The organism is Allobosea sp. P2_A10 (genome assembly GCF_056405115.1).
The window spans coordinates 55,084-110,118 of the sequence record NZ_JBFUCS010000008.1 but is presented as its reverse complement, the minus strand read 5'-3'; the positions used below and the strand labels follow the sequence as shown (position 1 = coordinate 110,118).

Annotated in this window: 54 protein-coding genes, 1 tRNA gene and 2 pseudogenes (2 of these 57 cut by a window edge); 18 read left to right on the top strand and 39 right to left on the bottom strand. The window is 65.4% G+C overall.

Features of this window, described 5'->3' with window-relative positions:
* The 5 genes in view from brxC to AC1DZY_RS13510 are tightly spaced (at most 11 nt apart) and all read right to left on the bottom strand, a layout consistent with a single transcriptional unit that may run on beyond the window.
* On the bottom strand, positions 1-733 hold the 5' end (the start) of the coding sequence (brxC, locus tag AC1DZY_RS13530; RefSeq protein WP_476820637.1) for a BREX system P-loop protein BrxC. It extends 2,810 nt beyond the left edge of the window; 733 of the gene's 3,543 nt are visible here — the first part of the coding sequence; its start codon is at positions 731-733; its stop codon lies beyond the left edge, outside the window.
* A gap of 11 nt (positions 734-744) precedes the next feature.
* Positions 745-1,317 carry a BREX protein BrxB domain-containing protein gene (locus tag AC1DZY_RS13525; protein WP_476820636.1) on the bottom strand — a complete coding sequence of 191 codons (573 nt, stop codon included), beginning with the start codon at positions 1,315-1,317 and terminating at the stop codon, positions 745-747.
* Positions 1,314-2,078 carry a hypothetical protein gene (locus AC1DZY_RS13520; protein WP_476820635.1) on the bottom strand — a complete coding sequence of 255 codons (765 nt, stop codon included), beginning with the start codon at positions 2,076-2,078 and terminating at the stop codon, positions 1,314-1,316. Before AC1DZY_RS13520 ends, AC1DZY_RS13525 begins: the two co-directional genes overlap by 4 nt.
* The gene (locus AC1DZY_RS13515; RefSeq protein ID WP_476820634.1) at positions 2,075-2,644 is read right to left on the bottom strand and encodes a BrxE family protein; all 570 of its coding nucleotides are present in this window, start codon (positions 2,642-2,644) and stop codon (positions 2,075-2,077) included. Before AC1DZY_RS13515 ends, AC1DZY_RS13520 begins: the two co-directional genes overlap by 4 nt.
* Before the next feature lie 3 nt (positions 2,645-2,647).
* On the bottom strand, positions 2,648-2,851 hold the full coding sequence (locus tag AC1DZY_RS13510) for a hypothetical protein (protein ID WP_476820633.1): 204 nt from the start codon (positions 2,849-2,851) through the stop codon (positions 2,648-2,650).
* An 82-nt stretch (positions 2,852-2,933) separates the two neighbouring features.
* Between AC1DZY_RS13510 and AC1DZY_RS13505 the strand changes: the two genes are divergently transcribed.
* Entirely contained in the window at positions 2,934-3,839 is a 906-nt protein-coding gene (locus AC1DZY_RS13505) for a hypothetical protein (protein ID WP_476820632.1), read from the top strand.
* Here the strand turns inward: AC1DZY_RS13505 and AC1DZY_RS13500 are convergent.
* From AC1DZY_RS13500 to AC1DZY_RS13485, 4 genes are read right to left on the bottom strand one after another with little or no spacing between them, the layout of a single operon-like run.
* Entirely contained in the window at positions 3,836-4,132 is a 297-nt protein-coding gene (locus AC1DZY_RS13500) for a hypothetical protein (RefSeq protein WP_476820631.1), read from the bottom strand. The two genes, AC1DZY_RS13505 and AC1DZY_RS13500, sit on opposite strands and share 4 nt — an antisense overlap.
* Positions 4,113-5,015 carry a plasmid partitioning protein RepB C-terminal domain-containing protein gene (locus tag AC1DZY_RS13495; protein ID WP_476820630.1) on the bottom strand — a complete coding sequence of 301 codons (903 nt, stop codon included), beginning with the start codon at positions 5,013-5,015 and terminating at the stop codon, positions 4,113-4,115. Before AC1DZY_RS13495 ends, AC1DZY_RS13500 begins: the two co-directional genes overlap by 20 nt.
* Entirely contained in the window at positions 5,012-5,905 is an 894-nt protein-coding gene (locus AC1DZY_RS13490; protein ID WP_476820629.1) for a plasmid partitioning protein RepB C-terminal domain-containing protein, read from the bottom strand. The genes AC1DZY_RS13495 and AC1DZY_RS13490 overlap by 4 nt, the downstream gene beginning before the upstream one ends.
* A complete protein-coding gene (locus tag AC1DZY_RS13485) occupies positions 5,902-7,473 on the bottom strand; it encodes a recombinase family protein (protein WP_476820628.1) in 1,572 nt (523 codons plus the stop codon). The genes AC1DZY_RS13490 and AC1DZY_RS13485 overlap by 4 nt, the downstream gene beginning before the upstream one ends.
* Before the next feature lie 75 nt (positions 7,474-7,548).
* Between AC1DZY_RS13485 and AC1DZY_RS13480 the strand changes: the two genes are divergently transcribed.
* Positions 7,549-7,947: a hypothetical protein gene (locus AC1DZY_RS13480; protein ID WP_476820627.1), complete on the top strand. Its 399-nt coding sequence runs from the start codon at positions 7,549-7,551 to the stop codon at positions 7,945-7,947.
* Between the two features lie 41 nt (positions 7,948-7,988).
* Here the strand turns inward: AC1DZY_RS13480 and AC1DZY_RS13475 are convergent, their stop codons facing one another.
* Positions 7,989-9,824 carry a DUF262 domain-containing protein gene (locus tag AC1DZY_RS13475; RefSeq protein ID WP_476820626.1) on the bottom strand — a complete coding sequence of 612 codons (1,836 nt, stop codon included), beginning with the start codon at positions 9,822-9,824 and terminating at the stop codon, positions 7,989-7,991.
* Between the two features lie 192 nt (positions 9,825-10,016).
* On the opposite strand from AC1DZY_RS13475, the gene AC1DZY_RS13470 reads away from it, so the two are divergent.
* Positions 10,017-10,766, top strand: a complete 750-nt coding sequence (locus tag AC1DZY_RS13470; RefSeq protein WP_476820625.1) for a DNA-binding protein — start codon at positions 10,017-10,019, stop codon at positions 10,764-10,766.
* A gap of 771 nt (positions 10,767-11,537) precedes the next feature.
* On the opposite strand, the gene AC1DZY_RS13465 is transcribed toward AC1DZY_RS13470, so the two are convergent.
* From AC1DZY_RS13465 to AC1DZY_RS13430, 8 genes and pseudogenes are all read right to left on the bottom strand, one after another.
* Entirely contained in the window at positions 11,538-11,738 is a 201-nt protein-coding gene (locus AC1DZY_RS13465; RefSeq protein WP_476820624.1) for a hypothetical protein, read from the bottom strand.
* Between the two features lie 253 nt (positions 11,739-11,991).
* Positions 11,992-12,636, bottom strand: a pseudogene (locus tag AC1DZY_RS13460) (magnesium chelatase domain-containing protein); the annotation flags it as partial.
* Positions 12,637-12,707: 71 nt separating this feature from the next.
* Positions 12,708-12,962: a hypothetical protein gene (locus AC1DZY_RS13455; RefSeq protein WP_476820623.1), complete on the bottom strand. Its 255-nt coding sequence runs from the start codon at positions 12,960-12,962 to the stop codon at positions 12,708-12,710.
* A 2-nt stretch (positions 12,963-12,964) separates the two neighbouring features.
* A complete protein-coding gene (locus tag AC1DZY_RS13450) occupies positions 12,965-14,872 on the bottom strand; it encodes a TRAP transporter permease (protein WP_476820622.1) in 1,908 nt (635 codons plus the stop codon).
* 189 nt (positions 14,873-15,061) lie between these two features.
* On the bottom strand, positions 15,062-16,042 hold the full coding sequence (locus AC1DZY_RS13445) for a TAXI family TRAP transporter solute-binding subunit (protein WP_476820621.1): 981 nt from the start codon (positions 16,040-16,042) through the stop codon (positions 15,062-15,064).
* Between the two features lie 122 nt (positions 16,043-16,164).
* Positions 16,165-16,683, bottom strand: coding sequence for a TIGR00645 family protein (locus AC1DZY_RS13440; protein ID WP_476820620.1), 519 nt, complete (start codon positions 16,681-16,683; stop codon positions 16,165-16,167).
* A 118-nt stretch (positions 16,684-16,801) separates the two neighbouring features.
* Positions 16,802-17,458, bottom strand: a complete 657-nt coding sequence (gene msrA / locus AC1DZY_RS13435; RefSeq protein WP_476820765.1) for a peptide-methionine (S)-S-oxide reductase MsrA — start codon at positions 17,456-17,458, stop codon at positions 16,802-16,804.
* Positions 17,459-17,541: 83 nt separating this feature from the next.
* Positions 17,542-17,862: a hypothetical protein gene (locus AC1DZY_RS13430; protein ID WP_476820619.1), complete on the bottom strand. Its 321-nt coding sequence runs from the start codon at positions 17,860-17,862 to the stop codon at positions 17,542-17,544.
* Between the two features lie 174 nt (positions 17,863-18,036).
* Here AC1DZY_RS13430 and AC1DZY_RS13425 point away from each other — a divergent pair.
* A tRNA-Ser gene (locus AC1DZY_RS13425) sits at positions 18,037-18,126 on the top strand.
* 533 nt (positions 18,127-18,659) lie between these two features.
* Here the strand turns inward: AC1DZY_RS13425 and AC1DZY_RS13420 are convergent.
* The 7 genes and pseudogenes from AC1DZY_RS13420 to hydA form a co-directional block, all read right to left on the bottom strand.
* Positions 18,660-20,330: pseudogene (locus AC1DZY_RS13420) on the bottom strand (hydantoinase B/oxoprolinase family protein).
* Positions 20,327-22,456, bottom strand: coding sequence for a hydantoinase/oxoprolinase family protein (locus AC1DZY_RS13415; protein WP_476820618.1), 2,130 nt, complete (start codon positions 22,454-22,456; stop codon positions 20,327-20,329). Before AC1DZY_RS13415 ends, AC1DZY_RS13420 begins: the two are co-directional and overlap by 4 nt.
* Entirely contained in the window at positions 22,449-23,600 is a 1,152-nt protein-coding gene (gene solA / locus AC1DZY_RS13410; protein ID WP_476820617.1) for an N-methyl-L-tryptophan oxidase, read from the bottom strand. Before solA ends, AC1DZY_RS13415 begins: the two co-directional genes overlap by 8 nt.
* A 200-nt stretch (positions 23,601-23,800) precedes the next feature.
* Positions 23,801-25,345, bottom strand: coding sequence for a GMC family oxidoreductase (locus tag AC1DZY_RS13405; protein WP_476820616.1), 1,545 nt, complete (start codon positions 25,343-25,345; stop codon positions 23,801-23,803).
* A 40-nt stretch (positions 25,346-25,385) separates the two neighbouring features.
* On the bottom strand, positions 25,386-26,147 hold the full coding sequence (gene cobF / locus AC1DZY_RS13400; RefSeq protein WP_476820615.1) for a precorrin-6A synthase (deacetylating): 762 nt from the start codon (positions 26,145-26,147) through the stop codon (positions 25,386-25,388).
* Between the two features lie 77 nt (positions 26,148-26,224).
* Positions 26,225-26,887, bottom strand: coding sequence for an aspartate/glutamate racemase family protein (locus AC1DZY_RS13395; protein WP_476820614.1), 663 nt, complete (start codon positions 26,885-26,887; stop codon positions 26,225-26,227).
* A gap of 168 nt (positions 26,888-27,055) precedes the next feature.
* Complete coding sequence (hydA, locus tag AC1DZY_RS13390) at positions 27,056-28,519, bottom strand: dihydropyrimidinase (RefSeq protein ID WP_476820613.1); 1,464 nt, start codon at positions 28,517-28,519, stop codon at positions 27,056-27,058.
* 180 nt (positions 28,520-28,699) lie between these two features.
* Here hydA and AC1DZY_RS13385 point away from each other — a divergent pair, with 180 nt between their 5' ends.
* Entirely contained in the window at positions 28,700-29,212 is a 513-nt protein-coding gene (locus tag AC1DZY_RS13385; RefSeq protein ID WP_476820612.1) for a MarR family winged helix-turn-helix transcriptional regulator, read from the top strand.
* 6 nt (positions 29,213-29,218) lie between these two features.
* On the opposite strand, the gene AC1DZY_RS13380 is transcribed toward AC1DZY_RS13385, so the two are convergent.
* Both AC1DZY_RS13380 and AC1DZY_RS13375 read right to left on the bottom strand, forming a co-directional pair.
* On the bottom strand, positions 29,219-29,473 hold the full coding sequence (locus tag AC1DZY_RS13380; RefSeq protein WP_476820611.1) for a hypothetical protein: 255 nt from the start codon (positions 29,471-29,473) through the stop codon (positions 29,219-29,221).
* A 68-nt stretch (positions 29,474-29,541) separates the two neighbouring features.
* On the bottom strand, positions 29,542-30,876 hold the full coding sequence (locus AC1DZY_RS13375; protein ID WP_476820610.1) for an 8-oxoguanine deaminase: 1,335 nt from the start codon (positions 30,874-30,876) through the stop codon (positions 29,542-29,544).
* A 138-nt stretch (positions 30,877-31,014) separates the two neighbouring features.
* Here AC1DZY_RS13375 and AC1DZY_RS13370 point away from each other — a divergent pair, with 138 nt between their 5' ends.
* Complete coding sequence (locus tag AC1DZY_RS13370) at positions 31,015-31,416, top strand: MAPEG family protein (RefSeq protein WP_476820609.1); 402 nt, start codon at positions 31,015-31,017, stop codon at positions 31,414-31,416.
* A gap of 103 nt (positions 31,417-31,519) precedes the next feature.
* Complete coding sequence (locus tag AC1DZY_RS13365; protein WP_476820608.1) at positions 31,520-32,065, top strand: TetR/AcrR family transcriptional regulator; 546 nt, start codon at positions 31,520-31,522, stop codon at positions 32,063-32,065.
* A gap of 6 nt (positions 32,066-32,071) precedes the next feature.
* On the opposite strand, the gene AC1DZY_RS13360 is transcribed toward AC1DZY_RS13365, so the two are convergent.
* Entirely contained in the window at positions 32,072-32,362 is a 291-nt protein-coding gene (locus tag AC1DZY_RS13360) for a hypothetical protein (protein ID WP_476820607.1), read from the bottom strand.
* A 155-nt stretch (positions 32,363-32,517) separates the two neighbouring features.
* Between AC1DZY_RS13360 and dapD the strand changes: the two genes are divergently transcribed.
* Complete coding sequence (gene dapD / locus AC1DZY_RS13355) at positions 32,518-33,360, top strand: 2,3,4,5-tetrahydropyridine-2,6-dicarboxylate N-succinyltransferase (protein WP_476820606.1); 843 nt, start codon at positions 32,518-32,520, stop codon at positions 33,358-33,360.
* A gap of 142 nt (positions 33,361-33,502) precedes the next feature.
* On the opposite strand, the gene AC1DZY_RS13350 is transcribed toward dapD, so the two are convergent.
* Positions 33,503-34,054: a DUF1269 domain-containing protein gene (locus tag AC1DZY_RS13350; protein ID WP_476820605.1), complete on the bottom strand. Its 552-nt coding sequence runs from the start codon at positions 34,052-34,054 to the stop codon at positions 33,503-33,505.
* A gap of 297 nt (positions 34,055-34,351) precedes the next feature.
* Here AC1DZY_RS13350 and AC1DZY_RS13345 point away from each other — a divergent pair, with 297 nt between their 5' ends.
* The 4 genes from AC1DZY_RS13345 to AC1DZY_RS13330 all read left to right on the top strand — a co-directional run bounded on the left by AC1DZY_RS13345 (position 34,352) and on the right by AC1DZY_RS13330 (position 38,861).
* The gene (locus AC1DZY_RS13345) at positions 34,352-35,341 is read left to right on the top strand and encodes an ABC transporter ATP-binding protein (RefSeq protein ID WP_476820604.1); all 990 of its coding nucleotides are present in this window, start codon (positions 34,352-34,354) and stop codon (positions 35,339-35,341) included.
* 67 nt (positions 35,342-35,408) lie between these two features.
* Positions 35,409-36,701, top strand: a complete 1,293-nt coding sequence (locus AC1DZY_RS13340; protein WP_476820603.1) for an ABC transporter substrate-binding protein — start codon at positions 35,409-35,411, stop codon at positions 36,699-36,701.
* 197 nt (positions 36,702-36,898) lie between these two features.
* Positions 36,899-37,786, top strand: coding sequence for an ABC transporter permease (locus AC1DZY_RS13335; RefSeq protein ID WP_476820602.1), 888 nt, complete (start codon positions 36,899-36,901; stop codon positions 37,784-37,786).
* A 184-nt stretch (positions 37,787-37,970) separates the two neighbouring features.
* Entirely contained in the window at positions 37,971-38,861 is an 891-nt protein-coding gene (locus AC1DZY_RS13330) for an ABC transporter permease (RefSeq protein WP_476820601.1), read from the top strand.
* Between the two features lie 3 nt (positions 38,862-38,864).
* Here AC1DZY_RS13330 and AC1DZY_RS13325 read toward each other — a convergent pair whose 3' ends face one another.
* Positions 38,865-40,358, bottom strand: a complete 1,494-nt coding sequence (locus AC1DZY_RS13325) for an MDR family MFS transporter (RefSeq protein ID WP_476820600.1) — start codon at positions 40,356-40,358, stop codon at positions 38,865-38,867.
* Between the two features lie 331 nt (positions 40,359-40,689).
* On the opposite strand from AC1DZY_RS13325, the gene AC1DZY_RS13320 reads away from it, so the two are divergent.
* A complete protein-coding gene (locus AC1DZY_RS13320; RefSeq protein WP_476820599.1) occupies positions 40,690-41,772 on the top strand; it encodes an alpha/beta fold hydrolase in 1,083 nt (360 codons plus the stop codon).
* Positions 41,773-41,932: 160 nt separating this feature from the next.
* On the opposite strand, the gene AC1DZY_RS13315 is transcribed toward AC1DZY_RS13320, so the two are convergent.
* From AC1DZY_RS13315 to AC1DZY_RS13305, 3 genes are all read right to left on the bottom strand, one after another.
* Positions 41,933-42,337 carry a VOC family protein gene (locus AC1DZY_RS13315; RefSeq protein ID WP_476820598.1) on the bottom strand — a complete coding sequence of 135 codons (405 nt, stop codon included), beginning with the start codon at positions 42,335-42,337 and terminating at the stop codon, positions 41,933-41,935.
* A gap of 67 nt (positions 42,338-42,404) precedes the next feature.
* Positions 42,405-44,054 carry an acyl-CoA dehydrogenase family protein gene (locus tag AC1DZY_RS13310; RefSeq protein ID WP_476820597.1) on the bottom strand — a complete coding sequence of 550 codons (1,650 nt, stop codon included), beginning with the start codon at positions 44,052-44,054 and terminating at the stop codon, positions 42,405-42,407.
* Between the two features lie 106 nt (positions 44,055-44,160).
* Positions 44,161-45,702 (bottom strand): 4-hydroxyphenylacetate 3-hydroxylase family protein, encoded by a 1,542-nt coding sequence (locus AC1DZY_RS13305; RefSeq protein ID WP_476820596.1) that lies wholly within the window; start codon positions 45,700-45,702, stop codon positions 44,161-44,163.
* A gap of 87 nt (positions 45,703-45,789) precedes the next feature.
* Between AC1DZY_RS13305 and AC1DZY_RS13300 the strand changes: the two genes are divergently transcribed.
* From AC1DZY_RS13300 to AC1DZY_RS13290, 3 genes are all read left to right on the top strand, one after another.
* Positions 45,790-46,452: a TetR/AcrR family transcriptional regulator gene (locus AC1DZY_RS13300; protein ID WP_476820595.1), complete on the top strand. Its 663-nt coding sequence runs from the start codon at positions 45,790-45,792 to the stop codon at positions 46,450-46,452.
* A gap of 95 nt (positions 46,453-46,547) precedes the next feature.
* The gene (locus AC1DZY_RS13295) at positions 46,548-47,078 is read left to right on the top strand and encodes an isochorismatase family protein (protein WP_476820594.1); all 531 of its coding nucleotides are present in this window, start codon (positions 46,548-46,550) and stop codon (positions 47,076-47,078) included.
* A 5-nt stretch (positions 47,079-47,083) separates the two neighbouring features.
* Positions 47,084-47,719, top strand: coding sequence for a DsbA family protein (locus AC1DZY_RS13290; protein ID WP_476820593.1), 636 nt, complete (start codon positions 47,084-47,086; stop codon positions 47,717-47,719).
* Between the two features lie 16 nt (positions 47,720-47,735).
* On the opposite strand, the gene AC1DZY_RS13285 is transcribed toward AC1DZY_RS13290, so the two are convergent.
* The 6 genes from AC1DZY_RS13285 to AC1DZY_RS13260 all read right to left on the bottom strand — a co-directional run bounded on the left by AC1DZY_RS13285 (position 47,736) and on the right by AC1DZY_RS13260 (position 53,388).
* Positions 47,736-48,725, bottom strand: coding sequence for a branched-chain amino acid ABC transporter permease (locus AC1DZY_RS13285; protein ID WP_476820592.1), 990 nt, complete (start codon positions 48,723-48,725; stop codon positions 47,736-47,738).
* Positions 48,726-48,759: 34 nt separating this feature from the next.
* Positions 48,760-49,647, bottom strand: a complete 888-nt coding sequence (locus AC1DZY_RS13280) for a branched-chain amino acid ABC transporter permease (RefSeq protein ID WP_476820591.1) — start codon at positions 49,645-49,647, stop codon at positions 48,760-48,762.
* Between the two features lie 170 nt (positions 49,648-49,817).
* Positions 49,818-51,020 carry an ABC transporter substrate-binding protein gene (locus tag AC1DZY_RS13275; RefSeq protein ID WP_476820590.1) on the bottom strand — a complete coding sequence of 401 codons (1,203 nt, stop codon included), beginning with the start codon at positions 51,018-51,020 and terminating at the stop codon, positions 49,818-49,820.
* A gap of 77 nt (positions 51,021-51,097) precedes the next feature.
* Entirely contained in the window at positions 51,098-51,838 is a 741-nt protein-coding gene (locus AC1DZY_RS13270) for an ABC transporter ATP-binding protein (protein ID WP_476820589.1), read from the bottom strand.
* Positions 51,828-52,589, bottom strand: coding sequence for an ABC transporter ATP-binding protein (locus tag AC1DZY_RS13265; RefSeq protein WP_476820588.1), 762 nt, complete (start codon positions 52,587-52,589; stop codon positions 51,828-51,830). The genes AC1DZY_RS13270 and AC1DZY_RS13265 overlap by 11 nt, the downstream gene beginning before the upstream one ends.
* Before the next feature lie 166 nt (positions 52,590-52,755).
* Positions 52,756-53,388 carry a TetR/AcrR family transcriptional regulator gene (locus AC1DZY_RS13260; protein WP_476820587.1) on the bottom strand — a complete coding sequence of 211 codons (633 nt, stop codon included), beginning with the start codon at positions 53,386-53,388 and terminating at the stop codon, positions 52,756-52,758.
* A 190-nt stretch (positions 53,389-53,578) separates the two neighbouring features.
* On the opposite strand from AC1DZY_RS13260, the gene AC1DZY_RS13255 reads away from it, so the two are divergent.
* A complete protein-coding gene (locus tag AC1DZY_RS13255) occupies positions 53,579-54,040 on the top strand; it encodes a (2Fe-2S)-binding protein (RefSeq protein ID WP_476820586.1) in 462 nt (153 codons plus the stop codon).
* 2 nt (positions 54,041-54,042) lie between these two features.
* On the top strand, positions 54,043-55,035 hold the beginning of the coding sequence (locus tag AC1DZY_RS13250; RefSeq protein WP_476820585.1) for a xanthine dehydrogenase family protein molybdopterin-binding subunit. The gene runs 1,191 nt beyond the window's last position; 993 of the gene's 2,184 nt are visible here — the first part of the coding sequence; the start codon lies at positions 54,043-54,045; the stop codon falls past the right edge of the window.

The following is a 55,035-nucleotide window of genomic DNA, read 5'->3' as shown; positions in this document are numbered from 1 at the left end:
GTTCCACGACGCGCTTGGCGAACAGGCCCGCGTTGATGTCGGCCTTGGCTCGGGATTTGGCCCAGCTGTCGGGGACCGGATAGGTTGCCGGCTCCAGAACGTGGAGCACGGCGCTCGCCTCGTTTATCGCGAAGGCGAGCATGCCCTTCGCCTTGGACCATTCCTTCCCGTACTTCTCGCGATAGGCGGTCTCGAAGCCGGCGAGGCGGCCCTGCTCCTCCAGCCCTATCTCCAGCTCGGCGAGATCGAGATCCTTGGCGTATCCCAGGCTCTCCAGGAACAGCCGATACATGATCTCGGTCAGCATCTGGTTGCCGGTCCGGATGCCACGGTCGGTCGAGACGTCAAAGATGACCGAGTGCGTCGGGATCTTCTCGTTGATCGTCTTGAGGACGACCTTGAGGCGGTTGTCGGTCACACGCTTGGAGAACAGATCGGCGGCATGTTCGCCCCCGATCTGCCTGTTGCCGATCGCTAGGCCCAGGTTCTTGGCAAAGCTCGACTTACCCGATCCGAAGAAGCCCGAGATCCAGATGCCGATGCTGTCGGTCGGCTTCTGGGGCGCGGCCTGGTATTGCTCAAGGATGTCGACGTAATGCGTCTGGATCGCATTGGTGACGACGTATTCCTCGATCTCCGAGCGCAGGATCTCGGCATCGACCTGGTCGACCTTGATGACCTCCTCGATCTTCCGATTGATGTCGTTCGCGAAAAGCGTGCCGATGGTGCTCATGATCGATCCGGTTAAAAGATCTTGGGGCGATAGTTGTGCTCGGCTTGGAGCACGCCCATGAAACGGAGGCCGGCGGCGCCGTCGAGGTCGCCGGGATAGAACAGGACGGTCGGGACGAAGACCTTGCCCTTCAGCTGCTCAAGCAGGGAGAAGGTCCTGTAAACCGGAAACAGCGCGCCGGTGCGGGTGATGAAGACCACGTCCTGGCCCGGATCGGCCGTATCCGGCAGACGTGCGGCCACCATGTCGACGAGCGGGCGATATTCCTCCAGCACGTTGGCGATCGTCTGGATTGTCTCGGACAGGCCGACATCCCTCTCGACCTGGTACCAATCCTCCAGAGGCCGCTCGAATTCCAACGCCTCCTTCAGACAGTCAGCCAGGGAGATGTGGGTGACGCGCTTGCCGCCGTTTTCCAGACGCGTCGCCAACAAGGTGACGGCCTTGCGCAGGGCGAACTCCTCCGAGGGCGCATAGCGGAAGATCGCATAGGGCATGTCGTGATAGGCGCTGATCTGCTTTCGCGGATCGCGGTCCTCCAGGATGGGCTGGAGCCGGTTCAGGCGAGATTGGAATTCGATCATGCGGCCACCGCTTCGGCGAACGCCAGGCTATCGGCGTAAGGCAGGGAAAGCTGGATGAGGCTGCCGGCGACCTGGTAGTCGACCTTGCGGTACTGGTGGAGCCTCAAAAGGGTGCTGTGGACCTCGGAGGGCGCCATGAACGCCGAGCGCCAGTATCGACTCTCGATCGCCCGGGACGCGCTGCCTTCGAGTTCGGCGATCAGGAGCAGATGGAACACGAACGCGCTGTCGCCGAGATGCGGATGAGCCAACGTCTTGGCCGGGGAGGCGCCCGTCAGCAGCCCGAGGTCGTGGGCGGTCTTGAGAAGATCCCTGGCGGCACGGACGATGCCGTATTCGGATATCGGCTCCTTCCTCGCGCCACTCCAGAGGGCGGTGACGAATGGCCGAACTTCCTCGGCGCGGACCTGGTAGCGACCGCGCTCACGCTCGCCATGCAACCAGTCCATGACGAACGAACCGTAGGGCTGTTCGGTGACGGTGATCCATAGCCGGTAGCAATCCCGCCAGTCATGGAACGACATCCCGCTCTTCGATAGCTGGATCAGCGGCCGGATGGCGGCCATATCGGTCAGCCGGGCCCGAATGGTCGCGCGGACCTCCTTTTCCCAGCCGGCCGTCCGGAACTGTCCGCCCAGACCGCGCGCGAGGTTAGCGTCGACGCTGTCCTCGAAGTCCCACTGCGAGAACAGCGCAAACGTCTCCGGGGCGAACGGACCTTTCCTCAACAATCGCTGCGACCAGACTGTCGGCGGCCTCATAGGTCGGCAAGCCTCGCGTAAGGCACGACGAGCGCGTCGCCGCCCCTCTCGAAACCCAAGGCCAGCAGCGCAAGATCCCTGCGGGTCGAGCCGAACGTGCCAGGCAAGAGAATGGAACGGCCCTCGATGGACCGACGTAGATCCTTCGACGACGCGACGTCGCCGTCATCGGCCAGCCCGAGCCGCTGCATCAGGGAAGCAAGGTCGCGTTCGGGCGGCGCGGCCAGGGCGTCGAAGAACTCGGACCAGGACGCGGCGTTGTCGAGCCAACCTTCCCAAGCCGCTTCCACGCGCTCCTCGATGGGCTGCGGCAGCCGCCACAGCGTCGCGGACTTCGGAGGATTGAAGTGTTCGTCGCAGCGGTGCTTGGCGACCGCGAAGACGGCGCGGGCCTGGGCGAAGGCGTGAGTACGAGGGAAACCGCGCTTGAAGACCATGGTGCCCGTCGAGGACAGCGCCTTGTTGGTGTTCCACCATTTGGCGCGATCCATCTCCCCATGACGCGCGACGACGACGCGGGTCTTGAAGAGCGAAACCGCATCGATCTGATCGGAGGTCACATCCACGGCTCAGGTGTTCCCGTCCAACTTGCGGAGACCGCGCTTCGCGAGCCAGTCGTCGACGGCCTCGTTGGCGATGGCGGACGCGGATGTCTCCAGATCGACGGCCGCCTTCTTCAGGTCCTTGATGAGGCCCCCGTCGAGGTGCAGCAGGATCTGACGCCGCTCGTCGGGCGCGACCGGGATCGTCGGTTTGTCGTCGGGCCGGGGCATGGAAGATCCGATAGGGTGATAGGTCGATTCATCCTTTCAGGTATTCCGGATTCGTAAAGGCCTATTCCCGGTTGTCGAGATCATGGTTACCGGCGACCTGCGCGCAGCGCGGCGCGTGCCATCAAAAATCGAATCGGTATGCTCTCGAAGCAAGCGTTGCCATCTGTTCAGCTTGCGAGTTTTCATGAAGCGGTCTCGGTTCGGTTCGTTCCTGTGCAGGCACCAGACCATTATCTGGATGGCAGCTGCGATAATCGTCCTCGGCGGCTCATTCGCTTTGGAAGGCCTGCAGAAAGAGCCCAAGTGGCGTGAACACATGGCCGCAGTCGCAACCGCTGCGACTGCCATGTTCACGTTGGCGCTGGTATGGGTTACCGCGGTTCTTGCAAAGGAAACGACTTCGCTACGGCGTCAGAGCGCCGATGCGGCGAAGCAGGCGATCAGGCCGCAATTGATCATGTATACCGAACTCGATGAGCATTCAGATCACGCTAGGATCATCCTGGAGAACGCAACTGACAATCCGGCCTTCGACGTAAGGCTGCGGTTCGTGGTCGATCCCATAATAGCTGGGCTGAAGAACGAGCTGGTCGATCCGGACCAGCCCATTTCGTCGCTGTTCATGCCTCATATCGATGTGCTGCCGCCACGGCAGAAGGTTTCAAGGACATTTGCCGTTTTCGGCAAGGATAAGTTTCCAGTCTTCGAGGCCAAGATCGAGATGACCTACAAGGATCTTGCCGGCGACGAAGTGGTCACGCCGATGCGGGTCAATACAGACCCCACGCACAAGAGATGGCGTACGGACAAGCGCCATCCGTCTCACCGTAACGAGGCGATCCAAAATGTCGGCGCGTCGATCGCAAAGGCGCTCAAGTCGGTGGAGGCAGCGCTCGGCGCCATGCCCAAGGTCGCCGCCCCTCCCAAACGCAGGTCCAGCAAGACCGCCGCGAACAAGTCTGCCAAGCCGATTTTCGAGACGTCCTAGTTGCGGTCTAGCCGCCGCGTGGCGTTGTCGGCGCCGATCTGGTGCCCGACGAGGTCGGCGACCCGGCGGCTGACGGCATGCCAGTGCCCAGAGGGCCGGCTGTCATCGACGAGCTTGCCGTGCCAGATTTGGCGGGCCCGCCATCGAGCGATACCATAGGCCTGCGCGCCGTGCTCCTGGATCAGAGCCTGGGCGTCACGCTCGACCAGCAGCGCGCCCTCTCGCCTCCTGCGACGCCAGCCCGCGAACCAGGCGAGCGGCGTCCAAAATGGCTCATGCTGCCTGCTCGGCAAAGGAAGCTGCTTCGGCAATGGCCTGGAACTCCTCAAGGTATTCGGGCCGGTGCTGCAGAAGGTAGCGGACGATGCGCGGGTTGCCGAGCAGCTTCGTGAGGTAGCCCTTCACGACGGTCAGCTGGAGATGCTCGCGCCCGTAGTCGTCCTGCACCTCGGAGATCGATTCCTGCAGGCGGGCTAGCTCCTTCTCCATCCGGGCCATCGCCTCGGGCGTGACACCCTTGACCTTCTTCGGCTTCGTGTCGCCAACGAGCTCGTTGGCGGGGGTGCCGGCAAGGATCGCGGTGGCGTAGGCCACCGTGAAGTTGTTGGCGGCGATCAGGAGTTCAGAGGCCTCGATCTGCCGCATCGGCTTCATGCGCTTGAGGATCTCGAAGACGGCCATCGGACAGGTCTTGTCCTTCAGCAGCGAGACGGCCTCCTGGCAGATGCCGTCGAGGAGCCGGACCTTCCGCTGGACGCTGTTGACGTGAATGCTCAACGCGCGGGCGATCTTGTCGTCGGGCACGCCCCGCGCGATCGCCTTCAGGATCATGGCGTGCTCCTGAACCGCCGACAGGCGGCTGATCCGCTTGTTAAACGTAAAGGCCTCGTCGTCCGTGGAGATCAGGCACTCGACATGGGTCTTGCCTAGGTCCTTCAGGATCTCGACGCGCAGGTGGCCATCGAGCAGCAGGTAGCTGTCGGGATCGCCGGAGATCCGCGAGATGACGGGCGGCTCGACCAACCCGATCTCGATGACGGACGCACGGATCTGCTGGTACTTATGGCTGGCCTTGACCGTCGCGCGTGGCGGCCGGACGGGAAGCAGCGACGGGATCGGCACGGAGACGCAGGCGGTCTCGAACGCGATGAGGGGCAGACTGATCGGGTCGGTCATGCGCCGGCGCCTCCGATACGGGCTTCGAGATCGCGGGGCATGGTGTCCAGCCGCTCGGCCCGAAGGAGCGTCACGAAGTTCTCGTCGCCGCGCAGCGACTTCAGCGCCTCCACGACGAAGAGGAGCCGGGTCTGGGTGACGGACGCCTTCTTGACGATTAGCCGCTGCCGGTCGGCCTCCTGCTGGAACATGTGGATGAGGGCCTCAGACGTCCTGACGCGGCTGAGTTTCCTCCCGAACGGCGTCTCGGAGAGGTGCTTGCCGCGACGCGTCCTCTGCTCGATCAATCGACGCATCTTGATCAGCTTGGGGCCTTTGATCTTGCCCTCGGTGTAGGCCTCGGCGAGGAGCTGCTGGATGGTCTCGTCGTCAGCCTTGGCGATCTCCATCGCGACGGTGATTGGTATCATGCCGGTGTCGACGGCCTCGACCAGCCGCTGCTCGCCTTTCTCGATGAGGTGGGCCATCATGTGCACCCACTCCGCAGTCGTGCCGATCTTCTCGGCGATCTGGCGGTCGGTATAGCCGCGCTTGCGCAGGGTCGCGACGTCCTGGAGCATGTCGATCGAGCGGTGCTGGCGGCGGGCGCAGTTCTCCACCAGGCTCATGACCAGGCAATCCTGCTCCGAGGCGTCCGTGACGATCGCCGGGATCTCGGTGTGGCCCAGCTCAAGGAATGCTTCTATGCGCCCCTGGCCGCACGCCAGGCCGTAGGACGGCTCACCGTCCGGGCCGATCATGGTGTTGACCTTGATCGGGCGCTTCAGCCCAAGCATGCGGATGCTGTCGACGACCTCCATGAACTTGCGCCGATTCCGGACGCGGGGGTTGAGGATGACGATGCGGTCGATGGGGATCATCCGCACCTGGGTATTCGCCGCCTGTATCATGCCGCCTCCTCGAACCTCGCTCGCGCCGCCAGGGAGAAAAGGAAATCCAGGTTGTCGAACCGGTAGCCGTCGAGCGATAGGCCGTTGCTCTCGGCGAGCCTGAGGTTCGGCTCGGTCATGTCGAGGCGCGGCAGCAGGTAGTAGTCGAGCGGCGAGGCGTTCGACCGATCCATACGGACCGCTACGGTGATGTCGGGCGCAAGCCCGGTGTCGAGCCGGATGCGCCACCTCGGCGATCCGGCGCCGGTCTCGGCGCAACGGGCCACCACGACGGAGGCGGTGAACTCGCCATTTACGCGCAGCAATCCGGTGTCGGTATCGACGAGAACCTCGCCGCCGGCATCGCGCAGCCCGTCGACGACGCTTGCGACCACGTCGGGATGGAGGGCGCGAAGGCGGCGGTTGATCTCGATGTAGCGATAGTCGCGGTCGGGGCTGTAGCCGACGCGACGGTAGGCCCGCAGCAGGCTGCCGAAGCGGTTCCGATAGACGCTGCTCGACGGCATGTCCTCGCTGTCGTCGATGACGAGGCTGGAGAGGGCGCCCTGCTCCAGCAGCAGGGACCGCAGCAGGTCCAGCAGCTCGTCGTCCGAGAGCCGTCGCGTGCGCTCCTCGATGATCCGGGCGGCGCGTTCGAAGGTTGCGAGGTCGACCAGCGGCACGAAGACGCCGCGCGCCCGCACCCAACGGTCGGGCGTGTTGACGACCCGCCTCTGCTTGAGCTTGAAAGAGACGCGGTTGAAGACGTTGTCGCCGACGTATTTCGGGTTGGTCAGAACCTGGTGGACGGTGCCGCGGCTCCACGGCCGCCCGAGATCGGTGTGGATGCCGTCCCGGTTCAGCCGAGCGGCGATCTCGGATTCCGGCACCAGGTCGTCGACGAACAGACGATGGACGCGCTTCACGGTCTCGACCTCCTCGGCCGGACCCGGGACGAGGATGACGCGATCCGTCTGGAGGCTCTTGCGCTCCCCGATCGCGAGCTCGGCCTTGGGCTCGCCGTGTTCGTCGACGAGCAGCCGTCGCAGTCCGTAGCCGGCCATCCCGCCCTGGCGAAAACCTTTCTCGACGAGCCGGCATTGGCCCGCGAAGACCTTGACGGAGAGTTCCCGGCTATACTCGCCGGCCATGACGCGCTTGACGGTCTTGAGGAGGTTGGAGCCGATGCTGCCGTCGTTCTCGAACTGCTCGGCGCAGTAGTGGACGACGATGTCGGCGCGCGAGCACAGGAATTCCAGGTGGGCGCCATGGTCGGCGTTCTGGAAGCGTCCCCAGCGGCTGACGTCGTAGACCAGGATCGCCCCGAAGTCGGCGTTGCCGCGCTCGACGTCGGCGATGAGCCGTTGGAAGGCGTCGCGGCCTTCGAGGTTCAGGCCGCTCTTGCCGGCGTCCTCGTAGACGCGGACGATCTCGATCTCGCGGGCCTCGGCGAAGCGCTTGATGCTGTCGAGCTGGTTCTCGGTCGAGTAGCGCTGGTGGTCGGTGGACATCCGGACATAGGCGGCAGCGCGCTTCGATCGTTCCGGGCCGATCCTCGCAATCCGAGATGATCCGTCAGCGGTCCTCACACACGGCAACTCCAGACTTCTCGCCGACGATGGCCGGCGACCGCACGCCCGGCACTACAGCGCGGAGGCGATGGAATGTCCTTTCCGAAAACGGGCAATGTCTTTCACCACGGATCGGGCGGCGGGTCGGGAGACCCATCGTTCGCGAAGTTGATCTCCACGGCCCTGCGGGCATCGCTCAGGGGGCAGGCCTCGGCGATCAAGACGGTTGCCCGATGGACCGGGGCGAACGAGCGGACGGTGAAGAACTGGTTCGCCGGCGACCGAGGGCCGACCGGCGATCACTTTCTGCGACTGGCCGCGAACTCTCCCGCGGTGCTGGCCGCGTTCCTCGCGGCGATCCATCGAAGCGATTGCCTGGTCATGGCCAAGATCGAGGAGGCCCGGTCGAAGGTCGCGATGGCCCTCCTGGCGCTCGATGCCGTGCGGGCCGTCCAACTGGAACGTGCCGAGACCGCCTCCACCGAGCCGTAGCGGTCAATCCGACAGCCGTGGGTCAGGCATCACTGCGAAGCCTATGTCGGAGAAGCAGACGCTTGCGACGGGATCGGAGCTGGTGGCAGGTCCCAGACCGTCGTTGCAGCCTTGGCGATCCACTGTTGTCGTCGCTCGATCGCCGCCCGATTCCATAGCGGGGCCGGATCGAGATGCTGGCCTGCCTGAGTGATCTTGTCACCGACGCCAACCGTCAGGGGAGCGGCTTGGCAGCGGGCCAATAGGAACTGGGATGTCGGATAGACCTTGATCTTCTCCGAGTATGGTCCGTTCTGGATCACGCGGTTCACCGAAAGCTCGATCAGCATCAGGTTGCCCAGGCGTTGGATCAACTCGACGTCATCCGCTCCCTCGCCGAATTCCAGCCTCGCATTCTGATCCGCCCCCGAGGCGAGGATGTGCTCGATGTCGTTCTTCGTTTCCAGATAATGCGACAAGCCTTCCCGTCCCGCCAAGCCATAGGCGAGAACGTCGAAGTGCCGGGTGAGCTTGGCGAGAAGATAGCGCAGGCGAAATTTCCGCATGTCCCACGAATGTAAGGTACCGAGCCGAGCCAGGAAGTTGGCATGGTTCAATTGCTTCTGCCGCTGGAAGAAATCCTCCTCAAACGTAGCGAAGGCGGTGTCGTCCTGAACGACCCTAAGGCGCTTTGCTGCCTGGACGATTAGGCGTTCATAGTCCCTGCCGGGCACGCCCGCGACCAACCAGACGAACATGGTCTCCTCGACCCGCCGGGTGAGCCGCTGGAACAGTGGGATCGGCAGGTGACGCCCGGCGAGAAGGAGGATGAAGTGCTGCTTGACAGCGCTGCCGCCGAGCGAGCGCGTATTGGCGATGCCATGATCGACTTGACCGTCGACGCTCTTGCCACGCGAGAACTGCAGGTAGGCTTGCGCGCCCTCCTGAAGGCGCTTGGCGAATGCCATCGGATCGCTGCCGTGCTTGGTCTTGTCCTCGTTCTTCGTCAGCCAGTCATAGATGTCCTCCTCCTGGAGCTGGGCGTCGATGTCGTAGGTCGCCAGGAGGTAGTATCGCAGGAAGCGCAACGGCTTCTCGCGCGCGTCGTAGATCGCCTGGGTAAGCGACCGCCATATGTCCTTCAACTTCCCGAACTCGCCCTCTTTCGCATTCATGAAGAGGAGGTTCTTGAGAAGGTCCATCGCATCGAGACCGACGCCGCGATCGTTGATCGTCTCGAAGATCTTCAGCGCGCGACTGACGTTCGGCGTCTCGATCCGGATAAGCTTCACCAGGTTGGTGAAATAGCCAAGGAAACGCCGCAGACCGTTCGGATTGCCCTTGAACTCGGAACTCAGGAACTCCCGGATCGTGTCATAGGCGTTCGCTAGGTTGCGGATCGACCGCGTCCCGTCCCGACGGGCATCCTTGCCGTTACCAGCACCATACTCGGTGAGAACATCGGCTGCGTCCTCGTACTGCAGGTCCAGCCGCATGCGCTCGACCGTCTCACCCTGCCAATTCATTGCCGAGGCGGAAATCTGCCCTTTCAACGTAGCAGGCACATTGCCGTCCAACTCGCCGATCATATCCCGCAAGGCGCAGAGCGTCAGGAATGATGTCGTCGTCCGCTGCTGACCGTCGATAAGGTCGAACACCCCGTCCTTGCCTGGGCAAACGACGATCGTTCCGATGAAGTATTCAGGCGCGCCATCCTTGGTGGCCTGCTCGAACTCGGCATGGATATCCTTCAGGAACTGTTCGACTTCCTCGCCCCGCTCGCCCTTGGCGTCAGTCTCCCCCCATACGTATTCCCGCTGGTAGTCAGGCACGCGGTAGAAATCCTGAAAGATCTGCGCGATGCTCAGATCCTGCGACGTGATCGAATTGTTGGACATCGTTTCCCCGGATTGGCGATTCTTGTTGGGCGGTGTGCCTAGCGTTGAAGAATGGCCGGAGACCCTGTGAAGGACCAGACGGGAGATGCCGGTTATCCCGAGCCTTCGCAAAACTGACGCGGGGCGAAGCGCCTTCGGAAATCCGGCGTTCACTATTCACCTCCATGGTCGTCGCTGGACAGAGGGGTGGGAATGCCTACGAGATCGGAAGTCTGGCTTGTCGCCGACAAGCTACGGGCGAAGCCGGCGCGGGTGTCGATCCGCTCCGTGATGAACGCCTTGCCGCGCGGTGGATCGTTCCGCGTGATCGGCAAGCACCTAGCCGAATGGAAGGAGGAGCGCTGCTACCAGCCCCGGCTTGAGCTCGCCCAGCTTCCCGAGGGCCTTCAGACGCGACTCGTCGACTTTGGCAAGGCGGTCTGGGAAAGCACGCTTCGCGAAGCCACCCGCAAGTTCGAGCACGACCGCGAACGGTTTGAGGGCATGCGCCTCCACGACCAGAAGCTTCGCGATGAAGCCTTGGCGGCCGCCGACGCGTCCGAGGCTCGCATCGAGGCCTTCGCGCAGGAAGCGGAGAGGCTGCGGTTCGAGCTCGCGACAGCCCGTGAGCAGATCAAGGGTCTTCGGCGCAAGTTGAAGGGCGTGCGAGCGGTCGGCGAAGCCGCCGACATCCTCAGGGCCGAAGCACGCTCTAAGGCACGTGAGTTCTGGGACAAAGTGGTAGAGGAGGTCCGGGAACTGCTGGCGCTACCCGAGGTCGTCGGGAACGGCATGACGCGCGACGAGATCCTCGTTCGGCTGTCCGAACCACTGAAGGCCGAGGCTGTCGATTTGGGCGAGGATCTTCACCCCGCCAAAATCGCGAAGCGGCTCGACGAGCGCGTGCTGCGCAAGAAGTTGGACAAAAAGGACGGCGTCTACTTGCTGAGGGCGGCCGGGTAGCGGGAAACGGGTATCGCTTCCCAACTGTTATCTTAGTACGTGACGGCAGGTTGGTCGGAGCGCTGCCGGTCAATGTCGGACAGGCTGTCCTGCCCGCCGGGCCCAGTCATTTAGGGAAGCTTGCCGGCGAAGACCCGGACTCCCTCGCTCCACGCGTCTAGGCAATCGCGGTCGTCGGCGTAATTGCCGATCCAGCAAGCGCCATCGCCCCAACTCGGCGGATGACCGGCCTCGATCCGCCGCCTGATCCAGAGCTCCCCCGCGTAGGTCAGGGGGCGCAGGCCGCTGGAACTGGAGAACCTTCGGTATTCGACGTCGGCGGGGCRTGAACCTGGTTGTGGAACCACCGGCCTGAGACAAGACCGCACCCATTCCTCGGCGTCGGGGAAGGGTAGCGGATACCTCCGCGGGCGGAGGCCACGATCGGGGAGCGGGCCATTCCGTGCTCGGATTGTAGCGATTCGCGGGGATTCCGGCAGGATTGGGGGTTTTCGGAAGTGCGCGCGGGAACGCCGAGGACGAAGAAGTACACATCGCGTGGTAGCGGGAATCGGGTATCGCTACCCGTTATCTGCTACCCGATTGCTGGCCGCTATCACTGCCGATCGGAGCGGGTGCGCTCGATTTCGGTGAGTTTGACGCCGTTCACCTCGGTGCTCGGATAGGGCGCATCGCCGGAGAAGCCCTGACGCCGTCCTGCCAGGCGTTATAGGAAAGCCGGAATTCCGCACGGCCATCAGGGCCGTTCTCGTTGATCCAGCAAGTGTCATTTTACCAGAAGGCCCCGTGACCCACATCGATACGCTTCTTGATCCAATCGCAGCCGGCGTCGGTCAAAGGACGGTAGCCCTGGTAGTAGCCGGCGGCGTTGGCAATGGAGCGCTGCTTGACCTCCAAGTCGGCCGGCTGCGGCTTGGCGCCGATCGTGGCCGGCCGGACGCTCCCGGCCTGGCTGTGGTGGTGGATATTCATGGTGGCTCTCTCCTGCTGCCTGCCAATCCCGGCGGAATGGCTTCGGGCGCATTCGAGAGCGTTCTCGATTCGTTGGGCCTCGGCAACCGGACGGTGGACACGCCCGTTAACAGCGGGTTTCCCGCCTGTTGGTGGCCAGGTGAGATTTCAGTGGATGGCGTATACGGCACCCCTTCAGGAGGAAGTTGGGCCGGCATAACGTGAGGCGTCCGGTGCGGCTGAAGCGCGCCTCAATGTCCGAAACTGCTTACAACATCAGCAGATTATGGCCGCCGGCCGCCGCGATCTCGAGTACGCGCTTGGCGCTTTCCTGGCCCTTGATGTCGGCGAGATCGGGCAAGGGGCCCGATTGGCGCGCCACCGCCGGCTCGGGCCGCGCCATCACCTGTGTGCCCTTGAAATGGTTGGCGAGCTGGATCAGCGAGCGGGGCGCAAGGATGTCGATGTCGGCCGCCGCCCAGGCCGCCTCGGGCCCCGAGGCGTGCGGACAGATCAGGCCCTGGCCCCGGCCATAGGCGGCGATCGCGGCCGGCAGCACGCCCGCGACCGCCGTGATCGAGCCGTCGAGCGCAAGTTCGCCCAGCACCGTGTAGCCGGCGAGCGCATCAGCGGGGATCGCGCCGATCGCCGCCATCACGGCGAGCGCGATCGGCAGATCGTAGTGGCTGCCTTCCTTGGGCAGGTCGGCCGGGGCGAGGTTGACCGTGATGCGCTTGGCCGGCAGCGCCAGCCCCGAGGCGATCAGCGCCGCCCTGACGCGCTCGCGGCTCTCGGCGACCGCCTTGTCGGGCAGGCCGACTAGGATGAAGGCGACGCCGCCCGGCGTGACCTGCACCTGCACATCGACAGCGCGCGCCTCGATACCCTCGAACGCAACCGTCGCGACCCGCGTCACCATCTGCGCCACCCTGTTTCGTCAGGGTGACGCTAGCGGAAGCGCGCACAGGTTGCAAGAACAGATCGGGAACCTCAGGCTGGCTCGAGCGCAGCTTTCCGCGCCACGAACTGGCGCAGCAGCACCGGAGCGGCGATGACGAGCCCCGCCAGCACGCTCACCGGCGTCGCCACGATCATGGGCAACGCCGCGAGCGCGATAGCGAAACGCTCCCACAGCGCAAGCGGCGCCAGGAACCAGCCGGCGAATGCAGCGGAAAGGAAGGTGATGCTGGTGATGCAGGCCGCCGTCGAGCCGATGAGTTCGGTCCAGCTGAAATTCGGCGCCATGATCAGCACGAAGGCGAGAACACGAAGACGAAGGGCACCAGGACCTTGCCGAGCGCCAGCCGGAAAGCGGTGTTGCCGGTCCTGAACGGGTCCGCGCCGGCCATGCTCGCTCCGGCATAGGCCGCGATCGCGACCGGCGGCGTGATATCGGCGAGCACGCCGTAGTAGAATACGAAGAAATGCGCCACGAGCGGCGCGACGCCGAGCATGCCGAGCGCGGGGGCTGCAACCGTCACCATGATGATGTAAGTCGCCGTCGTCGGCACGCCGCAGCCGAGCAGGATGCAGACGATCGCGGTCAGCAGCAGCGTGAAGAACAGCGTCGCCGCCTTCAGGTCGAAGGGCAGGATCGGCAGCAGGCCGAGCACGCCATGCGCCCACTGGTCGGCAAGCGAGGTCACGATCCAGGAGATCTTGAAGCCGACGCCGGTCAGCGTCACCACGCCGACGATGATGCCGACGGTGGCCGCCGCCGCGCCGACGCCGATGGCGTATTTCGCGCCCAGAACGAAGGCGTCGATCATCTCCAGGAACATACGCCTGCCGGCTTCGGCGCTACCGAGCACGCCATGGGCCATCACGGCGAAGCAGGCGAGCGTGAAGGCGAGGTTGACGCCGGGCACGCGCAGGAACTCGGTCGGCGCGGCAAGACCGATCGCCACCGAGAAGACGAGCGCGGACGGTCCGCGCCAGCGCGCGAGCCCGATCAGCAGGCAGGCGGTAATGCCCCAGAAGGCGGCGAGATAGGGCGTGTAGCCGGTGAACAGGATCACGAGAAGGGCAAAGAGCGGCGCAAGCGTGGGCCAGTCCTCGGCAAAGACCTTGCGCAGTTTCGGGATCTCGTCATCGGTCAGGCCGCGCATGCCGGTGCGCCTGGCCTCGAAGTGCACCTGCATCAGCACGCCGTAGAAATGCATGAAGGCGGGGATGATCGCGGCGATGACGATGGTCGCATAAGGCAGGTTGAGGAACTCGACCATCAGGAAAGCCGCCGCGCCCATGATCGGCGGGGTGATCTGGCCGCCGGTCGCGGCTGTCGATTCCACCGCCGCCGCAAAATGGCGCTGGTAGCCGAGCCGGATCATCATCGGGATCGTCAGCGAACCGACCGTGACGGTGTTGGCGACCGAGGAGCCGGAGATCATCCCAAACAGCGCCGAGCCGAAGATCGAGATCTTGGCGGGGCCGCCCGCGAAGCGTCCGGCCACGGAAGCCGCCACGCCAAGGAAGAGCCGCCCGAGTCCGACGCGGGTCGCGAGCACGCCAAACAGCACGAAATGGAAGACATAGGTCGCGACGACGCCCAGCGCCACGCCGTAGACGCCCTGGCTGGTCAGATAGAGATGGTTGACCAGCGTCGACCAGGTCGCGCCCGGGTGCAGGAAGATGCCGGGAAACCAGTTTCCGAAGATGGCGTAGATCATCGAGAACAGCGCGATCAGTGGCAGGCCCCAGCCGATGGCGCGCCGCGTCGCCTCGATCATCAGGATGATGGCGATCGAACCCATCACCACGTCGAGCGGCGAGGGATTGCCCACCCTGAAGACCAGATCTTCGAAGATCCAGGGCACATAGAGGCTGGCGACCGCAACCGCGACGGCGCAGAGCCAGTCATAAAGCGGCACGCCGCCGGGCCTCAGCGCGGTTGAGGCGAAGACCGTCTGCGCCTCGCTCTTGCGACCGGCGAAGACGAGGAAGATCAGGCCGAGCACGAAGGCGAGATGGATGCCGCGATGCGTCGTCTCGCGCAGCAGCCCAAAACCTGCGGTGTAATAATGGAAGCCCGACAGCGCGAGCAGCAAGCCGCCGACGATCAGGGCCGTGCGCGGCGGCACCTTGCGGAACTGCATCTCGGGATCGAGTTCTTCCTCGAGCCTGGCGAGTTCGGCGACGGAGGGTTGCGCGGTCATATGGGAGAGCTCGCCAGAGGATGCGGGAACTGCATCGCGACACGTCAGACGAAAAGCGCGCCGTCATTCCGGGCGCAACGAAGCGGAGACCCGGAATCCATCAAAGGGCATGATGCTTGACGATGGATTCCGGATCGGCGCCGCTTCGCGGCTTGTCCGGAATGACGGCGCGATCGGGCGGGAGGGGCTTTACTTCAGCAGGCCCGCTTCCTTGTAGAACTTCTCCGCGCCGGGATGCAGCGGCACGCCAAGCAGGCCCGAGAGCGCGGTCGCCTTCTGGATCGACTTGCCCTTGGCGTGGCCGGCATCGAGCGCAACGCGGGTCTTGTCGCTCCATAGAGCCTTGGTCACGGCATAGACGGTGTCGGCCGATATCTTCGCCGAGGTCACCCAATGGGCGCCAACCGCGACGGTCTTGACCGCGCCGACATCCTTGTAGGTGCCGGCTGGAATCTCGTCGGCTGCAAAGAAGGGGAAGGCCTTGGCGAGCTTATCGGCTTCCGCGCCGGTGATCGGCAGGATGTCGATTCCCGAGCCGGTCGAGGCCAGTTCCGAGATCGCAGCCGCCGGGAAGCCGCCGGTGAAGAAGAAGGCGTCGACAGAGCCGTCCTTCATCTTCTCGGCCGCCTGGTTGGGCTTGAGGTATTCGGCGCTGATTTCCTTCTCACCGATGCCGAAGGCCGCCAGGATCGCCTTGGCGTTGAGCAGCGTGCCGGAACCCGGCTCGTCGAGCGAGACCTTCTTGCCCTTGAGATCGGCGATGCCCTTCACATTCGAGGCCTTGCGCACCACGAGATGGACGCTCTCGGGATAGAGGTTGGCGATCGAGCGCAGCTCCTCGACCTTCGGCTTGCCCTCATAGACGCCGGTGCCGGAATAGGCCCAGAAGGCGACGTCGGCCTGGACGAAGCCCGACTCTGCCGCGCCGCCGACGATGGCGTTGACGTTGGCGACCGAGCCGTTGCTGGCCACAGCGGTCGAAACCAGTTGCGGCGGCGACGAAATCGCGTTCGCGATCAACCCGCCGATCGGGTAATAGGTGCCCGCCGTGCCGCCGGTGCCGATGCGGAAGAAGGCCGGAGCCTGGGCAAAGGCGCGGCCCGCTGCGAGCGCGGCGCTGCCGACACCGAGCATCGCAATGGCCCGGCGCCTGGAAATCGTGTTCGTCATCTTGCTCTCCCTGGCCCCTCGGGCCGCTCCGATGACGCAGGTTGGACCGTTTCGGTCACCGAATTCAAGCCGCCGCCCCCGATCTCAGTGCCCGCCCTTGCCCTCGCCCGAGATCCGGTCGGTCAGGCCATCAGCAAACCCGAGGCGACGAAGACGATATGGATCGCCACGAGCCACATCAGGTCGCGGTCGCTGGTGCCCTTTACGTTCATGAAGGCCTTCAGCACCTGGATCGCCGAGATCGCGACGATCGAGGAGATCAGCTTGAGCTTCAGGCCGGAGAAATCGATCTGCGACATCCATTCCGGCCAGTCGCGATGCGCCTTCGGGTCGATCTTCGAGACGAAATTCTCATAGCCGGAGAAGATCACGATCACGATCAGCGACCCGGTGAAGGTCAGGTCGATCAGCGCGAGCACGCCGAGGATAACGTCCGATTCGGTCGCCGAGAAGACGTGACTGATGAAGTGCCAGGCTTCCTGGAGCGCCTTCAGCAGGAGCCCAGCCAACGCCACGACGAGCAGGACGTAGAACGGCGCCAGCAGCCAGCGACTGGCCGAGAGGAAAGTCTCCAGCACGCGCTCGGGGGCCGAGGGCACAAAATCGCCTGCCGCTTCCGCCTTGCCGTCATGCTCGTTCATCGCCAACGCCCTGCCGTCGCCAGCTCCGTCTCTGCCACGACGCCGCAGGCAGCCGCAAGCAAAAGGCCCCGCTGGCCGAGCCGGCGGGGCCTTCCACCCATTCGCAACACTTTCGACGTCAGGCGTCGACGCCCACGCCGATCTGACAGGAAACGCCGGTGCCGCCGAGCCCGCAATAACCGGCCGGATTCTTGGCGAGATACTGCTGATGGTAGTCCTCGGCGAAATAGAAGGTCGGCGCGTCGACGATCTCTGTCGTGATCGGCCCATAGCCGCGCGCCAACAGCGCCTGCTGGTAGTCAGTCCGCGAGCGCTCGGCCGCGGCGCGCTGATCCGCGTTCTGAACGTAGATGCCGGAGCGATACTGCGTGCCGACATCGTTGCCCGAACGCATTCCCTGGGTCGGGTCGTGGTTCTCCCAGAAGGTCTTGAGCAGCGTCTCATACGACACGACAGCCGGGTCGAACACCACCAGCACGACCTCGTTATGGCCGGTCATGCCGGAGCAGACCTCCTCATAGGTCGGGTTTGGCGTGTAGCCCGCCGCATAGCCGACCGCCGTGATCCAGATGCCGTCCTGGAGCTGCCAGAACTTGCGCTCCGCGCCCCAGAAGCAGCCAAGTCCGAAGACAGCCGTCTCCAGCCCCTCCGGATAGGGGCCCTGCAAAGGCCGCTTGCTGAGAAAATGCCGCTCGGCAGTCGGAATCGGCGCAGCCCGGCCGGGCAGGGCCTCTTCGGCTTGCGGCAGGGCTGCCTTCTTGCGCAGGAAGAACATGATCGGCTCCATCGCTGACTTTCGTGTCGCCAAGATAAGCATCGAAAGCGCGTTCGCACAGGCTTGCGCCCGTGCACATCCTTTCACCGTCGCGTGACGATGCCGATCTGCCGCGGCGGCCGCTGGCCGAGCCTCAGCAGCAGGAAGCCGAGGACGAGCGCTACAAGCGCCGTCGGCGCGCGGATCAGATGCAGCATCGCAGGATCCCAGAGCAGCGGATGGATCTGGACCAGCATCGGCTGCAGCAGCTGGTAGCGCTCGCGCAGCAGCAAGGCGAGCGTCTCGCCCAGCGCCGTGAATTGCAGGGCAGTGTTGGCGATCGAGCGCGCGCCGTCGATCACCAGCGTAACGAAACCGGCCGCGACCAGCACATAGCCGACGAACCGCAGCAGGAACCGCACCATCAAGACCCTCTCGACGCCGCCCGGCGGCCGCTGGCCGCGCCTTCGCAACCGCCTCCGATGTGCCCCTTGCACCGGCGCTTTGCAACCGCATCGGCGGTTCGCATCAGGCGAATGTGCAAAGGCGGCGGATCGGCCCTTGAAAGTCGCCGGCCCGGCGGTCATAAGCAGCGCGCCGGACAGGTGGCCGAGTGGTTGAAGGCGCACGCCTGGAAAGTGTGTATACGGGAAACCGTATCGAGGGTTCGAATCCCTCCCTGTCCGCCAGCAAGTTCTCAACCTTATACATATGCAGAAGGCTACGTCGAAATCGGCGGAGTTTCCGGGCGTTAGCGCCGGGGCCGGTCTCTCTCGTTGAGCCGAAATTCAAGAGAACTGGTGCCGGCACCGTCCACTTCGGTTGCCGGCGAGAACCGAAGTAGCCCGCAGCGGTGGCGCTATATGTCGCCAGTTGGCCCATTGCGGTCGTTGCAGATGTCCGCTTCCAGGCAGTGCAATTGCCGATATGTCTGCGGGACACCTCTGGCTTCACGGAACCCAGGCTCCGTATCCACCAAACCGGCAGCAGGCCAGACTGCTTCGCAATCGATTTGTTGATGGGATCAGAACGGAGCATCCCTGGCTCGCTCCTATCCTCACTGCGAAGCGTGATGGAGCCATCATCGAGCGCCATCCATCCGAGGCTGGCTGGATCAGAACTTCACGGCGGCAGCAACGCCGCGTTTTTCAACACAGGCGGCGCTCCTGGGCCGTCACAGTCCTGCAAAATCACCGCGGACGTCCGCTCGGCAAGCTCAACCCTACTGTTCCGTCGAGGCTCGGCCAGCCCCGTAGGCCAGCAAAACGCCTTCAGGCGTCACGTAGCCGCGGCGCAAATCATCCTCGATCCTGCTCGCTGGCCGCTCCTGCGGGTGGCCAAAGCCGGCGCCGCCGGCCTCGCGCAGCGTGAGGCGGTCGCCGGGCGCGAGCTCATGCCTTCCTTGCGGCGAGATCGTCTCGCCATTGACCAGATGCTCGCGGCAAGCACCGGGCTGTCCGCCAGCGAAGCCCTGCGCCGGGAACTGGGTGCGGTTGGCCATCGAGAAGACGCTGACCGGAAAGCCGCTGTCATTGCGCAGCACGATCTCCTGGCCGGGCCCGCCACGCCAGGCGCCGGCGCCGCCCGAATCCGGCCGCAAGATCTTGCGCTCGACGACGAGCCCGCTCTCGGGCTCGAACAGCTCAGCCGACATGCCGCCCATATTCGAGGAGCCCGGCGTCGTCGGCTGGCCGTCGAGATCGCTCAGCGCGCCGAATCCGCCCGCCGCGCAGAAGGTCGTGGTCATGCCCGAGCCATCGGGCCGGCGGCCCTGCAGGGTGATGAAGTCGATCAGCCCGCTGCCGGCCATGACGCGGTCGGGCACGACACCGGCGAGCGCGCCGAAGATCAGCGGCGGGATGAAGTGGCCGATCACGTGCCGCCCGGCGGACGGGGCCGGCGGCACGGCGTTGAGCAGGCAGCCCACGGGCGCGCTGATGGAGATCGGCACGGTCGCGCCGTCATTGTTGGGCAGCCTGGGCGCCGTGATGCATTTCAGCGTGTAGAGCGCCATCGAGCGCGTATAGGGCATCGGCACGTTGATGCCGGCGGCGACGCAAGAGCCGGTGCCGGCGAAATCGATCGCCACCTCGCCGCCGCGCTTGTCGATCCTGCAGACAAGCCGCCTGACATCTCAGAAGGCCTCGACCTCGACCTCGTTGCAGTAGATGCCGTCAGGAATCTCGATCAGCGCCGCTCAGACGGCGGCCTCGGTCTGGTCGACAATGGATGCCGAGACCTCGTCGACATCGGCAAGCCCAGCCTCCGACAAGAACTCCAGGAGCTGCCGGTCGACGACCTCGAGGCAGCTGACGCTCGCCATGATATCACCCAGCACCTGCTCGGGAACGCGCACATTGAGCTTGAGAAGCTCGATCAGCGTTTCATCCCGCTTGCCCGCCGCGAACAGCTTCCAGATCGGCAGTCGCAGGCCCTCATGATAGATTTCGGTCGCTGCGGCCGAGAAGCCCATTCCACCGATATCGGGCAGATGCGTGATGCTCATGGCATAGGCGACGATGCGCCCGCTCCGGAAGATCGGCTTCATCAAGGCGAGATCGAACATGTGACCGGTCCCGATGACGGGGTCGTTCGAGGCCACGACGTCGCCGGGGGCCAGCTTGTCCGGCGGGAATTTCGCCAGCATGTGCGCGATGGTGACGGGGGCCGTGCCAATGAACACCGGGATGCATTTGCGGCTCTGCGCGATCAGCCGGCCACGCGTGTCGAAGATCATCACAGAGAGGTCGAAGCCCTCCCGCACCAGCATCGAGAAAGAGGTGCGGATCAGCGCCGCCGCGCCCTCGTCGGTGATCGAGATCAACCTGTCCCAGGCGATGGCGAGGTCGATCGGATCGAGGATGCGCCGTGCCTTCGCTGCAGTCGTCGTCATAGGGTCGCGATCTCCGCAACGAGGCTCATATCGTCATGCACCGTGGCGCGATCGCCGGCGTCGAGCAGCGTCGTCGATTCCGGTTCCTCGATAAGGGCTGGCCCCGCCACGACCATGCCCGCCCGCAATCGCGAGCGGGTATGGACGGGGCAGTCGACCAGACCGCCGGCCGCCGGGAAGTAGGCCTGTCGGTGGCCGATCCTCGCCTCGTTGCCGTCCTCGTCCTCGGCGGCGGGGCTGGTCGAGAAATGCCGTGGCGCCGCAGCGCTGGCTTCGACCTTGCAGCCGACGATCTCGATCGGCTCGGCCAGATTGGTGTGGAATATCTCGAGATAGCGCTGCGTGAAGCACGTCCGCAGCGCCTCACGCAGATCGTCAGCGCCATCGGGAAGCTCGACTTCGATATCGTAGTGCTGACCGCGATAGCGCATGTCAAAGCGCCGATGCCATTGCAGGGCGCCGGATGCGCCAAGCGGTGCCGCGGCCTCGGCATCGAGCTCTGTCAGCAGCGTCCTCAGCTCGCTTTCCGCCACCGCATCGAGACCGCGGCGGAAAGCGCGAACCGTCTCGAAGGCCTGGGCCGCCGACAGCATTCCGAAAGCCGACATCACGCCGGCTCCGCGCGGAAAGATCACGCGGGGGACGCGCAGCTTGCGGGCGATCCGCGCCGCGTGGAGTGGGCCGCCGCCGCCGAAGGCGACCATCGCGCAGCCACGATAGTCGAAGCCGCGCTCGGTAGCGTGCATGCGAAAGGCGCGCGCGATGTTCTCATTGGCCATGTCATGCGCGCCCCAGGCGGCGCGCGGCGCATCGACGCCCAGCGGCTCGCCGATCTGCTCACGATAGGCGTGACGGGCCGCGTCGAGATCGAGCGACATCGTGCCGCCGAGGAAACTCGCTGGATGGAGGTATCCGAGCAGGAGATTGGCGTCGGTCAGGGTCGCGACGGTACCGCCGCGGCCATAGGAGACCGGGCCGGGTTCGGCTCCGGCGCTGCGTGGCCCTACCCTGAGCCGGCCGAGCGTATCAAGGCCGACGAGGCTGCCGCCGCCCGTTCCGATCTCGGTCATGTCGAGGACGGGGATCTGCAACGGAAGCCCGCTGCCGCTGCGATATTCATAGGCATGGGCCGCCTCGAAGGCATAGGCCCGGAAGGGCCGGCCCTTGCGGACGAGCGCGCCCTTGGCGGTCGTGCCGCCGAGATCGAAGGACAACAGGTCGCCGCCGGTCACCACTGTGCCGATCCGCGCCGCGACCAGTACGCCGGCAGCGGGACCCGATTCCAGCAGCTTCACCGGATAGCGCCTGGCCATGTCGAGACCCATCAGGCCGCCGCTCGACGCCATGATCCACAGGCGTCCCCGGAAACCGCCTTCCGCGAGCCCTGTTTCCAGACGGGAGAGATAGCGATCGACCAGCGGCTGTGAATAGGCGTTGGCGCAGGTCGTGGTCCAGCGCTCGAATTCGCGCGGATAAGGAAAGACATCGGCCGAACGGCTGATGTGGAGGTCGGGATACAGCGCCCTGGCGATGGCGTGGGCCCGGCGCTCATGGGCATCGTCGACATGGGCGTGAAGAAAGCAGATCGCCAGCGCCTCGATCTTCTCCTCCTCGACGAGCCGGCGCGTCTGCGCGGCCACGGCCGCCTCGTCCAGCGCGAGCAGCACGCCGCCATCATGCTTCAGGCGTTCGGGGATTTCGGCCCGCAGGCTGCGCTCGACGATCGGCTCGGCATAGCGAAGCCTGAGGTCGAACAGGTCGTAGCGCTGCTCGCGCCCGATATCGAAGAGGTCCCGGAAGCCTTGCGTCACGAGCATGCCCGTGCGGTCGCCGCGACGCTCGATCAGGGCGTTGGTCACGAGGGTCGTGCCGTGGACGATCTCGACGAGATCCGACAGCGCACAGCCGGCCTCCGCGCAAATCGCGATCGAGCCTTCCAGAACGGCCTGAGAGGGATCGCGCGGCGTCGTCAGCCGCTTGTGGACGCCGACGCGCCGGCCTTCGGCATCCACCAGCGCGAAGTCGGTGAAGGTTCCGCCGATGTCGATGCCCAGCCGCAGGCCGGGACTTGCCAACGCCCCGGCAACACGCGCCAGGGCCGGCGCCGACTCGAAGTCATCACGCATGGCTGGCCGCCAGAGCCGCGCGCGACAGGCCGAGGAAGCCGATATCGTGCCGTGTCGTGCCGTCGCCGCTGGCGAGGTCGGCGACGATCTCCCCGATCACGCTGCAGAACTTGTAGCCATGCCCCGAACAGGGCGAGACCAGCACGACCTGCTCATGGGCGGGGTGTCGATCGAGGATGAAATGCTCGTCGGGCGTGTTGGTGAACATGCAACTGCGCAGCGCCATCGTTGCCCCGCTGCCATCGGGGAAATAGCGCTGGCTGAACTGCCTGAGCAGCCGTTCATCCTGCGCATCGGGCTCGCGCCTGACGTCGTCGGCCCGGCTGGTCTCGCCGCGATGATGATAGCGCCCGAACTTGAAGCCCGGCACCTCGTAGATCGGAAAGCCGTAATAGCGGCCTTCCTCGACCTGCAGGTTGAAGACCGGGAAACGATCGAGCGCGAACAGTTCCGGCCGATGCGGCTGCAGCCACGCCAACACCTGTCGCTCAGGGATCGCGAGGCTGCGCAGCGAGGGTTCGAGATCGCCGATCCAGGCGCCGGCCGCCAGCACCAGCCGCGCCGCCTCGTAGCGGCCATGGCTGGTCGTCACGACGACGCCGTCATCGCCCGGCTTCGCCTCCCAGCCCAGCACGGCCTCGCGGGCATGGATCTCCGCGCCATGGGCCTGAGCGGCGCGAACATGCGCGACGATCGCCCGCTCGCTGGCGATCAGCCCGCCGCGCTCCTGGAACACGGCGCGATGCGACGACGGCAGGCGATAGCCCGGATAGCGCGCGTTGATCTCGTCGCCGGTCAGAACCTCATGGAGCAGATCATGCAGGCGGGCCGAGTTCAACGCGCCCTGGAAAAGCTCGTCATCCTCCGGGCCGGCATCGATCGAGCCGGTGATCACCAGCAGTTCCTCACCCGTCGCGCGCTCGATCTCGCCCCAGAGTTCATAGGCCCGCCGCAGCAGCGGCACATAGTCGGGGTCCTCGTAATAGGGCATGCGGATGATCCGGCTGATGCCGTGCGACGAGCCCATATTGTGGGGAATATCGAAGCGTTCGAGGCCCAGGACCTTCGCGCCACGCCTGGCCAGGTGCCAGGCGGCGGCGCTTCCCATGCCCCCGATCCCGACGATGATTACGTCATAGGCCATTCTCGTCATGTCCAACGCCAGCGTCTATCAGTCCGGCCACCGGCCAATGATTCTATCCTTACGCAAAACAGCGGCCAAACCGAGAGGCGTCAGGCGTCATCTGGTCGGCAACGCTACTGACGGAGCCCACATGCCGGCTGTTCGGCTGTCGCCCCAGCGTCGCCAACGTTGCGGCTGAAGCATCGGCGGAATCGAAAACGCTAGGAGCGCATCCTCCGCGCCAGGGCTTCGCCGATCATGACGCAGGTGAAATGCAGGTTGGCCCGGCAATCCGTCGGCATGATCGAGGCATCGGCGACCCTCAGGCCATCGACGCCACGCACCCGCAAGTCGGGATCGACCACGCCGCGCGGATCGTCATAGGCGCTCATATGGCAGGTGCCGGCGGCGTGCTGGATGTCGCTGGCCTCCTGCAGCATCAACGCGTCGAGCTCGGCCTCCGGCAGCGCCGCAGCCTCGGCCGGTGTCAGTGGCGTCTCGCAGAAACGGATATCGTCCGACACGGCGCGCAACGCCGGCTCGCCGGCAAGAGCGGCCAGCCGGCGCACCGCATCGCGCATGCGCAGCCGGTCGCGTGGGTCGGCCAGCATGTTCTCGTCGACGATGGGATTGGCGTCGGGCGCAGCCGAGCTCAGGCGCAGCTCGCCGCGAGAGAACGCATCGTAGAGCGACACGCCCACCGCCCCGCCCGGCCCCGGCAGAGCGCCGGTGAAGCCGCGGTGGTTGTAGGAGACCATGATCATATCGCGCCGGCCGCCTCCGCCGAGGCCGCTGCTGTAGGTGAGGCAGCAGTTGGTGTGGCGCGCATCGGGATCGCGCGCCACAAACTCCGGCTTCAGCGCCAGGCTGATGCGCAGGACCGGGTGGTCCATCAGGTTACGCCCGACCGAAGGCTGGTCGCGCAGCACGGGAATGCCCAGGGCGGTCAATTGCGCGGCCGGGCCGATGCCCGAGCGCATCAGAATCGTCGGGCTGTGGATCGCGCCGGCGCACAGTACGATCTCGCGGCCTTCGATCTCCGTCCAGTCCTCGCCGGCGAAGCGCACGCGGACGGCGCGGGCGCGATGGCCCGAGAACAGGATGCGATCGACCATCGCATCGCCGCGAATCTCAAGGTTCGTGCGGCGTCGCACCGGCTCAAGGTAGGCGTCGTTGGTGGAAACACGGACGCCATCAAGCGAGTTGATCGCGTTGGTCGCGACGCCCTCGCCATGCCGGGCATTGATATTGCCGAGCCTTGGATAGCCAGCCGCCAGCGCCGCATCGCGGAAGGCGAGATCGACATGTCCCCAGTTCGCCTCGGGAGCCCGATACACGGGCAGCGGCCCCTCGCTGCCCGCCTCGGGATCGCCCTCGATCGCATCGAAGATTGGCATGACATCGTCCGCGGACCAGCCCTCGCAGCCATGCTCCTCCCAGGAATCGAACGCCTCCGCCACACCCCGGATGGCGATCTGGGCGTTCACCGTCGAAGAGCCGCCAAGGGCCCTCCCCCGCCAGTAGAAACGCGGCGCCTGCGCAGCCGTGCGGCGCGTCATCAGTTCCGGCCACTGCCACTGGGCCTGGTGCGCGGGATCATGCATGAACGGAATGATGTTGGCGCTGCGCAGCGCGTGAGGCGCATCGGCGGCGCGCCAATCCCGGCCGGCCTCGAGCAGCAAGACGCGGCAGTCTGGATTCTCCGAAAGCCGCGCAGCCAACGGAGCTCCAGCCGAGCCGGCTCCAACCACGATCACGTCGTACATGCGTTCAGCTTTCTTCGGTCCCGGCGGCATCATGCATCGATCAACGATCGCCGCTCTTACGCAGCAGATAGGTATCCATGATCCAGCCCTTTTCCTCGCGGGCCTGCCGCCGGACGCGCTCGATCTCGGCCGCGACCTCCGGGAGTTTGCCGGAGACGAGGATTTCGTCCTTCGTGCCGAGATAGGCGCCCCAGTAGATCTCGACGCCCTCGGAGGGAATGCGTGTGAACGCCTGCTCGCCGTCAAGCATGACGACGATGGCGTCGCGGCTGCCAGGAAAATCCTCGGCGAGCCTGCGCCCGGTGGTGATCAGCACGGGTTCGCCGATCCGGTTGAGCGCGATGCGGTGCTGCGCCGCGAGCGCCTGCACGCTGCTGATGCCGGGAATGATATCGTATTCGAGTTCGAATCCTCGGGCACGGATCTGTTCGACGATCCGCAGCGTGCTGTCGTACAAGGCCGGATCGCCCCAGACGAGAAAGGCGCCGCATCCGTCCTCACCCAGTTCCTCGCGGAAAAGCCGTTCGTAATTGTCGGCGAGCCGCGCGTGCCAGTCGTCGACGCTGCCGCGATAGTCGCTTCCGGCGGCGGCGCGCTGGGGGTGCCTGACCTCGACCATCCGGTAGTCCGAGCCCTCGATGAAGCGCTCGCAGATTTCCGTCCGCAACTGCCGCAAGGCCGCCTTGTCTGCTCCCTTGTCCGGAATGAAAAAGACATCGGCCCGGTTGAGCGCCTTGATCGCCTGCACCGTGACATGGTCGGGATTGCCGGCGCCGATGCCGATGATCAGGATCTTGCGCATTCAAATCTCCCGGCCTGCGCCCGCAGGCCAGGCCGCCTCGCCATGCGTATCGTTTCCGGAGGGCGCGCTTTCCGCTGTCAGGCCGCCGCCAGCCGCACACGCCCGACTGCCATCGCGGTCGCGGCCTGCGTCGGCTCGACGACGGGTACGCCGAGCGCCTCTTCGAGCGGCCTGCGGAAGCGCGCCATGCCGGCGCAGCCCATGACGATGACGTCGGCATGATGGCTGTCGCGCAGCGTCCTGCCCGTCGCGGTCATCCGCGTCAACGTCTTCTCGTCATCGGAGAGTTCCGTCACGCCCATGCCGATCGAGAGATCGCCGGCAAAGCGCGCCATCACGCCCATGGCCCCGAAATAGCGCAGATGGCGCGAGATCGAGGTCGGCAGGATCGCGATGACGCCGAAGCGCTGGCCCAGCGTCAGCGCCTGCAGCACGCCCGATTCGGCAATGCCGAGCACGGGCCGGCTGCTCTGCTCGCGCAGCGCATGCATGCCGGGGTCGCTGAAGCAGGCGACGACGAAGGCGGCGGCCTCGTTCTCAAGGCTTGCAGCGCGTTTCAGCAGCGGCCCGATGACGCCGTCGACGTCGCGCTGCGACTGGATGCCGGGAGGGCCCTCGGCCAGGGTCAGGCATTCGATCGCAGGCCCGTCGGACGAGCGCAGCGGCTCGACCGCGCGGTCGATGCCGGCAGTGACCGCTTCGGTCGAGTTCGGGTTGATCACGAAGATGGTGCCGGTCATGGGGTCCTCGATGTGGTTCGCCTGTCTCGAAGAACAAGCACCGTCATTCCGGGCGCAGCGCAGCGGAGACCCGGAATCCATCATAAGGCGCTGTCGTGCTCGATGATGGATTCCGGATCGGCGCCGCTACGCGGCTTGTCCGGAATGACGGCGCTTGTTTCAACGCAATCAATACAACTTCGCACCGAAATTGCGGTCTTCGTCAAATTCCAGCGAGAGCATGCCCGTCGGCTTCGTCGCCTCGCCCGCCTCGCGCAGCATCAGCCTGCCGGTGCCAGGCGCAGCCTTCAGCGCGCCCTCGCTCACAACCACCTCGCCGCGCCGCAGCACCGTCTCCGGCCAGCCGGTGATGGTGCGGCCCGAAAACGGATTGTAGCCGGTGTTGTCGTGCAGATCGTCGGCGAGCGTGACCTTGCGCCCGGCGTCCCAGATCGCGATGTCGGCATCCATGCCGATGGCGAGCGAGCCCTTTCCGGGCAGGTCGTAGATCGCGGCAGGCGCGGTGGCGGTCAGTTCGACGAACTTCTTCAGGCCGAGTCGGCCCTTGGAGACCATCGCATCGAATAGCACCGGCAGGCGCATCTCCAGCCCCGGCATGCCGTTGGCGATCTGCTTGAAGCCGGGGTTGGGGCCGGCCGAAAGCTTGCCGGTTTCGTCGAAGCGATAGGGCGCATGGTCCGAGGACAGGATCTGCAGATCGCCGAGCGCCAGCGCACGCCACAGCGCCTCCTGATCAGCACTCGTGCGCTGCGGCGGCGAGCAGACCCATTTCGCGCCCTCGATGCCCGGCTTGTCGAGTTCGTCGGCCGTCATCAGCAGGTAATGCGGACAGGTCTCGGCATAGATCTTGACGCCGCGCCCGCGCGCTTCGCGGATCACGGCGGCGCCCTCGGCAGTCGAGACGTGGAAGATGCAGATCGGCTGGTCGAGCAGTTCCGAAAACGCGATCAGCCGGTGGAAGGCCTCGACTTCCGCCGCGCGCGGATGGCTGACGGCGTGGTATTTCGGCGCGGTGTAGCCGCGCTTCATCAGCCGCTCGCTCATCCATTTCAGCAGGCCGTGATTCTCGGCATGGACGCAGACGAGCGCACCCGCCGCCCGCGAGGCCAGCATCACGTCCAGCAGTTGCTGGTCGTCGACCTGCACCGCGTCATAGGTCATGAACACCTTGACCGAGCGGTGGCCGGCCGCAATCAGCGCCGGCAGGTCGGTCGCGATGGTCTGCTCGTCGGGGTTCGCCACCATCAGATGGAAGGCGTAGTCGATGATCGCGCCCTTTTTCGCCAGCGCCGCGTAGTCCCTCACGGTGGTCGCGAGGCTCGCTCCGCGATGCTGGGCGGCAAAGGAGATCACACTCGTCGTGCCGCCGAAGGCTGCCGAACGCGTCGCGGTCTCGAAGCTGTCGGCGTTCATCAGGCCGCCGCCCGACAACTGCTCGATATGGCAATGCGTGTCGACGCCGCCGGGCAGCACGAGCCTGCCGCCGGCATCGATCTCGCTTGCGCCGGCCGGCAGGTTCTGTCCGATCGCGACGATCGTCTCGCCGCGAATGCCGAGATCGGCCCCAAACACATCGGTCGCGGTCGCGAGCGTGCCGCCGCGGATGACGATGTCGTAGGCTGGGCTGGACATGGAGGCTTCCTTGGTCGTGATCGCTTGCGGATGTCGGCGTGCAGTATGCCCGGCATCGCCGCCAGCACTACCAGCTTCGGCGTATGGGTGGCTTGCGCCATGCAAGGCCATGGCCAGCGGCGCGCTTGCCCGCCCCTGCGACGGCGTGTGAGATACCGGGCCCGATTATCTGGATACGCGATGCCTTCGACGAAGCGCCACAAGACGAAAGGCAGCAGCCGCGAGCGGGACGTGCTCGATCTCGGCGGCTATGTCCCCTATTTCCTGACCGCAATCTCCAACACCTGGTCGCGCTCCTCGTCGCGGCTCTATCTCGACCTGTTCGGCGTCGGCGTCACCGAATGGCGGGTGATGTCGCAGCTCGCCATCGAGCCGGCCATTCCTGCCCAGCGAATCTGCGAGGTCATCGGGCTCGACAAGGGCGCCGTCAGCCGCAGCGTCGCCTCGCTGGTCGCCGGCGGCCATGTCGACGAGCACACCGACGCCCGCGACGCACGCCGGCAGGTGCTGGAGCTGACGGCCAGCGGCTATGCCCTGCACGATCGACTGATCGCAGTCGCGACCGCTCGCGAAACGATGATGCTGGAGGGGTTTACGCCAGACGAGCGGGCGCAGCTGACGGATTTCCTGCATCGACTGCATGCGAAGCTGCCAGAGCTCCGAGAATTCAGGCCTCCGGAAAGCGACGCCTGAGCGCCGTCACCAGCGCCGGAAGCCGTAGCCGAAGCCATAGCCGGGATAGGAACCCGGATAGACGGGCTGAGCCCAGACGGCCCTGCGGCTTGCCGAACGGTCGAGATCGATTTCCTGCAGGCATTGCGCGAAAGCGTCCGTCCCGGCGCGGAAACCATAGCCCCGGCATTGCTCCTCATCGAATGCGCGTCTTTCGGCGAGTGTCACGCAGCCGCTGCCCAAAGCCGCCAGGCCCAGCGCGGCAACCAGTCCGATCCTCATGGCAGCGACTCCTTCGGCTACTCGCGCGACAGCCAAGGCCGCAAATGCGTCAAGATTCCGGACGCCGCTCAGGCAAAGCGCCGGGCGGCCGCACCATGGGCGTACCTCAATGCGGCAAGGTCCAGCCCCGGCACCGCCCCGTCCATGACGCGCCAGCGGCCTGCGATCATGACCCGGTCGGCCCGGTTCGCGCCGCACAGGACCAGCGCCGCGACCGGATCATGCGCGCCCGAAAAGCGCAATTCGTCGAGCGTAAAAAGCGCGAGATCGGCCTGCATTCCGGCGGCGACCCTGCCGATGTCGGAGCGCCCGAGGCAGCGCGCCGAACCTTCCGTCGCCCAGCGAATGACGTCGCGCGCCGTCACCGCGCTGGCGCTACGGTAATGCAGCCGGTTGACCAATAGAGCGTGGCGCAGCTCCTCTATCAGGTTGGAGCCGTCATTGCTGGCAGAGCCATCGACGCCAAGGCCCACGGCCGAACCGGCCGCCTCCAGCTCGCGCGTCCTGCAGAAGCCCGAGGCCAGGACGCCGTTCGAGGTCGGGCAATGGCAGACGCCGACGCCAGCCTTTCCAAGCCGCTCGCATTCCTCGCAGGAGAAATGGATGCCATGCGCCAGCCAGGTTTTCGGCCGCATCCAGCCGGTCTCCTCCAGCAGGTCGAGCGGGCGCCTGCCGTAGACCTCGAGACAATAGGCGTCCTCGTCCTGTGTCTCGGCGAGATGGGTATGCAGGGGGGCATCGAAGCGCGCGGCCAGATCGGCGCTTTTCGCCATCAGCGCGGGCGTCGCAGAAAAGGGTGAGCACGGCGCAAGCGCGATCTGGATCATGCTGCCGGGCGCGGGATCATGGAACAGGTTCAGCACCCGCTCGCTGTCGGCGAGGATCGTGTCCTCGTCCTGCACCACCGAGTCGGGCGGCAACCCGCCATCCTTTTGCGACAGGTTCATCGAGCCGCGCGAGATGGTGGCGCGGATGCCGAGCGCGCGCGCTTCCTCGACCGCGATGTCGACGGCGCTCTCAAGGCCCTTCGGGTAGAGATAGTGATGATCGGCTGCCGTGGTGCAGCCCGAAAGCAGCAGTTCCGTCAGCGCGACGCGGACGGCGAGCCGGAAATCGTCGGGCGTCAGTCTCGCCCAGAGCGGATAGAGCGCCGTCAACCATGGGAAAAGCTCCCGGTCGATCGCGGCGGGATGGGCGCGCGTCAGCGTCTGGTAGAAATGGTGGTGCGTGTTGATCAGGCCAGGCAGCACGACGTGGCGCGATGCGTCGAAGACCTCGTCCACAGGCAGCGCCGGCGCGCCGCCGGCCGGCACCAGCTCGACGATGACCGCGCCATCGACGACCACGCCGCCCGACGCATCATCGGCGACGATGCCGAGCGGGTTCCTGATCCAGAGGCGCATGGCTATGGCTCCCGTTGCCGGCGTCGTCCGCATTCAGACGATTTCGGCCGCGGGCGCAATCCGGCAGCCGGTTGACGAGCATCGACTCAATCCTCTACCAACTAGTAGGTAGAGGATATCAATCGTGGGAGGTTTTCGATGAGCACCGAACTCTACTGGCTGGCATTGACGCTGCTGATGACCGCGCTGTTCTGGTTGCCCTACATCCTCGACAGGATGGCCGTTCGCGGGATGGTGACCGCCGTGACCGACACCGGTCCGGAAACCGGCAGTCCTCACTCCGTCTGGGCCAAGCGCGCGATGAAGGCGCATGGCAACGCCGTCGAGAACTTCGTCGTGTTCGCGCCGGCGATCTTCATGGTCCAGACGCTCGGCGTCTCCTCGCCGGCGACGCGTGGCGCTGCAATGGTCTACTTCTTCGCCCGGCTGGTGCATTTCATCGTCTACACCTTCGGGATTCCGGTGGTACGGACGCTCGCCTTCGCCGTCGGCTGGGGCGCGACCGTCACGTTGATCCTCGCCTCGCTGCGCTGGATCTGAGAGAGGCCGGCGCGCCCTTCCCGGGCGCGCCCTGACGCTCATGGCTTACGAAGCACCCGCAGAACCTTCCGCGCCCATCGGCACGGCCGAGGCAATCCTCGACGTGGCGCAGAGGTTGATCCAGTCGCGCGGCTACAGCGCGATCAGCTATCAGGACATCGCGCTGGCGCTCGGCATCCGGAAGGCCAGCATCCACCACCACTTCCCGACCAAGGCCGATCTCGGCGCTGCCGTGGTCGCGCGCTACAGCCAGCGCTTCCAGGCCAGTCTCGACGAGATCGTCGCCGGGGCGGATGGCGCGGACGCGATGCTGGAGCGCTATTTCGAGCCTTTCCGCGCGCTCGCGGCGATGCCGGGGCTGATTTGCCTGTGCGGGGCGCTGGCGGGCGAGATGCCGGCATTGCCGCCAAGTTTACGCGCCTGCGTCGATCCGTTCTTCCGGATGCATCACGATTGGCTCGCGGCGCTGCTGAGGCGCGGCCTGGCGACCGGCGAGTTCCGGCTTGCCGCCAGCCCGGAGCAGACTGCGCGCCTGATTTTCGACATGCTGCAGGGCGCGCTGATCGTCAGGCGCGCGACCGATGCGCCGGCCGATTTCGACGAAGTGATTGCGGCCCTGCGGGCCCAGATCGCGCCAGTGCGGCGTTGAAATCGCTCAGTCGAAGCGAAAGCGGTCGCGGCTCTTGCAGCGATAGCCGACGAAGCAGGCCGGCGTGTCGCGGGCCGGCACCCAGGCCGGGGCTACGCCCTCGTCGAACTCGCAGAAGCTGCGGTCGCGCACGAAGCGATCGTAGGTATAGCCGCCCGTGCCGAGCACGACCGCGCCGCTCGTCGCGACGATCCGATGGCTGGCGCTGCAGGACTGCGTCGTGGTCGAGGGGCGCGATTGCGCCAGTGCGGCATCGAATGTCACGGTCAGCAGCAGGCACAATGCGATCCGTCTCATGGTCCCCTCCGGCGCGTTGGACATGACGGCGACATCATAGCCGCATTCGCGCCGCGGCGCTTGCGCAATCGTGCTTCGCCTTGACGCCGCCGCCCTCATCGGCCATCGCTCCCGCGACTTTTCAAAGCCGCCCAAATGATTGCCGGAGCAAGCCGATGTCCCTCACCGATCTCAGCCGCACCATCGACGCCGCCTGGGAGGCCCGCGCCGAGATCGGGATCAACACCAAGGGCGCGACCCGCGAAGCTGTCGAACAGGCGATCGAGATGCTGGATTCAGGGACCGCCCGCGTCGCCGAGAAAATCGACGGCGATTGGGTCGTGCATCAGTGGCTCAAGAAGGCTGTGCTGCTGTCGTTTCGCCTGACCGACAACATGATCATCGCCAACGGCCCCGGCGAGGCTGTGTTCTGGGACAAGGTGCCCTCCAAGTTCGAGGGCTGGGGCGAGAACCGCTTCCGCGCCGCGGGCTTCCGCGTCGTGCCGCCGGCCGCTGCGCGCAGGGGCTCGTTCCTTGCGCCCAACGTCGTGCTGATGCCGTCCTTCGTCAACATCGGCGCCTATGTCGACTCAGGCACCATGGTCGACACCTGGGCGACCGTCGGCTCCTGCGCCCAGATCGGCAAGAACGTCCATTTGTCGGGCGGCGTCGGCATCGGCGGCGTGCTCGAGCCGCTGCAGGCCAACCCGACCATCATCGAAGACAACTGCTTCATCGGCGCGCGCTCCGAGGTCGTCGAGGGCGTCATCGTCGGCGAGGGTTCGGTTTTGTCGATGGGCGTGTTCATCTCGGCCTCGACCAAGATCGTCGACCGCGCCACCGGCGTCGTCCATGTCGGCAAGGTGCCGCCTTATTCGGTCGTGGTGCCCGGCACGCTGCCAGGCAAGCCGTTCCCCGACGGCACGCCCGGCCCCTCGCTCTCCTGCGCCGTGATCGTCAAAACGGTCGATGCGCAGACTCGCTCGAAGACCGGCATCAACGAGTTGCTGCGGGACTGAACGGCAGCACTCTTCCCAAACACCACTTCATTCCGGACAAGCGGCGAAGCCGCGCCGATCCGGAATCCATTATAAGAGTACCCGATGGATTCCCGGTCGCCGCTTCGCTGCGCCCGGAACCAGGGTGCCTGAGTGACGAAGCTCACCCTGTCGGAGAAGGAGCGCCTACACCCTCGCTAGCGGGAGCCGACGCTGATTGCGCCGCTGGGGCAGTTCCCGCCAGCGCGTCGCGCAATTTCTGCTCCTGCGTATGGTCGAGGGAGGTCTTCAGCACTACGCCCCCCGTGCCCTTGATGGCCTCGAGGACCTTGTCGGTGGTCATTTTGTTGATCAGCACGAAGAGCGCGGCGTTGCCGGGCTGGAGGCTGGCCGAAAGCTCCTTCATGAAGCCGTCATTGACGCCATAGTCGGTCAATGCGCCGCCGAGCGCGCCCGAAGCCGCGCCAAGCGCCGCGCCGAACACCGGCATCAGGAAGATCGAGCCCAGCAGCAGGCCCCAGAACGAGCCGGAGACCGCGCCAAGCGCCGTGGTGTTCAGAAGCTGGTTGAGCTTCACCTTGCCGTCCTCGTGCATCACCGCGATGGCGGCGTCGCCGATCTCGATCAGGTATTCCTTCTGCAGCGAGATGATCTTGAGACGCATCTCCTCGGCGCGAGCCTCGCTCGGATAGACGATGACGACGAGATCGGACATTGCACGGCTCCAGCGAAATGGGACGCCATAATCGCGCGAGACTGCGACGGGCCTGTGGCGAACGCGTCCACACAGTGTCGGTTCCCGCTCATACCGATCGCGACGCTGCGTGACGGACAAACCCGTCTGCTCGCCGAACATGATAATTGCCTATTTTGCGATCATTTTTTCGCTATTTGCCTATTTTTAACGCAGCGCCGGACGCGGTCGGCTCGATCGCGCGAATATCGCGCCTTGTGACCCGCCGCCCCGCTTGGCACGCCCCTTGAAGGCGTACCGCCAAAAGCGGAGGCCGCTGTGGCAGGGTCTGATCTCGAACTCGTTCAGGTCACCAAGAGATATGGCGCGACTGTCGCGGTCGACGCGATCAACCTGCGCGTCAAGGCGGGCTCCTATTGCTGCCTGCTTGGCCCGTCCGGCTGCGGCAAATCCTCGACTCTCAGGATGATCGCCGGCCATGAGGCGGTCAGCGAGGGCGACATCATCCTCGGGCCCACCAACGTGACCGATCTCGCGCCGGCGCAGCGCGGCACCGCGATGATGTTCCAGAGCTATGCGCTGTTTCCCCATCTCTCCTGCGTCGACAACGTCGCCTTCTCGCTGAAGATGCGGGGCGTCGCCAAGGCGGAGCGCCGCAGTGAAGCGATGCGTCTGCTCGAACTCGTCGCGATGGAGCGCTATGCCCAGCGTCTGCCGGCGCAGCTTTCCGGCGGCCAGCAGCAGCGCGTCGCGCTGGCCCGTGCGCTGATCACAAAGCCGCAAATCCTGCTGCTCGACGAACCGCTTTCGGCGCTCGATCCGTTTCTGCGCATCAAGATGCGGGCCGAACTGAAGAAGCTGCAGAAGGAACTCGGCATCAGCTTCATCCACGTCACCCATGGCGAGGACGAGGCGATGGCGCTGGCCGATGTCATGGTGGTGATGAATCAGGGCGTGATCGAGCAGGCCGGCTCGCCGCGCGAGGTCTTCAATGCGCCGGCCACCGCCTTCATCGCCCGCTTCATCGGCGGCCACAACATCGTCTCGGACGCTTCGGGTTCGATTGCAGTCAGGACCGACCGGCTGCGCCTGAGCAAGGCTGTCGCGGGGGCAGCCCGCACGGCCGTGGTCAGCGAGGTCGAGTATCAGGGCTCCTATGTCCAGATCGGGCTGGAGGCGAATTTCGCCAAGGATCTGACCGCCAATCTGAGCGAGGCGACCTTCGACGCCGAGCCCTTCAACCCCGGCGACACCGTCGCGGTGAGCTGGAACGAGGCCGATGTCCACCGGCTGGGTGCGGCCGCCTGACGAAGCCGACCAGATCAAGTCAGCAAAATCACGATCAACCAACAAGACCAGGCAAGAGGAGAGGGTCATGAGCAAGACGACGAAGGACAAGGGCGGCCTGTCGCGCCGTGCGATGCTGAAGGGTGCGGGCGCCGCCGCTGGCGTCGCCGCCGGCTCGGGCGCGATCACCGGCTTTCCGGCCGTCTGGTCGCAGGAGCCCAAGGTGCTGCGCTATCTCGGCACGGCGGTGAACCAGGCCGATGACATCACCAAAAAGGTCAAGGCCGATACCGGCATCACGATCGAATACATCTCGGCCACGACCGACGATGTGACCAAGCGCGTCATCACCCAGCCCAACTCCTTCGACGTGCTCGACACCGAATATTTCAGCCTGAAGAAGCTCGTTCCATCAGGCAACATCCTCGGCATGGACGCCCGCAAGATCAAGGAGTTCGACAACATCACGCCGGTCTTCACCAAGGGCCAGCTGCCATCTGGCAAGGTGATCGGCGACCAGGGCACGGCGCCCAAGAAGGTGATGTTCGTCGAGGGCCAGAACTCGACCAAGTTCGCGACCGGCGTGACGCAGTGGGTGACGCTGATCCCGACCGTCTACAACGCCGACACGCTCGGCATCCGGCCCGATCTGATCAAGCGCCCGATCGAGAGCTGGAAGGAGCTGCTCAACCCCGAATTCAAGGGCAAGGCCTCGATCCTGAACATCCCGTCGATCGGCATCATGGATGCCGCCATGGTGGTCGAGGCGTCCGGCCTCTACAAATATCCCGACAAGGGCAACATGACCCGGGCCGAGATCGACCTGACCATGAAGGTCATGACCGAGGCGAAGAAGGCCGGCCAGTTCCGCGCTTTCTGGAAGGACTTCAACGAGAGCGTCAACCTGATGGCCTCGGGCGAGACGGTGATCCAGTCGATGTGGTCGCCTGCCGTGACAGCGGTCCGCACCAAGGGCATCGCCTGCACCTTCCAGCCGCTGAAGGAGGGCTATCGCTCCTGGGCCTCGGGCTTCTGCCTGTCGAAATCGGTGACGGGCAGAAAAGCAGAACTGGCCTACGAGTTCGTCAACTGGTTCCTGTCGGGCTGGGCCGGCGCCTATCTCAACCGGCAGGGCTACTACTCGGCCGTGCTCTCGACTGCCAAGGCCAATATGGAGCCCTATGAGTGGGCCTACTGGATGGAGGGCAAGCCGGCCGAGAAGGACATCAAGGGCCCCGACGGCTCGCTGCTGGAAAAGGCCGGCTCCTCGCGCGACGGCGGCTCCTATGACGACCGCATGGGCAACGTCGCCTGCTGGAACGCGGTGATGGACGAGAACGACTACATGGTCAGGAAGTGGAACGAGTTCATCGCGGCGTGAGCCTGCTCACCCTTTGACACACCTGCGCCGTCATCCCGGACGCAGCGAAGCGGAGATCCGGGATCCATCATAGAGCACTGTGTCGCCCTATGATGGATCCCGGATCGGCGCGGCTTCGCCGCTTGTCCGGGATGACGTGGAGGGTTTGACCACGTTCCCTGCCAATCCTGTGCGGACCAGGACGAGATCATACGCCCATGCCCACGCCAAAAACCGCCTACGCACCGCCGGCCTGGCTCCAGGCGCTGCCCTTCGGCGGCGTCTTTGCGCTGTTCTTCGTCATCCCGCTCGGCTTCGTCGTGATGGTCTCGTTCTGGGACTACAACGACTATTCGATTATCCCGAGCTTCACGACGCGCTCCTATGTCGAGACCTTCGAGGGCTGCTACGACCAGCTTCCCGAACTCTGCACCATCCTGAAGACCTATCTCTCGACGGTGAAGTTCTGCCTGATCGTCTGGGCGCTGACGCTGGTGATCGGTTTCACCATCGCCTATTTCCTCGCCTTCCACGTCCAGTCCGTGACCATGCAGATGACGCTGGCGCTGGTCTGCACGATCCCGTTCTGGACCTCGAACGTCATCCGCATGATCTCGTGGGTGCCGCTGCTCGGGCGCAACGGGCTCGTCAATACGGCGCTGATCAATGTCGGGCTGATCAACCAGCCGATCGAATGGCTCCTGTTCTCGCAATTCTCGGTGGTGCTCGCCTTCGTGCACCTGTTCACCTTCTTCATGGTGATCCCGATCTTCAATTCGATGGCGCGCATCGACAAGCGCCTGCTGGAGGCCGCCTATGATGCCGGCGCAACCGGCTGGCAGACCCTCTGGAACGTCGTCATCCCGCTGGCGAAACCCGGCATCGTCATCGGCTCGATCTTCGTCATCACCATCGTGATGGGCGATTTCATTACGGTGGGCGTGATGGGCGGGCAGCAGATCGCGTCCGCCGGCAAGATCATCGAAACGCGGCTGAACGCGCTGCAATTCCCGCCGGCTGCCGCAAACGCCGTGATCCTGCTCGCGATCACGCTGCTGATCATCACGGCGCTCAACCGCTTCGTCGACATCAGGAAAGAGCTGTGATGCCGTCGATCAGACGCCATTCCCGCATCTCAGCCCTCATCCTGAGGAGCGCCGCAGGCGCGTCTCGAAGGATGCTCCAGATATTTGTAGAGCGAGCTAGAGCATCCTTCGAGACGCGCTCCTGCGGAGCGCTCCTCAGGATGAGGGCTGTGGGTTTTGCCGAACAGCGGGTCGAGCTCTAGCCATGCGCGAGGGACGCCCCGCCTCCTTCTACTGGCTCGCCGCCTTCTTCGGCCTGTTCGTGCTGTTCCTCTACGGCCCGATGATCGCGATCTTCGTGCTCTCCTTTCAGGGGCCGACCGGCGGCATGACCTTCCCGATGAACGGGGTCTCGCTGCACTGGTTCGGCAAGCTCTGGAGCGGCGGCGGCATCGTCGACATCAAATCGGCCTTCTGGCGCTCGCTCCAGCTCGGGCTGATGGTGATGGTCGTGACCATGGTCTTCTCGGTTCTGGCGGGGCTCGCCTTCCGCAAGCGCTTCAGGGGCCAGAACCTGCTGTTCTACGTGACCATCGCCAGCCTGATCGTGCCCTCGATCGTGACCTCGCTCGGCATCGCGCTGCAGTTCCGGCTCTTCGACGAACTGATCAAGAACTACGCGCCGGCCTTCATCTCCGCCAATTACAACACCGCCATGGGCATCTTCACCTCGGGCATCGGCGCGCATCTGACCTGGGCGCTGCCGTTTGGCCTCCTGATCATGTTCGCGATCTTCAACCGCTTCGACGGCAGGCTCGAGGAGGCGGCGCGCGATCTCGGCGCGACGCCGTGGCAGACCTTCGCCCATGTCATCCTGCCGGTCATCCTGCCCTCGCTGATCGGCGTCGGGCTGTTCGGCTTCACGCTGTCCTGGGACGAGATCGCCCGCTCCTCGCAGTCGATTGGCGAGAAGAACACCCTGCCGCTGGAGTTGCAGGCGCTGACCTCGACCGTGACGACGCCGGAGATCTATGCGCTGGGAACCGTCACCACCGGGGTGTCGTTCCTGGTGATCGGGCTCGCGCTCGCGACGATCCTGAGCCTGAGGGCGCGTCAGTCGCGGCAGGGCTCGGATGCCGGCAAGGGCGGCGTCTGAGGCCTATTCGCCGCTAGATGCCTTGGCGGCATCGACCGCACCGCTGCGCAACGGCAGCTCCTTCATCCGGATGATGGCCAGCAGCGCCATGACGAAGCCAAAGCAGGTCGCCGCGAAAACATAACGGAACAGCTGAACCATCGCACCACGATCGACCGTACCGAGCTTGAGCGCTTCCGGCGACAGCCCCGCGCCGGCGGCGCCTACGCCGCCAAGCACGATCGCGCCAAAGGCCGCCACGATCAGCGCCCCGCCGATCTGGCGGAAGAAATTGGCCACCGCGGTCGCCGTGCCAAGCTGGTGTGGCAGTACCGCGTTCTGGATGCAGACCGTCGTCACCGGCAAGATCGTGCCGAGCCCGAGGCTGATCACGGCCAGGGTCGCGCCGAAAGGCAGGAGCGGCATCTCACCGGCAAAGAGCGCCAGTGTCGCCGAGCCGATGATCGCGACGCTGAGCCCCGCCATGGGCACGCGCTTGTAATGCGTCAGCCGCACCAGTGAACGGCCCGACAGCGTGGCGCCTGCGACGGTGCCGCAGGTCAGCGGCAGAAGGCCGAGCCCCGAATGCGCCGCCGACAATCCCGCCACCGTCTCGAAATAGAGCGGCAGGTAGATCGTCAGACCGATGAAGGTGCCCATGCCGAAACCGGCCGCGATCGTGCCCATCCGCACCACCGGGTTGGCGAGGATGTCGAGCGGGATCAGCGGCTCGTCGGCCGTCCTGAGCCGCCAGGCGAAGACCGCCCAGAGCACGAGCGAGCAGGCGACGAGACCGACGATGCGGGCCGAGCCCCAGGGATAATAGGTTCCGCCCCAGGACAGCGCGAGCAGCAGCGTCATGGTCGCGCTGGTCATCAGCAGTGCGCCCAGCACATCGAGCTTGTGGGGCCGCTCATGGCGCGGCAGCCGCTTCAGCGCGGAACTCGTCATCCAGAAGGCGGCGAGCCCGAGCGGCAGGTTGATCCAGAAGATCACCGACCAGTGCAGCGCCTCGGCGATGAGCCCGCCCAGCACCGGCCCGAGCACGGAGGAGACCATGAAGACGCCGGCGAAATAGACCTGATAGCGCCCACGCTCCTTGGGCGAGACCATGTCGGCGATGATCGTCTGCGCCAATGCGATCAGTCCGCCGCCGCCCAGCCCCTGAACGAAGCGCGCGACCACCAGAAACCAGAGATTGGGCGACAGCGCGCACGCCACCGAGCCGACGATGAAGACGACGATGGCCGAAAGCAGCGTCACCCGCCGGCCATGGATGTCGGCGAGCTTGCCATAGAGCGGCGTCACCGCCGTCGAGGCGAGCAGATAGGCCGTCACCACCCAGGGCAGATGCGCGACGTCGCCGAGTTCGCGCCCGATCGTCGGCATCGCGGTGGCGACGATGGTCTGGTCCAGCGCCGCCAGGAACATGGCGAGCATGATGCCAAACAGGATCGAGCGAATATCCTCATGGGTAAGGGGCGCTGATGGCGCCGCCGTCTCGACCCGCTTATCCATGGTAACTGACGCCTGCCCGTGCGTGGGGGGAATGGCTACAGTGTAGGGCGGCACAACGCCATGCGCCAGAGGCGGGACGACAGAGCCGCGTTGCGCGCTGCGCCGCTGCTCTCGGCCCTTGGCAATCCGCGCCTGCCGACAGACGAACCAATCGGACCAGGCAATGCGCCGGAGCACGCTTGCAACGCTCACTCGTTCTTGTCCACCCGCGTCGAGAATGGCATCCGCGCTACAATACAACCTTGCGTCCCCCCCGGTTCAGCGCGATCCTCCTGCGCTGGGAGGACCGCCCGGCAGCAAGCCGTGGCGGCGAACAAGGAACGAAACCGTCATGACCATTGCAAGCGCGCTGACCCGCGCGGCCTCCGCCATCGCCTTTTCCGTGATCGCCTTCGTCGCCATCGCCGCGGACTACCCCGCGCCGAAGCAGGGTGCCTGGGTCGCAAAGGATTTCCGCTTCCAGAGCGGTGAGACCATGGCCGAGCTCAAGCTCGGATACAGCACGGTCGGCGATCCCTCGGGCGAGCCCGTGGTGATCCTGCACGGCACGGCGGGTTCGGCCGCGAGCATGCTGAACGCTGGCTTTGCCGGCGAATTGTTCGGCGCGGGCCAGCCGCTCGACGCGACGAAGTATTTCATCATCATCCCCGATGCGATCGGCGCGGGAAATTCATCGAAGCCGTCCGATGGGATGAAGGCGAAATTTCCTCGCTACAATTACGAGGACATGGTCGCAGCGCAGCATCGCCTCGTCAGCGAGGGGCTCGGCGTGAAGCATGTCCGGCTCGTGCTCGGCAATTCGATGGGCGGGATGCATGCCTGGCTCTGGGGCGTCCGGTATCCCGATTTCATGGATGCGCTGGTGCCGATGGCCTCGCAGCCAACCGGCATGTCCAGCCGCAACTGGATGATGCGGCGGATGATTATCGACGCGGTCCGCAACGATCCGGAGTGGAAGGGCGGCGATTACACCACGCAGCCGCCGGCCTTCCGCGTCGCCAACGTCTTCTTCGGCATCGCCACCAGCGGCGGCACGCTGGCCTACCAGCAGATGGCCCCGACCCGCGAAGCCGCCGACAAGCTGCTCGACGACCGGCTGAAAGCGGCCTTCAGCGCCGACGCCAACGACTTCATGTATCAGTGGGATTCGTCGCGCGACTACGATCCCTCGGCGGGGCTTGGCACGATCAGGGCGCCGCTGCTGGCGATCAACTCGGCCGATGACGAGCGCAACCCGCCCGAGACCGACATCATGGAGCGTGAGCTCAAGCGCGTGCCCAACGGCAGGCTGCTGCTCATCCCCGCCAGCGCCGACACGCGCGGCCATGGCACGACCGGGCTGGCGAAGTTCTGGGGCAAGGACATGGGCGCGTGGCTGGCGGGCGTGCCCAAGCGCGCGGTGAGCGGGAACTGAGGCCCGACGCTGCTTAGCTCGAAAACGCGTCGTCATTCCAGACAAGCAGCTATAGCGGCGCCGATCCGGAATCCATCGTCGAGCACGACAGCGCCCTACGATGGATTCCGGGTCTCCGCTGCGCCCGGAACGACGGCGCGGTTACACTGAAGGAGCGCTCTCACCCCTGCACGGCGGCGGGGTCCATCCACATCAGTTCCCAGACATGGCCGTCGAGGTCCTGGAAGCCGTGGCCGTACATGAAGCCGTAATCCATCGGCTCCTTATAGGTCGTGCCGCCGGCGGCCAGAGCGGCCTTGACCATCGCATCGACATCGGCGCGGCTCTCGCGCGAGAGGCAGGTCAAAACCTCGATCGCCTTGCTGGTATCGGCGATCGGCTTCGGCGCGAAGCTCGCAAACTTCTCGTGGGTCAGCAGCATCGCGAAGATGGTGTCGCTGATCACCATGCAGGTCGCGGTCTCGTCGGTGAATTGCGGATTGAACGAGAAGCCGAGCGCCGTGAAGAAGGTCACCGACTTGTCGAGGTCTTTCACGGGCAAATTGACGAAGATCATCTGAGGCATGGCGTTTCCCTTGTCGTTGGCCTCGCCAGCCTAGGCAGCGGTTTGGCGAAAACACGGCAGCAGCGCTTCAGACCCGCGCGACCGTCGCCCGTTTCACGATGCCCGCCAGTTCCGGCGAGGGATCGAGCGTGCCGAAAACATAGCCCCAATCGGCGTCGAGACGCGAGCGGCAGAAGGTCTCGAACACCGCCTCGTCGGCATGTTTGCGGAGTTCGGACGCCTGCAGCGCATAGGCCATCAGGTTGGCGAGCCGCCGGCCATGGCCGTCGTCGTTGCGCGGCCTGGCAACCTCCGCACCGAGCCGGTCGAGCCAGCGGTCGAGCGCGCGGTTCGATCCACGCGCGGCGCCGACCTCGGCCATGAAGGCCTCCTTGGTGCGCGAGTCGCGGTTGAAGCTCCGGAGCACGTCCATGCACATCATGTTGGAGGTGCCCTCCCAGATCGCGTTCAGGGGGGCCTCACGATAGAGCCGCGCCATCGGGTTCTCCGCGATGAAGCCGTTGCCGCCATGACATTCGAGCGCCTCGACGACGAAGGCCGGCGCGCGCTTGCAGTTCCAGAATTTCGCCAGCGGCGTCGAGACGCGCGCGAGATGCCGCTCCTGTTCGGAGGTTTCCATCGCGTCGGTGGCGGCGGCGACGCGGAAGGCCATCAGCGTCGAGGCTTCCGAGTCGATCGCGAGATCGGCGAGGATGTTGGTCATCATCGGCTGTTCGGCGAGCGACGAGCCGAAGCCTCTGCGCGACTGGGTGTGGTTCAGCGCCAGCGTCAGCGCCTGCCGCATCAGCCCGGCCGAACCGACGGCGAAATCGAGCCGGGTCAGATGGGCGTGGGAGAGGATTTCCTTGATACCAGCCCCCTCCTCCCCGACGAGCCAGGCGAGGCAGTCGCGAAACTCGACCTCCGACGACGCATTGGAGCGGTTGCCGGCCTTGTCCTTGAGACGCTGGATCTGAAGCCGGTTGCGGCTGCCATCGGGCAGGAAGGCCGGCGCGAACAGGCAGGAGACGCCGGTCTCGGTCTGGGCAAGGGTGAAGAACCCGTCCGATTGCGGCACCGAAAAGAACCATTTGTGCCCGGTGATCAGATAGACCCGGCCCTCAGGCGTATCCTCCAGATAATGCGCCGTGGTCTGGGTCTGGCGCAGGTCCGAGCCGCCCTGTTTCTCGGTCATCGCATAGCCGATCGTGGCGCCGGTCTTCTGCGCCACGGGCAGCGGCCGCCTGTCGTAGAGGCCGCTGGTGATCTTCTCCTGCCACGGCCTGAACTGCGGCTGGGCGAGGCCGGGATAAGCCGCGTAGGTCATGCCCGTCGGGCACCCCGTTCCCTGCTCGATCTGGTTCCAGAGATAGGACATCGCGGCTCGCGCCGAATGGCCGTTGCCTTCCGTCGTCGTCCAGGCGAGCGAAGGCACCTCGTGCTTGAAGGCCAGCGCCATCAGCTCGTGCCAGGCCGGGTGGAACTCGACCCAGTCGGTGCGGTTGCCGAAGCGGTCATGCGTCCTGAGTTCGGGCGTAAACCGATTGGCGAGCCGCGCCAGTTCCTGCGTCTCAGGCTCGCCGGCATGGGCGCCGAGCGCCTGTGCGCGAGACGTAGCCCATGGTGCGAGCCGAGCGACGATGCCTGTCAGCACCGCGTCATCGGCATAGGCGTTCCAGCCGGTCGCGGGTTTCGCCTGGTTCAGGACCGTGTGGGTGGCGGTTGCATGAGCGTTCATCAAGGCCTCTTTCGTCATGGCCGGCTTTGTGCCGACCATCCACGTATTGCGACGCGGATCAGGGGAAGCCGTGGGCGCTCGGGACGAGCCCGAGCATGACGGCGTGCTATTCTGCGGCGTCCTTGACCGGCTCGGCGCCAATCCGGTCGGGCACCTCGCAGCCGGTGACGCAGCATCGTCCCGGCTGCTTCGAGACCCGCGAACCATCGGCCAGCACGCCGCGATCAAGCAGGCTTTCGACCAGCTCGACTTTCTCCATGACCGGGTAGTTGCGCCAGATCTCGCGCTTCATCGCCTCGGGCGAACCGCCGCCATGCAGCGAAATCACCGAATACCAGCCCGCCTCCTTCGATACCGTCAGATCCTCGATGAAGCGCGCGACCTCCGCCCGCTGTTCATAGGGGATGTCGGGTCGTCCCGTCAGCACGGCTGAAAGCGATGCTGCCGTCTCCGGATTATGATCCTCGTCGGGGCCGGGCAGCGCCACGATCAATCCTCCCGATACGTAATGGGCTATCCTGTGCATGTCGTAGATCTTGGTAGCGAGCAGCAGCTTGCCGATATTGGCGAAAACTGTGTCCGGCATGACATTTCCCGCCGGGTCCTTCTGGCAATAGACCGAGGCCGCAACGCCGCAGGCGAAGAAGCTCTCAGTGATCGTGATGAGTTCGACCATCTGCTCGCGGACATGGCCGTGTCGCTCGATGTCGAGCCCGTTGGCCTCAGCCATCAGCGCGCCCGCCCCGATCAGGAGATCGCCGAAGCCGGCGCGCGCGCCGATGCAGGAATGGCGGTGATGCGTGGCGTAGCTCGTGGTGAGGAAGCCGCCCTCCTCGGTCTCGCCCGCGAGAAAGACCCGGCTCCACGGCACGAAGACATCGTCGAACATCACGACGCCGGTCGACTGGCCGTATTTCGACGAGAACTTCGCGGCGGGATCGCCGGGACGGCCGGCGGGCCTCGCCACGATGGTCAGCCCCGGCGCATCGCAGGGCACGGCGCAGCACACCGCGAAATCCTCGTCGCCGGCGACATGGGTCCGACAGGGCATGACCAGGAATTCATGCATGTAAGGCGCGCCGGTGACGATCGCCTTGGTGCCGCCAATGATGACACCGTCGGCCCGGCGCTCCTTGATGTGGACGTAGGAATCCCGGTTCTCCTGGGCGCTGGGGCGTTTCGAGCGATCGCCCTTGGCGTCGGTCATGGCGACGCCGAGCGTCAGGTCGCGGTCCTGGACCTCGTGCAGATAGGCCAGGAAGCGCTGCGAATAATCGGTGCCGTGGACCGCGTCGGTGCGTGCGGTCGCCTGCCAGAGCCCGTTCAGCGCATCATGGGTGAGATAGCGCTGGGCGCAGCCGGAAATCTTGCAGACCAGCCGGACCGCCTCGAGCTTGGCAAGCAGATCGGCCGAGCTCTCGTCGATGTGCAGCATGCGATTGACGATCTTGCCAGACGAACCCTGCCGCGCCGTCATGATCGGCCTGTAGGCTTCCTGATGGGCGAGATCATAGGTCACGCCGACGGCGTTGACGCCGGGCGCGAGCAGTGGCTCGTCGGCGACGCTCTCGACCCTGCGGCCGTTGACGAAGACGCGGGGGCTGTAGGCGCGCAGCGAATCCCGGTAGCCGGCGGCGTCCATCAACATCGGCGTGTCCTCGATCGTCTTTTGCTGTTGCCGATAAAATTGAACGTCGTTAGATTTTTCGTCAAGCCGTTTTGGGATGTCTACAAGGTGACGCTGCGGGATCCGACGCCGAAGGAGAGCACGACCGGGCGGCGCAGGCGCGCGGTCACGGCGCTGAAGCGCGGGCTGATCGTCGATGCAGCCCGGACCATCTTCGAGCGCGACGGTCTCGACGGCGCTTCGCTGCGCGCGATCGCGGCGGAGGCGGGCTACACGCCGGCCGCGCTGTATTTCCATTTCGACTCACGCGAAGCGCTCTACGCCGAGGTTCTCGGCCAGTCGCTGGAGGCACTGCAGGCGCATGTCGATGGCGCGGTCGCGCAGGCCGGCACTCCCGAGACGCGCTTCACGGCGGCCGCGCTTAGCTTCTTCGATTTCTACGCCGCGCATCCGCGCGATCTCGATCTCGGCTTCTACCTGTTTCGCGGCGGCATGCGGCCCCATGGCCTGGGTCGCGACCGCGACCGGGCTCTGAACCAGGCGCTGGAGGCGTCACTCGCGCCGATCCGGCACGCCGCGGAGGCGATGGGCGCCGATCCCGCCGCCGCCCGGCTCATTATGGCCGACGCGTTTGCGCATGCGGTGGGCGTTCTCCTGATGATGCACACAAGGCGCATCGACATGTTCGGCCTTGCGCCGCGCGCGCTGATGGAGAGGTATGTCGCGACTGAACTGGCGAAATTCGGGCAGAGCAGTTCCGCATTTCGTTGAATCGCAGAATTGCTCTAGCGTTTTGTCCTGTCGCATTTTCTTCACGCGAACCGGTACCCACTTCGCTCGAAAATACTCTGGACCGGAGCCTGACCATGCCGCTGATCGACGTCGCCGACAGCATGCTCGTGATCATCGATTTCCAGGCCCGGCTGATGCCGGCGATCCATGACGGTGCACGCATGGTCGCCAACGCCACGCGCCTCGTCGTGGCCGCCAACATCCTGAAGGTGCCGGTGCTGATGACCGAGCAGAACCCGGCCGGCCTCGGCGTCACGGTGCCGGAGCTTGCCGGCGCGGGGCCGGTCATCAGCAAGATGAGCTTCGATTCCTGCGCCGAGCCCGCCTTCCTCGAAGCGCTTGCGGGCGACAGGCAGCTCGTGGTCTGCGGCTGCGAGGCCCATGTCTGCGTCGGCCAGACCGTGCTCAGCCTGCTCGGGCATCGCCGACGCGTCGTCGTCGTGCAGGATGCGATTGGGTCCCGCGCGGTCGAATCCAAGGACGTCGCGCTAGCGCGCATGGCGCGGGACGGAGCCGAGATCGTGACCACCGAGATGGTCGTGTTCGAATGGCTGCGGACCGCGGCCCACCCCGATTTCCGCAGCGTCTCGAAGCTGATCAGGTGAGCCCGATGACCGCCCCCGCATTCTGGTATTTCGACGTCATCTCGCCCTTCGCCCATATCGCGCTGACGCGACTGCCGGAGATCGCGCGGCATCGCCCCGTCGTGCTGAAGCCGATCGTGTTCGGGGCCGTGCTCAAGGCCTGGGGGCAACTCGGCCCGGCGGAGATCGCGCCCAAGCGCGTCCACACCTATCGTCTGGTGACGCATGCGGCGCTGTCGGCAGGCGTGCCATTCCGCTTTCCGCCAGCCCACCCCTTCAACCCGCTGGCGATGCTGCGACTGCTGACCGCGCTCGATGGCGAAGAGGCCGCCGTGCGCAAGGCCTTCGGGCTGATCTGGGGCGAGGGCCGCGACGCCAACGATCCGACCGCGCTGGCGGCGGTCGCCGATGCGGGTGGCGCCCCCGGTGCGCTCCAGCGGATCGGCGAGCAGCCGGTCAAGGATGCGCTGCGGCAGGCGACCGAGGAGGCCGTTGCGGCCGGCGTCTTCGGCGTGCCGAGCCTCGTCATCGACGGCGAGATCTTCTGGGGCGTCGACGCGATGGCGATGGCGCTGGACTATCTCGCCGATCCGACAGGCTTCATGGGCGGCGAGATGGCCCGCGTCTCGAACCTGCCTGTCGGCCTGCAGCGGCAGGTTTGAGACAGGCTGCGCCTGTTCAGAGCGGCCTTCCGATCTTCTTTGCGATGACGCCGACGATACCCTCGCGGAAGAGCAGCACGCAGACGACGAAGACGACGCCCTGCACGACCGTGACCCAGGCGCCGAGGGACGCCAGATAGTTCTCCATCGAGACGATGACGAGCGCGCCGACGATCGGCCCGAAGACAGTGCCGAGGCCGCCGACCAGCGTCATCAGCACGACCTCGCCCGACATCGACCAGTGCACGTCGGTGAGCGACGCCAGCTGGAAGACGATCGCCTTGGTCGCGCCAGCGAGCCCCGCCAGCGCCGCCGAGAGCACGAAGACCGCGAGCTTGTACTGATTGGCGCGGTAGCCGAGCGAGATCGCGCGCGGCTCGTTGTCCCGGATCGCCTTGCAGACCTGTCCGAAGGGCGAGTGGATGATGCGATAGATCAGCAGCAGACCCGCCATGAAGATGACCGCGACGACGTAATACAGCGTCCTGTCGCTGGAGAGGTCGACCAGCCCGAAGAGCCGTCCGCGCGGGATCGCCTGGATGCCGTCCTCGCCGCCGGTGAATTTCGGCGTCTGCAGCGAGAAGAAGAACGCCATCTGGGCGAGCGCCAGCGTGATCATCGCGAAATAGATGCCCTGCCGACGGATCGCGAGCGAGCCGAACACGAAGCCGAGCAGGCCGGCGACCAGCGTGCCGCCGATGATCGCGAGTTCGGGCGTCAGGCCCCAGTATTTCGCCGCATAGGCACAGACATAGCTCGCCATGCCGAAATAGGCGGCGTGGCCGAAGGAGAGCAGCCCGCCATAGCCAAGCAGCAGGTTGAAGGCGAGCGCAAACAGCGCGAAGCACAGCACCTTCATGACGAAGACGGGATAGACGAGGAAGGGCGCAACCAGCAGCAGGGCGGCAAGCCCGATCAGGATCGAGCGGTGGAGCCGCTCCGTGCTCCGGCTGGTTTCGGCGAGCGCGATCGCGCCGGCGGGAGCTTCGATGGAAATATCCGCCATGGTCATATCCTCGCAAACTTGGCGTGCGGCGCCGTCACGCGGCCCGCCCGAACAGGCCGGCGGGCTTCACCAGCAGCACCAGCACCATGATGATGAAGATCACCGTGGCCGAGGCCTCCGGATAAAACACCTTGGTGAGCCCCTCGATCAGGCCGAGCCCGAAGCCGGTGACGATCGAGCCCATGATCGAGCCCATGCCGCCGATCACCACCACCGCGAAGACGACGATGATCAGGTCCGCGCCCATGTTCGGGTTGACCGAGTAGATCGGCGCGGCGAGCACGCCGGCGAAGGCCGCCAGCGCCACGCCGAAGCCATAGGTCAGCGTCACCAGCAGCGGCACGTTGATGCCGAAGGCCTGGGTCAGCGTCGGGTTCTCGGTCGCGGCGCGCAGATAGGCGCCGAGCCTCGTCTTCTCGATCAGGAACCAGGTCGACAGGCAGACCGTGAGCGAGGCGACGACGACCCAGCCGCGATAATTGGGCAGGAACATGAAGCCGAGATTCTGGCCGCCCTTGAGCGCATCGGGGATCTGGTAGGCGAGCCCCGAGGAACCGTAATAATTGCGGAACAGGCCCTGGATGATCAGCGCCAGCCCAAAGGTCAGGAGCAGTCCGTAGAGATGGTCGAGATTGGCGAGCCTGGCGATCAGGACGCGTTCGAGCAGGATGCCGAAAGCGCCGACGACCAGCGGCGCGAGCGCCAAGGCCGCCCAGTAATTGATCCCGAGATAGTTCAGGCACATCCACGCCACGAACGCGCCCATCATGTAGAGCGCGCCATGGGCGAAGTTGATGATGTTGAGCAGCCCGAAGATCACCGCCAAGCCCAGGCTGAGGATGGCGTAAAACGAGCCGTTGATCAGGCCCAGAAGGACCTGACCGAACAGGGCTTGCGGAGGGATTCCGAGAAGCGCGAACATGAATGGCTCAAATCATCGGGACGTCGGAACGCGTTTCAAAATAGCCTCGGCCGTCATTCCGGGCGGAGCGAAGCGGAGACCCGAAATCCATCATAGGGCGGGGCGATGGATTCCGGATCGGCGCGGCTTTGCCGCTAGTCCGGAATGACGGCGTGGCTGGTGTCAGCCGCTCACTTCTTGACGAGCGAGCAGCCGCCTTCCGAGAGCGGGCGGAAGGCCTGCTCGGCGGGCAGCACGGCGATCTGCTTGTAGTAGTCCCACTTGCCCTTGGATTCGGAGGGCTTCTTGACCTCGTAGAGATACATGTCGTGCATCTTGCGGCCGTCGACACGGATGACGCCCTTGCCGAACAGCGGATCGTCGGTCGGCATTTCCTTCATCTTGGCCATCACCGCGGTGGCGTCCTTCGACTTGAGGGCCTCGACGGCCTTGAGATAGTGCAGGACCGAGCCGTAGACGCCCGCCTGCACCATCGAGGGCATCGAGCCGTTATGCGCCTTGGCGAAGCGCTGCGACCAGGCGCGGGTGCCCTCGTCGCGGTCCCAGTAGAAGCTCTCGGTCAGCACCAGCCCCTGCGCCGTCTGCAGACCGAGCGCGTTGATGTCGTTGACGAAGACCAGGAGCCCGGCGAGCTTCTGGCCGCCCGCCACGATGCCGAATTCGCCGGCCTGCTTGATGGCGTTGATGGTGTCGCCGCCGGCATTGGCGAGGCCGATGACCTTGGCCTTGGAGGCCTGCGCCTGCAGCAGGAAGGACGAGAAATCGGTGCCCGGGAACGGCGTCTTGACGCCGCCCAGCACCTTGCCGCCGTTCTTGACGATGGTGGCGGTCGCGTCGCGTTCGAGCGCATGGCCGAAGGCGTAATCCGCCGTCAGGAAGAACCAGCTGTCGCCGCCGGCCTTGACCATGGCGCCGCCAGTGCCCTGCGCCAGCGCATAGGTGTCGTAGGTCCAGTGCACGGTGTTGGGCGAGCAGGCGGAACCGGTCAGGTCGGAGGTGCCGCCACCCGAATTCATGAAGACCTTGTTCTTGTCCCTGGTGATCTGGTTGACGGCGAGCGCGACCGAGGAAGTCGGCACGTCGAGGATCACGTCGACATTGTCCTGATCGTACCACTGCCTGGCGATGCTGGCGCCGATATCGGGCTTGTTCTGATGGTCGGCCGAGACGATCTCGACCTTGATGCCCTTTTCAGCCGCCTTGAAATCCTCGACGGCCATGCGCGCGGCCACGGCCGAGCCCTCGCCGGTGAGGTCGGCATAGAGGCCCGAGCGGTCGTTGAGCACGCCGAGCTTGACGGAGACCTGCGCCTGGGCCGCGCCGGCCATGAGCGCCGCGAGGGCGGTGGTTGCGAGTAGCGTCTTGAGCTTCATAGTCTTCTCCCTGGGATGGATGTCGGTTTTCGACGTTTTTCTTGGTGCGGGGCTGGTTTTGGTGCGGAGGCTGCGTGTCAGACTCCGAGATAGCCGTGGAGCTTGTCGATATTGGCCTCGAGTTCGGCGTTGGGGATCATGTCGATCACCTTGCCCTGCTCGACGACATAGTGCCGGTCGGCCACCGTCGCGGCGAAGCGAAAGTTCTGCTCGACCAGGATGATGGTGAAGCCGTCCTGCTTGAGCTTGCGGATGGTCGCGCCGATCTGCTCGATGATCACCGGGGCGAGCCCTTCCGTCGGCTCGTCGAGCAGCAGAAGATGCGCCCCGGTGCGCAGGATGCGGCCGATCGCCAGCATCTGCTGCTCGCCGCCCGAGAGCTTGGTGCCCTGGCTCTTCAGTCGCTCCTTGATGTTGGGGAAGAGCGCGAAGATCTGGTCGAGCGAAAGCCCGCCGTCGCGAACCTTCGGCGGCAGCAGCAGGTTTTCCTCGACGCTGAGCGAGGCGTAGATGCCGCGCTCTTCCGGCACGAAGCCGATGCCGAGCCGGGCGATGTGGCGCGAGGGCAGCGCGATGGTTTCCCTGCCCTCGAAGGTGATCGAGCCCTTGCGCTTGCCCATCACGCCCATGATCGACTTCAGAGTCGTGGTCTTGCCGGCGCCGTTGCGGCCGAGCAGGGTCACTACCTCGCCGGGCGCCACGTCGAAATCGATGCCGTGCAGGACATGGCTTTCGCCGTACCAGGCCTCCAGCCCGCGCACGTTCAGCAACGGCGCAGCGGTGGTCGCAGGTTTTGCCATGGTCGCTTCAGTGAGCATGGCCGCCCGATCCGATATAGGCCTCGATCACGCGGGGGTCTTTGGACACGGCGGCATAGTCGCCCTCGGCCAGCACCTGCCCGCGCGCCAGCACCGTGATGCGGTCCGAGAGCGAGGCGACGACCGAGAGATTGTGCTCGACCATCAGGATGGTGCGGTTCTGCGAGACCTTGCGGATCAATGCCTCGATGCGCTCGACATCCTCGCGCCCCATGCCGGCCATCGGTTCGTCGAGCAGCATCATCTCGGGGTCGAGCGCCAGCGTGGTCGCGATCTCCAGCGCGCGCTTGCGGCCATAGCTGAGTTCGACCGCCGGCAGGCCGGCGAAGGAGGCGAGGCCCACCGCCTCGACCAGCCGCATCGCCTCCTCGTCGAGGGGTTTGAGCACGTCCTGCGAGCGCCAGAAATCAAACGAGTCGCCGCGCTTGCGCTGCAGCGCGATGCGGACATTGGTCAGCACGGTGAGCTGCGGAAACACCGCCGAGATCTGGAAGGACCGCACCAGCCCGAGCCGAGCGATCTCGGCCGGCTTCTCGCGGGTGATGTCGCGGCCGTTATAGACGATCGCGCCTTTGGTGGGCGCGAGGAACTTGGTCAGCAGGTTGAAGCAGGTCGTCTTGCCCGCGCCGTTGGGCCCGATCAGAGCATGGATATGCCCGCGCCGTACCTTCAGGTCCACGCCGTTGACCGCCGTGAATCCCCCGAATTCCTTGGTCAATCCCGCCGTCGACAAAATGATGTCGTCAGCCATGGCCATCGCCAGAGCGCAGCATCTTATCGTTCTTTCTTGTTGTTCGTTTCCCCTTGAATTCATGCTGCACCGCGTCGCGCGCGGGTGTCAACGCCGGCACTTGCGCGTATTTTTAGCGTTTCGACAGCGATCTACGACGTTTGGCTGATGCGTAATGTCGAAATCGTCAATCCCGGCCAATCCGGGCAAGGGCGGCGGCAAAGACCGATGCGAGATCACGCAGGCGCGACCCGTAGATTTCGCACGAGACCGTCATGCCGGCCTTCGCGCCGGCCGCAGCCAGCATCAGCGTCGCCAAGAAGCCGTCGAGCGGCAGCCCGCTGCGGGCGAGATCGATCTCGCCGGTCGCCGCGGCATTCCGCAGGAATTCGGTCGCGTGGCGAATGAAGATCTCGTCGAAGGCCTGCACCTCGGCGCTGGCGACGCTGACCATCACGGCCTTGAGCTCCAGCAGATGCTCGCCCGCCCCGAAGCACGCATAGGCCGTGCCGTAATGGGCCTCCAGCAGCGCCGCGAGCCGCTGCGGGAAAGGGCCCGACATCGTCAGGACGTGCCGGCAGCGCGCCTCGACGCGCTGGGCCGAGCGCGCCATCATGGCGCGGAAGACGTCGTCCTTGCCGCCGAAGTGCAGATAGAGCGTCGCCTTGGCAAGGCCCGCTTCGCGCGCGATGTCCTCCATCGAGGTGCGCTTGAAGCCGTAGCGCGAAAAACGCCGCAGCGCCGCGTCCGCGATCTGGTCGATGCGGGTCGGCGCTTCGCCTGCGCCCGAGGCGTCGGAACATCTGCTCTCGTCAGGCATTGCCAGTCTTGACAAAATCCAAACTTTGGGCGACCATCCTCACTAGACTTTATTCGTCTAACTAGTCCAGTCGCGCGACCAAGGACTATGGATCAATAGCTCGCGTCCGCCATGTCGGATAGGGCCTCGGGGACCACCTCGATCCACGCCCATGGCATCGCGCTACGTCATGTCAGCATTGGAGGCGAGGATGGCTTTATCCCTGAAGGTCAACGGAAAGACGCATAGCCTCGACATCGACGACGACACGCCGCTGCTCTGGGCGATCCGCGACAATATCGGGCTCACCGGCACCAAATTCGGCTGCGGCGTGGCGCAATGCGGCGCCTGCACCGTCCATGTCGACGGCAAGCCGCTGCGCTCCTGCGTGACGCCGGTCTCGGCGATCGAGGGCCGCGAGATCACCACGATCGAGGCGATCACCGGCAAGGAGGCGGACGCGATCCAGGCGGCCTGGACAAGCGGTGACGTGCCGCAATGCGGCTACTGCCAGTCCGGCCAGGTGATGAGCGCGGTCGCCCTGCTCAAGGAAAACCGCAAGCCGACCGACCGCGACATCGATCTCGCGATGAACGGCAACATCTGCCGCTGCGCAACCTATGTCCGCATTCGCGCCGCGATCCACGGCGCCGCCCGCACGCTGGAGGGCTGATCATGACCGCTCACGACATCGCCCTCTCGCGCCGCTCGCTGCTGACCGGAGCCGGCGCGCTCGTCATCGGATTGCACCTGCCGCGAACCGCCAGGGCCCAGTCGGGCGCGGCGCAGGCCTTCAGGCCGACCGGCGCAACCGCGGCCTTCGCGCCCAACGCCTTCGTCCGCGTCGCGGCCGATGACACCATCACGGTGCTGATCAAGCATATCGAGTTCGGCCAGGGGCCGTTCACCGGCCTCTCGACCCTGATCGCCGAGGAAATGGATGCCGACTGGGGCCAGATGCACGCCGAGCACGCGCCGGCCGACGTCAAGCTCTACGCCAACCTCGCCTTCGGCGTGCAGGGCACGGGCGGCTCGTCAGCCATCGCCAACTCCTTCGACCAGATGCGCAAGGCCGGCGCAACGGCACGCGCCATGCTGGTGCAGGCCGCAGCCGAACGCTGGAAGGTGCCGGCGGCCGAGATCACTATCGAAAAGGGCGTGCTGAGGCACGCCTCGGGCAAGCAGAGCCGATTCGGCGAATTCGCCGAGGCCGCCGCGAAGCTGCCCGTGCCCGAGAACGCCGCGCCGAAGCAGCCGCGGGACTACCGCCTGATCGGCAAGGAGGGCGCGGTCAAGCGGCTCGATTCCGGCGACAAGGCGCGCGGCAAGACGCAGTTCACCATCGATATCAGCGCGCCCGGCATGCTGACCGTCGTCGTCGCCCGGCCGCCGCGCTTCGGCGGGGTCATGGCGAGCTTCGATGCGAGCGCCACGCTCAAGATCAAGGGTGTGGTCGACGTCAAGCCGATCGGCTCGGGCGTCGCCGTCTACGCCACCGGGATGTGGCCGGCGATCAAGGGCCGCGAGGCGCTGAAGGTCGTCTGGGACGAGAGCGCCGCCGAAAAGCGCGGCAGCCGCGAACTCATCGCCGAATACCGCGCGCTCGCCCGCACGCCCGGCACCGTCGCCGGCAAGCATGGCGACGCCGAGGCCGTGCTGGCCAAGGCC

Coding starts and splice junctions, on each gene's coding strand:
- AC1DZY_RS13525 (WP_476820636.1), bottom strand. CDS start 1,317: ATGATCGAATTCCAATCTCGCCTGAACCGGCTCCAGCCCATCCTGGAG.
- AC1DZY_RS13520 (WP_476820635.1), bottom strand. CDS start 2,078: ATGAGGCCGCCGACAGTCTGGTCGCAGCGATTGTTGAGGAAAGGTCCG.
- AC1DZY_RS13510 (WP_476820633.1), bottom strand. CDS start 2,851: ATGCCCCGGCCCGACGACAAACCGACGATCCCGGTCGCGCCCGACGAG.
- AC1DZY_RS13505 (WP_476820632.1), top strand. CDS start 2,934: ATGGTTACCGGCGACCTGCGCGCAGCGCGGCGCGTGCCATCAAAAATC.
- AC1DZY_RS13495 (WP_476820630.1), bottom strand. CDS start 5,015: ATGACCGACCCGATCAGTCTGCCCCTCATCGCGTTCGAGACCGCCTGC.
- AC1DZY_RS13490 (WP_476820629.1), bottom strand. CDS start 5,905: ATGATACAGGCGGCGAATACCCAGGTGCGGATGATCCCCATCGACCGC.
- AC1DZY_RS13480 (WP_476820627.1), top strand. CDS start 7,549: ATGTCCTTTCCGAAAACGGGCAATGTCTTTCACCACGGATCGGGCGGC.
- AC1DZY_RS13475 (WP_476820626.1), bottom strand. CDS start 9,824: ATGTCCAACAATTCGATCACGTCGCAGGATCTGAGCATCGCGCAGATC.
- AC1DZY_RS13470 (WP_476820625.1), top strand. CDS start 10,017: ATGCCTACGAGATCGGAAGTCTGGCTTGTCGCCGACAAGCTACGGGCG.
- AC1DZY_RS13465 (WP_476820624.1), bottom strand. CDS start 11,738: ATGAATATCCACCACCACAGCCAGGCCGGGAGCGTCCGGCCGGCCACG.
- AC1DZY_RS13455 (WP_476820623.1), bottom strand. CDS start 12,962: ATGGCGCCGAATTTCAGCTGGACCGAACTCATCGGCTCGACGGCGGCC.
- AC1DZY_RS13450 (WP_476820622.1), bottom strand. CDS start 14,872: ATGACCGCGCAACCCTCCGTCGCCGAACTCGCCAGGCTCGAGGAAGAA.
- AC1DZY_RS13445 (WP_476820621.1), bottom strand. CDS start 16,042: ATGACGAACACGATTTCCAGGCGCCGGGCCATTGCGATGCTCGGTGTC.
- AC1DZY_RS13440 (WP_476820620.1), bottom strand. CDS start 16,683: ATGAACGAGCATGACGGCAAGGCGGAAGCGGCAGGCGATTTTGTGCCC.
- msrA (WP_476820765.1), bottom strand. CDS start 17,458: ATGTTCTTCCTGCGCAAGAAGGCAGCCCTGCCGCAAGCCGAAGAGGCC.
- AC1DZY_RS13430 (WP_476820619.1), bottom strand. CDS start 17,862: ATGGTGCGGTTCCTGCTGCGGTTCGTCGGCTATGTGCTGGTCGCGGCC.
- AC1DZY_RS13415 (WP_476820618.1), bottom strand. CDS start 22,456: ATGCGTGATGACTTCGAGTCGGCGCCGGCCCTGGCGCGTGTTGCCGGG.
- solA (WP_476820617.1), bottom strand. CDS start 23,600: ATGGCCTATGACGTAATCATCGTCGGGATCGGGGGCATGGGAAGCGCC.
- AC1DZY_RS13405 (WP_476820616.1), bottom strand. CDS start 25,345: ATGTACGACGTGATCGTGGTTGGAGCCGGCTCGGCTGGAGCTCCGTTG.
- cobF (WP_476820615.1), bottom strand. CDS start 26,147: ATGCGCAAGATCCTGATCATCGGCATCGGCGCCGGCAATCCCGACCAT.
- AC1DZY_RS13395 (WP_476820614.1), bottom strand. CDS start 26,887: ATGACCGGCACCATCTTCGTGATCAACCCGAACTCGACCGAAGCGGTC.
- hydA (WP_476820613.1), bottom strand. CDS start 28,519: ATGTCCAGCCCAGCCTACGACATCGTCATCCGCGGCGGCACGCTCGCG.
- AC1DZY_RS13385 (WP_476820612.1), top strand. CDS start 28,700: ATGCCTTCGACGAAGCGCCACAAGACGAAAGGCAGCAGCCGCGAGCGG.
- AC1DZY_RS13380 (WP_476820611.1), bottom strand. CDS start 29,473: ATGAGGATCGGACTGGTTGCCGCGCTGGGCCTGGCGGCTTTGGGCAGC.
- AC1DZY_RS13375 (WP_476820610.1), bottom strand. CDS start 30,876: ATGCGCCTCTGGATCAGGAACCCGCTCGGCATCGTCGCCGATGATGCG.
- AC1DZY_RS13370 (WP_476820609.1), top strand. CDS start 31,015: ATGAGCACCGAACTCTACTGGCTGGCATTGACGCTGCTGATGACCGCG.
- AC1DZY_RS13360 (WP_476820607.1), bottom strand. CDS start 32,362: ATGAGACGGATCGCATTGTGCCTGCTGCTGACCGTGACATTCGATGCC.
- dapD (WP_476820606.1), top strand. CDS start 32,518: ATGTCCCTCACCGATCTCAGCCGCACCATCGACGCCGCCTGGGAGGCC.
- AC1DZY_RS13350 (WP_476820605.1), bottom strand. CDS start 34,054: ATGTCCGATCTCGTCGTCATCGTCTATCCGAGCGAGGCTCGCGCCGAG.
- AC1DZY_RS13340 (WP_476820603.1), top strand. CDS start 35,409: ATGAGCAAGACGACGAAGGACAAGGGCGGCCTGTCGCGCCGTGCGATG.
- AC1DZY_RS13335 (WP_476820602.1), top strand. CDS start 36,899: ATGCCCACGCCAAAAACCGCCTACGCACCGCCGGCCTGGCTCCAGGCG.
- AC1DZY_RS13330 (WP_476820601.1), top strand. CDS start 37,971: ATGCGCGAGGGACGCCCCGCCTCCTTCTACTGGCTCGCCGCCTTCTTC.
- AC1DZY_RS13325 (WP_476820600.1), bottom strand. CDS start 40,358: ATGGATAAGCGGGTCGAGACGGCGGCGCCATCAGCGCCCCTTACCCAT.
- AC1DZY_RS13320 (WP_476820599.1), top strand. CDS start 40,690: ATGACCATTGCAAGCGCGCTGACCCGCGCGGCCTCCGCCATCGCCTTT.
- AC1DZY_RS13315 (WP_476820598.1), bottom strand. CDS start 42,337: ATGCCTCAGATGATCTTCGTCAATTTGCCCGTGAAAGACCTCGACAAG.
- AC1DZY_RS13310 (WP_476820597.1), bottom strand. CDS start 44,054: ATGAACGCTCATGCAACCGCCACCCACACGGTCCTGAACCAGGCGAAA.
- AC1DZY_RS13305 (WP_476820596.1), bottom strand. CDS start 45,702: ATGTTGATGGACGCCGCCGGCTACCGGGATTCGCTGCGCGCCTACAGC.
- AC1DZY_RS13295 (WP_476820594.1), top strand. CDS start 46,548: ATGCCGCTGATCGACGTCGCCGACAGCATGCTCGTGATCATCGATTTC.
- AC1DZY_RS13290 (WP_476820593.1), top strand. CDS start 47,084: ATGACCGCCCCCGCATTCTGGTATTTCGACGTCATCTCGCCCTTCGCC.
- AC1DZY_RS13285 (WP_476820592.1), bottom strand. CDS start 48,725: ATGGCGGATATTTCCATCGAAGCTCCCGCCGGCGCGATCGCGCTCGCC.
- AC1DZY_RS13280 (WP_476820591.1), bottom strand. CDS start 49,647: ATGTTCGCGCTTCTCGGAATCCCTCCGCAAGCCCTGTTCGGTCAGGTC.
- AC1DZY_RS13275 (WP_476820590.1), bottom strand. CDS start 51,020: ATGAAGCTCAAGACGCTACTCGCAACCACCGCCCTCGCGGCGCTCATG.
- AC1DZY_RS13270 (WP_476820589.1), bottom strand. CDS start 51,838: ATGCTCACTGAAGCGACCATGGCAAAACCTGCGACCACCGCTGCGCCG.
- AC1DZY_RS13265 (WP_476820588.1), bottom strand. CDS start 52,589: ATGGCTGACGACATCATTTTGTCGACGGCGGGATTGACCAAGGAATTC.
- AC1DZY_RS13260 (WP_476820587.1), bottom strand. CDS start 53,388: ATGCCTGACGAGAGCAGATGTTCCGACGCCTCGGGCGCAGGCGAAGCG.
- AC1DZY_RS13255 (WP_476820586.1), top strand. CDS start 53,579: ATGGCTTTATCCCTGAAGGTCAACGGAAAGACGCATAGCCTCGACATC.